The organism is Amycolatopsis sp. VC5-11, from assembly GCF_037034185.1.
Taxonomy (GTDB): domain Bacteria; phylum Actinomycetota; class Actinomycetes; order Mycobacteriales; family Pseudonocardiaceae; genus Amycolatopsis; species Amycolatopsis nivea.
Genome location: NZ_JBAGKF010000009.1, coordinates 1 through 56322, shown reverse-complemented (window position 1 = coordinate 56322; position 56322 = coordinate 1). Strand labels below are relative to the sequence as shown.

Genomic DNA, 56322 nt, shown 5'->3' with positions numbered 1-56322 from the left:
CGGTCTGCACGTGGAGCAGGCGCAGGAGATCGTGCGCGAGTTGCTGCCGGAGGACGGCAGTTCGACGCTGCTCTCCGACGACGACGTGGTGCGGTTGCTCAGCTGTTACGGCGTGGACGTGGTGCCGTTCCGGGTGGCGGCCAGCGAAAGCAAGGCAGTGGCCGCGGCGGCGGAGCTGGGATATCCCGTCACGCTGAAAGCCGTCGACGAGCGGTTGCGCGGGCGGCCGGACTTCGCAGGCGTACGGCTTGACCTGATGTCCGAAGAGTCCGTACGCGTCGCGTACCGAGACCTGTGCGCGGTGTCTGGCGACGAAGACGTGTACGTGCAACAGATGGCGCCGAAGGGGCTGTCGTGCGCCATTGGGCTGCAGGACGACCCGTCGTTCGGCACGCTGGTTTCGTTCGGGCTGTCGGGATTGGTCAGCACGTTGCTCGGAGACCGCGCGTATCGGGCTGTGCCGTTGACGGACGTTGACGCGGCGACGCTGATCCGGGAGCCGCGTACGTCGCCCTTGTTGACCGGGTATCGCGGTGACGAGCCTGCGGACCTCGCGGCGTTGCAGGACATGGTGTTGCGCGTCGCGGCGCTCGCGGAGGACAACCCGGAGGTGCGGTCGTTGGCGTTGGACCCGATCCTCGCGTCGCCGGACGGGGCGTTTGTCGCCAACGCACGGTTGGTGGTCGGCGCACCGCCGACGCGGCCGGATACCGGACCGCGTCGGCTGCGGCACATCACGCCGGTGGACTGACCACCAGTTCGCCGAGACCCAGCAGTTGCTCCGTCGCGCCGCCGCTGGTGAACTCCAGGCGCTTCGCGGCGGCGAAGTAGCGGTGCACGGGGTGCTCGACGTCGATGCCGACGCCGCCGTGCAGGTGCACCGCGGTGTGTGCGACGCGGTGTCCGGCTTCGGCGGCCCAGAACTTCGCGGTGGCCACGTCAGCGGCGGCGGGGAGGCCTTCGGAGAGTTTCCAGGCTGCCTGCCACAGCGTCAGCCGTACGGCTTCGACGTCGATGTACGCGTCGGCGAGCCGGTGTCGGACGGCTTGGAAGCTGCCCAGCACCTTGTCGAACTGTTTGCGCTCGCGCGTGTACGCAGCTGTCAGTTCGAGTGCGCGTTCCAACACGCCCAACTGCTGCGCGCAAGCGCCGAGAGTGCCGCGAAGGCGCAGCTGCTCGCCGACGTCGCCGAGAGCGACTCCGGGAGTGTCGGACAGCGTTACCAAAGCCGCGTCGGCATGGTCCGTGGTGGACTGCGCTTCGATCGAGACCCCGACAGCGTCCTTCTCGACGATGTACACGCCGTCGTTGGCTTCGACGAGTAAGGCGTCTGCGAAGGCTGCGAAGGGAACCGCGGTCTGCGTACCGGTGAGGCGTCCGTCTGAAGCGAGGAACGAACCGCCCAAAGCGACCGCGAGCACGGCTTTACCGCGCGAAACCGGCAGCAGCCAGCGCTCGGCGAGCAATGGATCGGTGAGCACCGAGCCAGCTTGGACGACGGACGACAGATAGGGGACCGGAGCGACCGCGCGGCCGATCTCGATCAGGACTGAACACTGTTCCAGCAAGCCGAAACCGCCGCCGCCCACCGTCGCGGGCAGGGCCGCGTCGAGGACGCCGGAGCGGGCCAAGGTAGTCCACAGTGGAGCGTCGAAACCGCCGGATCCGTGCGGGCCCAGCGATTCCGCGGTGACCTGGTCGGCGAGAATGCGCCGGGTCAGTGCGGATAGGTCGGTTTGTGCTTCGGTGAGAGAGAAGTCCACCGTTAGAACTCCTTAACGCGTCACGGGCTGGCCGAGGGCGGTGGCGGCGACGATGTCGCGCTGCACCTCGTTGGTGCCGCCGCCGAAAGTGAGGATCAACGCCGAGCGGTGCAGCCGTTCCAGCCGTCCCGCGAGCACCGCGCCGGGGGAGCCGTCGCGCACCACAGCGGCCGCGCCGACCACCTCCATCAGCAGCCGGTACGCCTCGATCGCCATCTCGGTGCCGTACACCTTGGTCGCCGACGCCTCCGCCGGGCCGAGCTCGCTGGCCGCGGCGGCCCAGGCGATTTTCCAGTTCCGCAGCTTCAAATACTCCGCGCAGGCGTGCACGCGCGCGAGATGCGTCCGGACCCACTCGCGGTCGGTCAGCGACTCCGCGCGCGCCCATTCCACGACGTCGGCCAGCGCTTTCCGCACCGGCGCGGCCGAGGTCAGCGCGACGCGTTCGTGGTTGAGCTGGTTGGTGATCAGCGGCCAGCCCGCGTTCTCCTCGGCGACCCGCGACGTGACCGGCACGCGGATGTCGTCGTAGTAGGTCGCGCTGGTGCCGGGCCCGGCGACGGTGTGCACCTTCGTCCAGGAGAACCCCGGCGCGGAGGTCGGCACGATCAGGATCGACAGGCCCTTGTGCTTGCGCGCCTCCGGATCGGTGCGCGCGGCGAGCCACACGTAGTCGGCGTACTCGATCAGGCTGGTCCACATTTTCTGGCCGTTGACCACGTACTCGTCGCCGTCGCGGGTCGCCCGCGTGCGCAGCGACGCGAGGTCCGTGCCCGCGCCCGGTTCGGAGTAGCCGATCGCGAAATGCAGTTCGCCGGCGGCGATCTTCGGCAGGTAGAACGCCTTCTGGTCCGGCGTGCCGAACCGCATGATCGTGGGGCCGATCGTGTTCACCGTCAGGAAGGGCACCGGCACCCCGGCGACCGCCGCCTCGTCGGTGAAGATCAGCTGGTCGAGCATGCTGCGGTCCTGGCCGCCGTACTCGCGCGGCCAGCCCAGCGCGAGCCACCCGTCCTTGCCGAGCTGCCGCACGATTTCCTTGTACGCCAAGCCGTCGCCGTACTCGCCGCCGGGCGCGGCGAGGCTTTCCCGCCGCGCCGGGGTCATCAGTTCGGCGAAGTACTCCCGCAGCTCAGCGGCCAGTTCCCGCTGCCGCGGCGTGTAGTCGATCCGCACCCGTCACCTCCACCCCGCCGGTCTCGTTGTGGTGTCGTACCGGGCCCCGGCGGTAAGCTAGAACCTGTTCTAGTTGTACCAGGAGTGGCGGACGGGAGGAAGCATGGAGGTCAGTGTCGACCGGTCGCTCTGCGAGGCGAACGCGGTCTGCGTCGGGTTCGCGCCGGAGGTGTTCGATCTCGACGACGACGAGAACCTGGTGATCGGACCGGTTCCGGAGGAAGAAGTAGAACGTGTTTCGCAAGCGGTGACGAACTGCCCGAAGAACGCCCTGTTCACGACCGGTTAATCGGGGCTTGCTCAATACGAGAACAGATTCTAGTCTGTGCTGCGTCAGGCAGGCTTCGACGAGGAGGCTCGCGGGTGGAACCGACCGCAGGGAACACGCACGGCGACCGGGCTGGAGCGGTTCGATGACGCTCGAAGGCAAGGTCGCTGTCGTCACCGGGGCCGGAGCGGGGCTCGGCCGCGCCGAGGCGCTCGCGCTGGCCCGCGAAGGCGCGTCTGTCGTGGTCAACGACATCGGCGAGGCGAAAGATGTCGTCGCCGAGATCGAAAAGCAGGGCGGCAAAGCGCTCGCGGTGGCGGGGGACGTCTCGGCGGCCGAAACCGCGAAGGAACTGCTGTCGGCCGCGGTCGACCACTTCGGCAGCCTCGACATCGTCGTGAACAACGCGGGCGTGCTCCGCGACCGGATGCTGTTCTCGATGTCCGACGAGGACTGGGACAAGGTCATCGCGGTGCATCTGCGCGGGCATTTCCTGCTGTCCCGCAACGCCGCCGCGTACTGGCGCGATCGCTCCAAAATGGAGGGTCAGCCGGGGTACGGCAGGCTCGTGAACACCGCGTCCGAGGCGTTCCTGGTCGGTTCGCCCGGCCAGCCCAACTACTCGGCGGCCAAGGCCGGGATCGCGGCGCTCACCATGTCCGCGGCGCGCGGGCTCGCGAAATACGGCGTGCGCGCCAACACGATCTGCCCGCGCGCCCGCACCGCGATGACCGCGGATGTCTTCGGCGAAGCACCCGAGGACGGGCTCGATCCGTTGTCGGTAGAGCACGTTGCTCCGTTTGTCGCATTCCTCGCCTCGCCGGAGGCGGACGCGATCAACGGGCAGGTCTTCGTCGTGCACGGCGGCATGGTCGCCTTGCTGAAACCGCCGTCGGTGGAGGAGCGGTTCGACACCGCGAACGGCGCCTGGACCGCCGGCGAACTCGCCGAAAAGGTCGGCGGGCACTTCGTCGGCCGCGACCCGGAGCGGATGTTCGCCGCGACCGATCTGCTTTCGCTGCCCTGAACCCGGAGGACGCATGACTGAGCACCGGCTGTCCGGCAAGGTCGCCCTCATCACCGGCGCGGCCCGCGGACAGGGCGCCGCCGCCGCGCGAGCGTTCGTCGCGCAGGGCGCGAAGGTGGTGATCGCCGACGTCCTCGACGACGAAGGCAAAGCGCTCGCCGCGGAACTCGGCGAGGCGGCGGTGTTCTGCCATCTCGACGTGAGCGACGAGGACGGCTGGACCGCCGCGGTCGAGACCACGGTGACCGAGTTCGGGCCGCCGACGGTGCTGGTCAACAACGCCGGGGTGCTGTACTTTTCGGAGCTCGCGAAGACGCCGCTCGCCGAATACGAACGCGTCGTGCGGATCAACCAGATCGGGGCGTTTCTCGGCATGCGCTCGGTCGTTGAACCCATGGCCGGGGCCGGCGGCGGCTCCATCGTCAACGTGTCCTCTGTGGAGGGTCTGGCCGGGATGCCGTTCCTCGTCGCCTACACCGCGACCAAGTTCGCGATCCGCGGGATGACCAAGGTCGCCGCGCTGGAGCTGGGCGCGCGCGGGATCCGGGTCAACTCGGTGCACCCGGGCATGATCGACACGAAGATGGTGTCCGACGCGGCGGGCGCGGACGTGGACGTGTCCTGGGTGGGCAAGAAGGTCGCGCTCGGCCGGGTGGGCCGCGCCGACGAGATCGCGCCGCTGCTGGTGTTCCTCGGCAGCGACGAGAGTTCGTACTGCACCGGCGGCGAGTTCGTCGCCGACGGCGGGGCCACCGCCACGCACGCGCTGAAATTGTGAGCAGGTCGGGTGCTGGTGCGCCTAGGGTGACCGCCGGGGGCTGAAGGGACGGGAGTGAACACCGCTAACCGAAATCGGCGGGCGGGGATGGGCAAGACTCGGGGGTGACTACTGGGAGGTGCGGTGGGCGGAAGCGGCTCGGTCACTCTCCCGGGCACCGCGGCGCTGACCCAGGTCGGCAGGCTCGCCACGCTGTCCTGGGAGGTCCTGCGGGCGATCTTCAAGCGCCCGTTCCAGTTCCGCGAATGGATCCAGCAGTGCTGGTTCTTCGCGAGCGTGACCATTCTTCCGACGGCCCTGGTCGCGATCCCGTTCGGCGCGGTCATCGCGCTGCAGCTCGGATCGCTGACCACGCAGATCGGCGCGCAGTCCTTCACCGGCGCGGCCAGCGCGCTCGCCATCGTGCAGCAGGCGAGCCCGCTGATCACCGCGCTGCTGGTGGCCGGAGCGGGCGGCAGCGCGGTCTGCGCGGACATCGGCGCGCGCAAGATCCGGGAAGAGATCGACGCGATGGAAGTGCTCGGCGTCAACCCGGTGCAGCGCATCGTGGTGCCGAGGGTGCTCGCCGCGATCGTGGTGTCGGTGCTGCTCAACGGCCTGGTCAGCGTGGTCGGCGTGCTCGGCGGCTACTTCTTCAACGTGGTCCTGCAAGGCGGCACGCCCGGCGCGTACCTGGCCAGCTTCAACGCCCTCGCGCAGGTCCCGGACCTCTGGATCAGCGAGATCAAGGCGTTCCTGTACGGCTTCGTCGCGGGCGTGGTCGCCGCGTTCCGCGGGCTGAACCCGGCGGGCGGGCCGAAGGGCGTCGGCGACGCGGTGAACCAGGCGGTGGTGATCACCTTCCTGCTGCTGTTCCTGATCAACGTCGTGCTGACCGCCGTGTACCTCAAAGTCGTGCCCCCGAAGGCGTTGTGACATGACGGCCGAACCGATCGAGCAGACGCGCGCGTCCGACCGGACGCTGGAGATCATCGCGCGCCCCGGCGCGAGCCTCGAGGGACTCGGGAAACAGCTGTCGTTCTACGGCCGGGCGCTCGCTTGGTCGCCGCGCACGATCCGCCGCTACGGCCGCGAAACCACGCGGCTGCTCACCGAGGTCTGCTTCGGCACCGGCGGGCTCGCGGTGATCGGCGGGACGCTCGGCGTGATGATCGGCATGACGCTGTTCACCGGCCTGATCGTGGGCCTGCAGGGGTATTCGGCGCTGAACCAGCTCGGCACCGCCGCGCTCACCGGGTTCATTTCCGCCTACTTCAACACCCGCGAGGTCGCTCCGCTGTCGGCCGGGCTCGCGCTGTCGGCCACCGTCGGCTGCGGGTTCACCGCCCAGCTCGGCGCGATGCGGATCTCCGAGGAGATCGACGCGCTCGAAGTGATGGCCGTGCCGAGCATGCCGTACCTGGTCACCACGCGCGTTCTCGCTGGGGTGACCGCGGTGATCCCGCTGTACGCGGTGGGCCTGCTGTCCTCGTATCTCGCGTCGCGGCAGATCACCATCTGGCTCTACGGCCAGTCCGCGGGCACGTACGACCATTACTTCACGCTGTTCCTCCCGCCGGAGGACGTGCTGTGGTCGTTCGCCAAGGTGATCGTGTTCAGCGTGCTGGTGATCCTTTCCCATTGCTACTACGGCTATACCGCGTCCGGCGGGCCGGCCGGGGTGGGCATCGCGGTGGGCCGCGCGGTGCGGACGTCGATCGTGCTGATCTCGGTGCTGGACTTCTTCCTGAGCCTCGCGATCTGGGGCGCGAACACGACAGTGCGGATATCCGGATGAGCACCCGTCGAGAGTTGCGCAAACGGCTCCAGTACCAGCTGCTGGGGCTGGTGTTCCTGGTCGTGGCGGCGTTGTTCTTCACCACGACGATCGCCGCGTACCGCAAGGTGTTCACGCCGGTCACGATGGTGAAGCTGGAGACCGACCACGTCGGCAGCCAGCTGCGCGTCGGCGGCGACGTGAAGGTGCGCGGCATGCTGGTCGGCGAGATCCGCGACGTGCGGCCGGTCGGCGACCACGCGGAGCTCGAACTGGCGCTGCAGCCGGACAAGACCGACGTGATCCCGTCGAACGTTTCGGCGCGGCTGCTGCCGAAAACCCTGTTCGGCGAACGGTACGTCGCGCTGCAACTGCCCGAGCGGCCGCAGCGGCCGATCAAGGCGGGCGACGTCATCCCGCAGGACCGCAGCAGCACCGCGATCGAACTGGAGCAGGTGCTCAACCACGTCATGCCGCTGTTGCAGGCGGTGCAGCCGGAAAAGCTGTCCAGCACGCTCAACGCCGTGTCCACCGCGCTGGACGGACGCGGCAAGAAGCTCGGCGAGACGCTGACCCAGCTGTCGGACTACCTCGGCAAGCTCAACCCGTCGCTGCCCGATCTCAAGGCGGACATCACCGGGCTGGCCAACGTTTCCGGCATCTACGACAAGGCCGCGCCGGACGCGCTGCAGGCATTGGCGGACCTCACCACGACGACGCAGACCATCGTGGAGAAACAGCGCGGCCTGACCGACCTGTACTCCTCGGTCACCGGCACCGCCACCGACCTGACGCGCTTCCTGGAAGTGAACAAGGACAACATCATCCGCCTCACCACCGCCGTGCAGCCCACGCTCGACGTGCTCGCGAAGTACGCGCCGGAGTACCCGTGCCTGCTCAAGCAGCTGGCCGGGACGGTGCCGAACGCGGAGCTGGCCTTCGGCAAGGGCACCGCGCATCCGGAGGTCAGCCGCGTGACGATCGAGTTCTCGGCGAGCCGCGGCAAGTACCTGCCCGGCGTCGACGAGCCGAAGTACGACGACAAACGCGGGCCGCGCTGCTATCCGCAGGTGCCGAAACCCGGGCGCTGGCCGCAGTATCCGCCGGACGGCGCGGTGAAGGACGGGGCCAGCAAGCCCGCGCCGCCGCACGATCCGGACGGGACGCTGCCCAGCGACTTCACGAACGGCCCGCTGCCCGGCGGGTCCGGGTCGACCGGCGGCGCGCCGAGCATCGTCGGGTCGGCCGACGAGCAGAAGCTGCTCGACCTGCTCGCCTCGCCGACGCTGAACACCGCGCCGGAAAACGTGCCGGGCTGGTCGGCGCTGCTGGTCGGGCCGCTGTACCGCGGGGCGGAGGTGGAGCTGAAATGAGGTCGTTCGTTCCCGCGCTGATCAAGATCGGCATTTTCGCCGTGGTCACCGTGCTGCTCACCGGGATCCTGGCCACCACGATCGCGAACACGAACTTCGGCAACACCGCCTCCTACGTCGCGAAGTTCACCGACGCGTCCGGCCTGCAAGCAGGCGACGACGTGCGGATCTCCGGCGTGAAGGTCGGCCAGGTCGAGACGATCGGGGTCGACCAGGGCGAGCAGAACTACGCCGAGGTGCGGTTCCTCGTCGAATCGGCGTACAAGCTGCCCTCGCTCGCGACCGCGACCATCAAGTACCGCAACCTCGTCGGCCAGCGCTACCTCTCGCTCGGCACCGACGTCAGCGGCGGCGACACGCTGTCTCCCGGCGACACCATCCCGCCGGAGCGCACGAAGCCGGCGCTGAACCTGACCGTGCTGTTCAACGGGTTCAAGCCGCTGTTCAAGGCGCTGGACCCGAAGGAGGTCAACCAGCTTTCCGCGGAGATCGTGCAGGTGTTCCAGGGCGAGGGCGGCACGATCACCAGCCTGCTGTCGCACACCGCGTCGATCACGACGTCGATCGCGGGCAAGGACAAGGTGATCGGGCAGGTCATCGACAACCTCAACCAGGTGCTCAGCACGGTCAACGCGCGCGGCCCGCAGCTGGGCGACCTCGTCGACCAGACGCAGCGGCTGGTGAGCGGGCTGGCGCAGCAGCGCAAGCCGATCGGCGACGCGGTGGGCGCGCTCGGCGACCTCACCAACGCGACCGCGGGGCTGCTCGCCGACGCCCGTCCCGCCGTGCAGCAGGACGTGACCCAGCTCGGGAAGCTGGCGAACAACCTCAACGACGCGCAGCCGCTCGTCGAGCATCTGCTGCAAGTGCTGCCGGGGAACCTGGAGAAGTTCACCCGGACCCTGAGCTACGGCAGCTGGTTCAACTACTACCTGTGCGGGATCGAAGGCACCATCGGCATTTCCTCGCTGGACGTGACGCTGCCGATCGTGCCGATCCCCGGCACCGAACGCGCGCCGAGGTGTGGCCCGTGAAACGACTGAAGGACCGGAACCAGGCGAGCGTCGGCGCGGTCACGCTCGTGCTCATCGTGCTGGTGACCGCCGTGACGTACTTTTCCGACAGCATCCCGATGTTCGGCAGCGGCACCACCTACACCGCGGCGTTCGCCGAGTCCGCCGGGCTCGCGCCGGACAACGAGGTGCAGGTGGCCGGCGTCAAGGTCGGGCAGGTGACGTCGGTGGAGCTGGGGCACAAGCAGGTGCTCGTGAAGTTCCGGGTGAAGGGCGTGCGGGTCGGCGACGCGTCCACGGCGTCCATCGAGATCAAGACGCTGCTGGGGGAGAAGTACCTCGCGCTGGACACGAAGGGCGGCGGCACGCAGAAGCCCGGCGACACGATCCCGGTGCAGCGCACACGGACGCCGTTCCAGTTGCAGGACGCGTTCAACCAGCTGTCCACGACAGTCGGCGACATCGACACACAGCAGCTCGCGCAGAGCTTCACCGCGCTGTCGGATTCCCTCAAGGACAGTCCGAAGTACTTGAAGGACACGCTGTCCGGGCTGTCGGCGTTGTCGAAGACGGTGTCCTCGCGCGACGCGGATCTGCACGCGCTGCTGTCCAACACGAGCAAGATCTTGAAGACGCTGTCCGATCGGAACGCGCAGCTGCAGCAGGTGATCAGCGACGGCAACCTCCTGCTCAGCGAACTGCAGCAGCGTCGCGAGCAGATCAGCACGCTGCTCAAGGGCACGCAGGAAATCTCGAAGCAGCTGTCCGGGCTGGTCGCGGACAACCGCACGCAGATCGGGCCGACGCTCGCCGCGCTCGGGAAGGTGACCGACGTGTTGCAGCGCAACCAGGGCAACCTCGACCGGAGCTTGCAGCTGATGGCCCCGTTCGCCCGGGTCGGCGCGAACGCGACCGGCAACGGGCGCTGGTTCGAGGGGTACCTGTGCGGTCTGCTGCCGCCGACGATCACGGCGGGCGGGATCTCGATCAATCCGGAGGGCTGCACGCCGCCGATCTCCGCGCCTGACCAGGGGGTGGGTGGACGATGACTGTCGAGACTAAGGCCGGACGCAGCTTGGTCACCTGGCTTGGCTTCGCTTGTGTGGCAGCGCTTTTGCTCACCGCGGGCATCTACCTGGTGCTGCGCGACACCGGCGGCACCAAAATCTCGGCGTACTTCGGGAAAACCGTCGGCCTGTACGCCGGATCGTCCGTGCGGGTGCTGGGCGTCGCGGTCGGCGAGGTCACCGCGGTGACGCCGCAAGGCCAAGCGGTGCGCGTGGACATGAAGGTGAACGACGACGTCCCGATCCCGAAGGACGTCGGCGCGGTCGTCGTGTCGCCGAGCCTGGTGAGCGACCGGTACGTCCAGCTGACCCCGGCGTACGACAGCGGTCCGACGCTCGCGAGCGGAACCGTGCTGGCGCGCGACAAAACCGCGACGCCGGTCGAACTGGACGACCTCTACGCGAGCCTCGACAAGCTGTCCACCGCGCTGGGACCCAACGGGGCCAACAAAAACGGCGCGCTCTCCGATCTGCTGGACACGGCCGCGGCCAACCTCAAGGGCAACGGCAAGGACCTGAACTCGACCGTCAGCAGGCTCGCCGAACTGGCCGGCACGCTCGACGATTCGAAGGACGACCTGTTCTCCACGGTGAAGAACCTGAACTCCTTCACCTCCGCACTGTCCCAAAGCGACAGTCAGCTGAACGAGTTCTACCAGCGGCTCGCGGACGTCAGCGGCTTCCTCGCCGACGATTCGCACGACGTCGGGGCCGCGCTCGAATCGCTGTCGACGTCGCTGCAGGACGTGAAACAGTTCGTGGCGGACAACAAGAACGGGCTTTCGTCCAATGTGGCCAAACTGGCATCGCTGACGAAGGTGCTGGTGGACCAGCGCGCCGCGCTCGCCGAGGTGCTCGACATCGCGCCGACCGGGGCGACGAACTTCATCAACACCTACGACGCGGCGTCCGGCACGATCGCGGTGCGCGACAACCTGAACGAGATCACCAACCCGCCGATCCTCACGGTCTGCCGCCTGATCAGCGCGGGCACGCCGAAACCGCTGCCGGACACGCTCGGGAACATCTGCAAGAAGCTCGCGCCGGTGCTCGACGGCACGCTCAAGCTGCCGTCGATCCCGCAGGCGCTGAACTCGCTGCAGAACGGCCAGCTGCCGCCGTTGCCGCTGCCGTTGTCGGACGTGCTGACGCAAAAACCCGGGGGTGCCAAGTGAAACGCCTCCGGAAACGGCTGGCGGGCGTGCTCGCCGGGGTGCTGGTGCTCGCCGGGTGCAGCGACGGCGGGTTCAACGGGCTGTACTCGACGCCGTTGCCCGGCGGCCCCGACGTCGGCGACCATCCGTACCACGTCACCGCGTTGTTCACCGACGTGCTGGACCTGGTGCCGCAGGCGAACGTGAAGGTGAACGACGTCGCGGTCGGCCGGATCGACCGGATCGCGCTCACCCCGGACACCCGGTCCGCGCTCGTGTCGATGACGGTGAACGGCGACGTCCAATTGCCCGCCAACGCGCACGCCGAACTGCGCCAGTCCAGTCTGCTCGGCGAGAAGTTCGTGCAGCTGAGCGCGCCGACCGCGGAGAAACCCGCGGGCAAACTCGCCGACGGCGCGCAGATCCCGCTCGGGCGCACGAACCGCAACCCGGAGATCGAAGAGGTGCTGGGCGCGTTGTCGTTGCTGCTCAACGGCGGCGGCGTCGACCAGCTGCAGAACATCAGCCACGAACTCAACGACGCGCTGTCGGGCAACGAACCGCAGATGCGCGCGCTGCTGTCCCGGGTGGACGAACTCGCCACCCAGCTCGACGGGCACAAGGGCGAGATCCTGCGCGCGATCGACGGGCTGGACAAGCTGTCCACCACGCTCGTCGGGCAGAAGCAGAACCTCGCCACCGCGCTGGACAAACTCGCGCCCGGGCTGAAGATCGTCGCCGACCAGCGCGACCAGCTGGTGGGGATGCTGAACGCGCTGAACAAGCTGTCCGGCGTCGCGGTGGACACGGTGAACCGCAGCCGCGACCAGCTCGTCGCGAACCTCAAGGCGCTGGAGCCGACGCTGCGCCAGCTCAGCGCGGCGGGCCAGGACCTGCCGAACGCGCTGCGGATCCTGCTGACCTACCCGTTCCCGGACTACGCGGGCAACGTGATCAAGGGCGACTACGCGAACGTCGACGCGCGGATCAACCTGGATCTCGACAAGCTCGTGCAGAACTTCACGAACTCGTCGCAGCCGCCGTTCCAGCTGCCGACGCCCTCGACGTCCGGCGCCGCCCCGCCCGTTGCCGGGCAAGGGATGCCGCAGCTGCCGTTGCCGCTGCCGAACACCCCGGCCACGGGCGGAACGAAGCCCGGCTACGGCGGGGTGTTGGGCGGATTGCTCGGCGGTCTGGTGGGAGGCGGCTGATGAACACGCGCAAGGTCCGGATCCAGCTGCTGGTGTTCTTCGCGATCGCCGTCGTTTCGGTGGCGTACGCGGGCGGGCATTACGCCGGTCTCGACCGGATTTTCGGCAACCGCGGCTATCACGTGACGCTCCAGCTTCCCGACTCCGGCGGGGTTTTCGTGAACTCCGAGGTCGCCTACCGCGGCGTGACGGTCGGCCGGGTCGGGGCGATGACGCTCACCCCGCACGGCATCGACGTCCGGCTCGACATCGACTCCGGCGGCCCGGACATCCCGTCGGCGCTGCACGCGCAGGTCGCGAACCGGTCGGCGGTGGGCGAGCAGTTCGTGGACCTGCTGCCGGACCGCGAATCCGGGCCGTACCTGGAGGACGGCGCGGTGATCACGCAGGACCGCGCGTCGCTGCCCGCGACGCCGGATTCGGTGCTGACGCATCTCGACGGACTGGTTGCGAGCGTCCATCCGGAATCGCTGAAGACCGTGGTGGACGAGACGTACGACGCGTTCGCCGGTTCCGGCCCGCAGCTGCAGAAACTGCTGGACAGCACCAGTTCGCTCACCGCGACGGCCGCCCAGTACGTGCCGGACACGCAGGGGTTGCTGGCGAATTCCCGCACGGTTTTCGCCACGCAGGAGCGGCAGGCGCAGAACATCACGGCGTTCGCGTCCGGGTTGAAGACGATCGCCGGGCAGCTGAAGTCGTCGGATCCGGCGGTGCGCAAGGTGATCGACGAGGCTCCGCAGCTGAGCCGGCAGATCAGCGACGTGCTCGCGACGTCCGGGACCGACCTCGGGGTGCTGTTCGCGAACTCGCTCACCACCGCGCAGGTCACGTCGATGCGGAAGGACGCGATCGAGGAGCTGCTGGTGGCGTACCCGGTGATCTCGGCGTTCTCGCCGTCGACCTCGCCGGACGGCACCGGGCACCTTGGCGTGGTGTTCAACTTCTTCGATCCGCATTCGTGCACGAAGGGGTACGAGGGCACGAAACAGCGTCCGGCCAACGACACGAGCGAAGCGCCGGTCAACATGAACGCCTACTGCGCGGAGCCGCCGGGCAGCCCGACTGAGGTGCGGGGTGCGCAGAACGCGCCGTACGCGGGGAAGCCGCCCGCGATTCCGGCCGCGCCCAAGGCTTCCGCGCCTTCGGACCAGGGTTCGCAGCAGCAGCTGCCGGGTCTGCTGGGCCAGCTGACCGCGCCGTTGAAGGGCGGGCTCGGGGCGTTGCTGGGCGGTTCGTGATGGCTGATTCGGCTGAGGGTTCCTTCCTGAGCGGACGGGTGCTGACCGCGCTGGCCGTCGTCGCGGTGCTGGCCGCCGCGTGGTTCGGCTGGTCGTGGTGGAGCGCGGCGCAGGACGACAGCCTCGCCCGCGGCCGCGCGCGCGACGCCGTGCTGGCCGCCGCGAGCACGGAACTGGTCACGCTCAACACGATCGACTACCGCACGAGCGCGGTCGACGTGGATCGCTGGATCTCCGCGACGACCGGGCAGTACGGCAAGGACCTCTCCGGCGACCGGCAACTGCAGATCGACCGCGCCAAACGCACCAAAACCGTGTCGACGGCTTCCCTGGTGCAAGCCGCCGTCACCGACCTGAATCCTTCGGCAGGAACCGCCCGGCTGATCGCGGTCCTGAACGTCCGCGTGAGCACCGGCGACGGCGCACCTTCGGCGAAGCAGGCGCGCTTGGCCGTGGACTTCGCGCGAGACGGCGACACGTGGAAAATCGGCGGCGTCCAGGCGGTGGGCTCGTGAACCGGCGGACGATCGCAGCGGGAGTGACCGCAGTCGCGCTGGCGTGCGCGGTGTGGTTCGGGGTGCAGGCGTCGTTGCTGCAGCCTGAGGACGACGAGGCGATGGTCGATACGGAGGCGACGTCGCAGGTCACCGACCAGGTCAGTGCTGCGGTGAAGGCGCTTTTTTCCTACGACTACGCGAATTTGGACCGTACTGCTCGGGCGGCGGCTGACGTGTTGACTGGTTCGGCGGTGGGGCAGTACCAGAGCCAGTTCACCGCGGCTCGGCAGCGTGCGGCGACTGAGAAGCTCGTCCGGACCACGACGGTGCGGGCGATCGGGGTTCGTTCGTTGCACGGTGATGATGCGAGTTTGCTGCTTTTCCTGGATCAGCAGACGATTCTGCCGGGTGGTGGTGCGCCTCAGTCGTCGGTGGGGCAGTTGTCGGTGACTGCGCATCGGACTGACGGGCGGTGGAAGATCACTGCGCTGGATCCGCTGTAGTGCTCCGGCCGAGCAGCCCGCTCACCTCGCGCGCGAGAGCCACCGATGCCTCGATCTCGACCTTCCGGATGGACACGCTCTCCACGAGGAACCCGAACGGCATCCCGAGCTTGCGGCAGAACGCAGCCAGTTCCCGGGCGTTCGCCAGGCATTGGTCATACGACTCGGCCAGCGTGTCGTCCGCGTGGCGCAGGGAATTCTCCAGCCACCGCGGGACGTGGACGCCGAGCCACTTGAGGAACGCCAGCGTCTTCGCCGAACCGCAGACCGAAAGCGTGAACAGGACCGGTTTCGGCTCGAGGCCCTGCTCACGGCACGCGTAGAAGTAGTCGGAGACCATGCTCTTCGCCGCGTCGGCGCTGTAGATCACCTGCGAGATGAAGTACGCGCAGCCAGCTTGCTGTTTGGCGATCAGCCGCAGGTGCTCGTCGGGCCGTTCGGTGATCGCGACGCCGCCGAGCAGCAGGTCGGGGCGCACATCCCGGCGCAACGCCTGTGCCTCGGACAGCCGGGTGTGCACCTCCTTGCCCTTCGACGAAGCCCCGACGAAGACCGACAGCACGCGGTCGGCGTCGGCGTTCCGCAGCCAGTCCCGCAGCTCGCCTTCGGGGTACTTGCCGACGCACCGGTAGATGACCGCCGGACGGTCCCACTCGCTGAGATAGTCCGCGTGGTAGCGCACCGGGTCGAGGGTCGGCAGGTAGGGGAACGGCCGCTCCTCGGGGTTGCGGTCGCTCTCGTCGTCGATGTCGTACAGGGCGAGGCCGTCGACGTCGAGGTCGCTCAGCCGCGCCAGGGTGGCGGCGGTGATCTCCCGGATCCGCTCGGGGGTGTTGCTGAGGCGGGGCGGCGTGATGCCGAACAGCAGGACGCCGCGATCGGGGTGGGTCAGCTGTGTCCGGAGAGTGTGGTCCGCCATGGTTCGAAAACTAGCAGCGCGCCTCAACCGGCGAAGGGACCGCCTGGTCCGAAGACCTGCTTGGCGAACCGTTCGCCCACGAACCGGTGCGTCGCCGCGTCCGGGTGCAGCGCGTCCGGCAGCGGGTGTGCGGCGAAATCCTCTTCCCCGTACAGCGAGAGTCCGTCCACGTAGGACAGTGCCGGATCCTCCCGGTCCCGGACGACCCGTGCCAGTTCCTCCCGGATCACCTTCAGCGTCAGCTTTCCCTCCGCGACGGCGGCGGGATCGCCGGTGGCCTTGAACCGGAGCGTTCCGGTGCTGAAATCCGGCGCTCCCGGACCCGGCGTGTCCTCGTGGATCGGGCACAGCAATGCGGAAACCACCACCAGCGGAACGTCCGGATGGCCCTCCCGGATCGTGTCCAGGAATCCGTGCACCGCCGGGCCGAAAGCACGCAACCGCATCAGGTCCGCGTTCACGATGTTGATTCCCAGCTTCACGCTGATCAGATCGGCGGGTGTGTCGCGAAGAGCCCGCGCGGTGAACGGGTCCAGCAGAGCGCTCCCGCTGAAACCCAGGTTGATCAGATCGACCCCGGCGGCAGCGGCGGCCAGCGCGGGCCATGTCTGCGACGGGCCTGCCGCGCCGGTGCCGTGGCTGACCGAGCTGCCATGGTGCAGCCAGACGCGCCGATCGCGCGGCAGCGGAGTGATCGGGCCGGTGGTGCGCAACGCGACCAGCCGGGTGGTTTCGTTGTGCGGCAACCAGATCTCGACGTCTTTGACGCCCGAAGGCAGGTCGGAGAACCGGACCGTGCCGGGCGGGCCGGGGCGGGTTTCGCCCTCGCCGGTCATCATGTCGAGGATCAGTTCGTCGCCGCCGGAGACGGTCGCGGAGCCTGCCGGACGCCCGTTCAGCACCAGGTCGTAGAGGCCGTCCGGCAAGGGCGGCACGCCCACGTAGCCGACCTTCGTGCGGTGGGTGTCCAGTTCGATCGCGGTCGACTCGGTGCGGAACGTCAGGCGCACGCCGGACGGCTGGGTCTCCGCCATCGCGAGCCTGCTGTCGGTGTTCTGCGCCCGCGCCCGCGCGGTCAGCCGGTGCGGCAGCAAGCCCTGCGGCGTGCGTTCCAGCTCGAGTGCACCGCGCACGAACTCTTCGCCGATCTCGGTGGTGATCCACTGCATGCCGCCGAGTCTGCCGTCCGCGGCCCCTCGCCGCCAACGGGATATCAGCCGTCCCAGACCCCGGGGCCCGCGCGCAGCACCGCGACCGGGGCGGCCCCAGCGGACGGCCACAGGTCCAGCACGTACCGGAAATGCTCGCCGAACTCGTGGTCGTGCCATTCCGCGTCCGGCGGGCCGCTCTCCACATAGGACACTCGGACCCGGTACCGCCCGGGCGGGACTGCGATCCGGTGTTCCCGGCGGGCGTAATCGGCGGGTCCGGCGAGCGTCGCCACGCCGCCGGGGACGTCGAGATCGGCTTCCACCACGTGGGACGCGTCCGGCAGCACCGGCGGCATCGCTGTGCTTACCGACACATCGACCTCGACCCAGTCGGAGCGCGCGGTCGCCACGGAGAGCGACGACGGCTCTACCGCGACGCGGTGCGCCGACACCGCCTCGTCGGTCCACCCGCCGTCGCCGGGACGCCAGGCGTCCTTGTCCCGCAAGGAGAACTGCCGCTGCTCGGCATGCACCAGGTACCGCACGGGCCCCACGCTAGCCCACAAGAGCCGGGGGTCACCCGAACTGGCTTGCGCTCGCGGTTTAGCGTGGTGGTATGACCACAGCTCCTGTCGATGTCGACACTGCCCGTCGCGACTACACCGCGCTGGTCGAGCGCGGACTGTCCCTGGACATCACCCGCGGCAAGCCGTCGCCCCGGCAGCTCGACCTCTCCGCGGATCTCCTGACGCTGCCGAACGGCCAGTACAAGGCCGAGGACGGCACCGACACCCGCAACTACGGCGGGCTCAAGGGGCTGCCGGAGCTGCGCCGCATCTTCGCCGGCGCGCTGCAGGTGCCGGTCGAGCAGCTGTTCGCCGCGGGCAACTCGAGCCTGGAGCTGATGCACGACACGATCGCGCAGGCGATGCTCAGCACCCTGCCGGGCGCGCCGCGCCGCTGGGCCGACGAGCCCCGGATCGCGATGCTGTGCCCGGTGCCCGGCTACGACCGGCACTTCGCGCTCGCCGAGCGGTTCGGCATCGAACTGGTCCCGGTGCCGATGACCGAGACCGGCCCGGACATGGACGTCGTCGAGCGGCTGGTCGCCGAGGACGCCGCGGTCAAGGGCATCTGGTGCGTGCCGAAGTACTCCAACCCGACCGGCGTCACCTTCAGCGCCGAGGTCGCGGGCCGACTCGCCGCGATGCCCACCGCCGCGCCGGACTTCCGGATCATCTGGGACAACGCTTACGCGGTGCACCACCTCACCGAGGACGAGCCGGAGCTGGCCGACATCCTCGCGCTCTGCGCCGAGGCCGGGAACCCGGACCGCGCGTTCGTGTTCGGCTCCACCTCGAAGATCACCTTCGCCGGGGCCGGCGTCGGCTTCTTCGGCGCGTCCGAGGCGAACCTCGCCTGGTGGCAGAGCGTGCTGAGCAAGCGCACCATCGGCCCGGACAAGGTCAACCAGCTGCGCCACGCGCTGTTCCTCAAGGACGCCGACGGCGTCCGCGCGCTGATGCGCAAGCACGCCGAGGTGATCGCGCCCAAGTTCGCCGCCGTGGAGCGCATCCTCACCGAGGAGCTGAGCGACCTGGCGACCTGGACCAAGCCGACCGGCGGGTACTTCGTCTCGCTGACCGTGCCCGAGGGCACCGCGAAGGAGGTCGTGCGGCTGGCCAAGGAGGCGGGCGTCGCGCTGACCCCGGCCGGGGCCACCCATCCGCACGGCGACGACCCGGCCGACGCGGTCATCCGCATCGCGCCGACCTTCCCCGAGCTGGCCGAGGTGGAGGAGGCCGTCCGCGCCCTCGCCGTCTGCGTGCGGCTCGCGGTCGCGCAGCGCGCCTGATCTTCGCTGGTTCCGTGCCGCGCGCGAAATGCGTCTTCAGGTCTGAGGGGGATCTGATTCCCCTGCCAGGGACTTGGCCCGACCGTTCCCGGCATGCTGACCGTCCACAAAGGACGCAATCAGGCGGCGAAATGACCGGTTTCATCCCCGAATGACCGTTTCTGCTTGTCTGTGAGGGCCTCCCTGAGGGAATCTGATTCCCTCAGGGAGGCCCTCACAGACGGCAAAACCTCGCCCCAGCGGCTCGCGGTCGCGCAGCGCGCCTGATCTTCGCTGGTTCCGTGCCGCCGCCACCCGCTACGGTGGCGGCGGCACGGTCGTTTCCAGGGGGGCACGATGCGGGTTTTGATCGCAGGCGGCGGAGTCGCGGGCACGGTGGCGGCGATGGCGCTGCAGCGCGCCGGGCACGAGCCGGTCGTGTACGAGGCGCATCCCAGCGGGGGAGCGGACGCGGGCGCGTTCCTCGTCGTCATGCACAACGGCATGAACGCGTTGCGTGCGATCGACGCCGACACCCCGGTGATCGAGGCGTCCTTCCCCTCCACCGGCATGGAACTCGTCGGCCCGGACGGGACCACGCTCGGCGCGCACGAGTTCGACCGCGAACTCGACGGCCCGCGCACCCTCACCCGCGCCGCGCTTTACCGTGCGCTGCAACAGGAAGCGGAACGCCGCGGCGTCGAAATCATCCACGGCAAGCGCTTGGTTTCCGCGACCGACGGCGTCACCGCGACTTTTCAGGACGGCACCACCGCGTCCGGCGACGTGCTCGTCGGCGCGGACGGCCTGCATTCCGTCGTCCGTACGCTCATCGATCCGCAGGCCGAGCCGCCGCGCTTCACCGGCCTGACCGTGGTCTACGGCTACACCCGCGCTGAAGGACTTCCTGCCGCACAGGGCAGCTACCGGATGTTCCGCGGCAGCCGCGCCGCGTTCGGCTACACCACCGACCCCGACGGCGCGACGTTCTGGTTCGCCCGCGTCCCCGACTCCGAACGCTCGCGCGCCGAGATCGCCGCCGTCACCCCGGAAGGCTGGCGTGAGTTCACCCACGCCGCGTTCGCGGACGACCCGCTGCCGTGCGCCGCGATCGTGGCCGCGACCGGCGACGACGTGCACGGCGGCCATTCCTACGACCTGCCGACCACCCGCATCTGGTCGACGCCGTCGATGGTGCTGGCCGGCGACGCCGCACACGCGGCGTCGCCAGCAGCGGGACAGGGCGCGTCGATGGCGCTGGAAGACGCGGTGGTGCTCGGCCAGTGCCTGCGCGATCTGCCGGACGCGCCCGCGGCGTTCGCGGCCTACGACCGGCTGCGCCGCGCCCGGGTCGAGAAGCTCGTGGCGGCCAGCGCGGGCCAGGACGTCGGCGAGGAACGAGGCTGGGCATATCGGCATCATCTGGACTGGACCGCGCGAATCACAGCGTGAGCGGCCCGCCGACGATACGATCCGCGCATGACTCAAGCCGCGCCACCGCAGCAGTTCCCGATCCTGCTGTCGACCATGAACGATCTGCCCGGGTACCGCGTCGTCCGCGTGTTCGGCGAGGTCTTCGGGCTCACCGTCCGCAGCCGCAACATGTTCTCCAACATCGGTTCCGGGTTCAAGGCGATGGGAGGCGGCGAGCTCAAGGGCCTCACCAAGCTGCTGTCCGACTCGCGCCACGAAGCTCTTTTCCGGCTGTGCCAGGAGGCCATGCAGCACGGGGCCAACGCCGTGCTCGCGCTGCGCTTCGACTGCAACGAGATCGCCGGCACGGCCAGTGAGATCGCCGCCTACGGCACCGCGGTGTACGTGGTCCCGGACGGCACTCAGCAGCAACAGCCGCCGCAGCAACAGCCGCCGCAGCAACAGCAGCAGGCCGCCCCGCAGCAGCAGTACGCGCAGGCGCCGCAGCAGCAGTACCAGGCTCAGCCGCCGCAGGCCTGACTCCCGCAGCCTGGGCGACAGACGGAAAACGGGCCCGCGCCGGCGATCGGCGCGGGCCCGTTTTCGCGGGACCGGGTCACTTCCGGTACAGCGCCTCGATGTCGGAGGCGTAGTTCTTGTTCACCACGTTCCGCTTCAGCTTCAGGCTCGGCGTGATCTCGCCGCCGGCTTCGGTGAAGTCGTTCGCCAGCACGGTGAACTTCTTGATCGACTCCGCGTGCGACACCTGCTTGTTCGCCTCGTCGACCGCCGCCTGGATCTCGGCGCGCAGGTCCGCGTCCTCGGCCAGTTCCGACACCGTCGCCGCTTCCGGCTTGCCGTGCTGGGACTTCCAGGCCGGGAAGTACTCCTCGTCGATCGTCACCAGCGCGGCGATGAACGGCCGCTGGTCGCCGACCACCATCACCTGGCTCACCAGCGGCGAGGCCTTGATGGTGTCCTCGAGACCGGACGGGGCGACGTTCTTGCCGCCCGCCGTCACGATGATCTCCTTCTTGCGGCCGGTGATCTTGAGGAAGCCTTCCGCGTCCAGCTCGCCGAGGTCGCCGGTGTGGAACCAGCCGTCGGTGAGGGCTTCCGCGCTCGCCTCCGGGTTGTTGTAGTACCGGCCGAACACGACGTCGCCCTTGAGCAGGACCTCGCCGTCCTCCGCGATGCGCACCGAGGTGCCCGCGACCGGACGCCCGACGGTGCCGACGCGGAACGCCGCGCTGGTGTTCACGTTCGCCGCGGCCGACGTTTCGGTGAGGCCGTAGCCCTCGAACACCGGCACGCCGATGCCGCGGAAGAAGTGCGCCAGCCGCGCGCCCAGCGGGGCCCCGCCGGACACCGCGGCGATGCAGCGGCCGCCCAACGCGGCGCGGAGCTTGCCGTACACCAGCTTGTCGAACACCAGGTGCTTCGCGCGCAGACTCAGTCCGGCGCCGCCCTTTTCCTGCGCCTCGCTGTACGCGACCGCGGTGGCCTCGGCGGCGTCGAAGATCTTGCCCTTGCCGTCGGCGTGCGCCTTCTGCTTGGCGGTGTTGTAGACCTTCTCGAACACGCGCGGCACGGCGACCACGAACGTCGGCCGGAACGTGCCGAGGTCCGGGACCAGGTTCTTCACGTCCGGCGTGTGGCCCAGGGTGACCCGGGCGGTGAGCGCGGTGATGGCGATCGCGCGGGCCAGGATGTGCGCCAGCGGCAGGAAGCACAGCAGCGAGTTGCCCTGCTCCATCAGCTCCGGGAAGGCCTCGATGTCCGCGCGGATCTCGGCGAGCAGGTTCCGGTGGGTCAGCTCGACGCCCTTGGGCCGCCCGGTGGTGCCCGAGGTGTAGACGATGGTGGCCGTCTCGTTCGCGGTCACGCCGCGGCGGCGGGTGTGCAGATCCTCGTCGGAGACCTCGGCGCCCAGCGCGGTCAGCTCGTCGACCGCGGGGGAGCCGCCCTCGATCTGCCAGATGTTCTCGAGCGTGCTGAGCCGCCCGCTGATCTCGTCGACCGCCTTGCGGTGCGCGCCGGTCTCCACGACGACGGCCTTGGCCGCCGAGTCGGAAAGGATCCAGTGCACCTGTTCGGGCGACGAGGTCTCGTAGATCGGCACCGTGACCGCGCCCGCGGCCCAGATCGCGAAGTCGACCAGAGTCCACTCGTAGCGGGTCTTGGACATCAGCGCGACGCGGTCGCCGTGCCCGACGCCCGCCGCGATCAGGCCCTTGGCCACGGCCGCGACCTGGTCTGCGAAGTCCTTCGCGGTGACGTCCAGCCAGGTGCCCTCGACCTGCCTCCGGAAGCTGACCACGTCGGAGAACCGCTCCGCGTTCGCCCAGACGACATCGGCCAGGTTCTCGTCGTCGGTCACCGGTTTCCCGGCGGGGGCGCTGTATTCGCGCACGTGGACCTCCGTGTTCGACGCGTGCGGTTACCCGCCAGTCAACTTAGCGTGCCGTAGACCTTAAGACCATGCTGGCACGGGGCGCGCGGCGAGGTCGTGACATCGTGTCCGGGTGCACGAACCGCCAGCTCTCGATCTTGTCGACGAGACCTTCCTCGTCGTGCCCCCGTCGACCGTCGCGGCCGCCTTCGCCGAGCCCCGTTCGTGGCGGCGCTACTGGCCCGACCTGGAGTTGCAGGTCTACACCGACCGGGGGGACAAGGGCCTGCGCTGGACCGTCACGGGCGCCTTGATCGGTACCATGGAGGTCTGGCTGGAACCTGTTCTCGACGGCACGGTGCTGCACTACTTCCTGCGGGCCACGCCTGCCGGTCCCGGCGGCGTCCCGCGCGAGCTGAGCCCGCGCGAACTGCGCCGCGAATTCGACCGGCGGGCGCGCGCGGCGAAGGACGTGGCGCTGGGGTTGAAGGAGATCCTCGAGGACGGGCGCGAGCCGGGGATCCCGCCCCGGCCCGTCGAGTAGGAGGCTCTTGTGCGGGTTCACGTCGTTTCGGACGTGCACGGCAACGCCGACGCGCTGAAGCGGGCGGGGGACGGGGCGGACGCGCTGGTCGTGCTGGGCGACCTGCTCGACTTCGTCGACTACCACGACCACGACAAAGGCATCATGGGCGTGCTGTTCGGCGCGGAGAAGGTCGGCGAGTTCGCCCGCCTGCGCCGCGAAGGCACCCGGGACGAGACGGTCGCCTATTCGCGCACGCTGTGGGCCACCCTGGACGACCCGGCCGCCGCGGTCGACGAAGCGGTCCGCGAGCAGTACTCCACGTTGTTCGCGTCGATGACGGCGCCGACGTACGCGATCCCCGGCAATGTCGACGCGCCTTCGGCGTGGCCGGAGTTCGCCGGCGAGGGCGTCCACCTGGTCGACGGCGAGGTCGTCACCATCGGCGGGCTGCGGTTCGGCTTCGCGGGCGGCGCGGTGCTGCCCGACGGCGTGCTCCCGCGTCCGCGCAAGGGCGCGGCGTGGCGGCCGTACCTGCGGGCGCGCGAGGAGTTCGACGCGGCGGTTTCGCTGCTGGACGAGGTCGACGTGCTGTGCACGCACATCCCTCCCGCGGTGCCCGAACTGACCTACGACGTGGTCGCGCGCCGCGCCGAACTCGGTTCGAAGGCGCTGCTGGACCTGATCCGGCGGCAGCGTCCGCGCTGGTCGGTGTTCGGGCACGTGCACCAGCCGCTGGCCGTGCGGCGCCGGGTCGGGCACACCGAGTGCCGTAACGTGGGTCACTTCAAGGAGACCGGGCAGCCCTACGTGCTGCGCTGGTGACGGTGCGGTCCGGCTACGCTTCGTCCCATGGCCGAGCAGTCCACGCAGTCCATCGAGGTCGACGCCGAGCCCGCGCGGGTCATGTCGGTGATCTCCGATTTCCCCGCGTACCCGGAGTGGGCCAAGGCGGTCCGCGAGACCGAGGTGCTCGCGACCGACGACGCGGGCCGGGCGAAACAGGTGAAGCTCACCCTCGACGCCGGGCCGATCAAGGACGTGTACACGCTCGAATACGACTGGGACGATTCCGGTCTCGGCGTCAGCTGGCACCTGGTCAAGGGCCAGATGCAGAAGGCGCAGAACGGCCGGTACGCGCTCGAGCCGCTCGGCGGCGGGCGCACCCGCGTCACCTACACGCTGTCGGTCGAGCTGGCGCTGCCGATGATCGGGCTGCTGCGGCGCAAGGCGGAGAAGATGGTCATGGACACCGCGCTCAAGGAGCTCAAGCGCAGGGCTGAGGGCTAGATGCGCATCCTGCTGTTCACCGGCAAGGGGGGTGTCGGGAAAACGACGCTCGCCGCGGCTACCGCTGCCGCGCTCGCCGGCCGCGGCAGGAAGACGCTGGTCGTGTCCACCGACCCGGCGCATTCGCTCGGCGACGCGTTCGGCACGCCGCTCGGCGCCGAACCCTCCGAAGTGGACCTCCGCCGCGACGGCACGCCGGCCGGTCTCTGGGCGGCGCAGGTCGACTCGCGCGCGTTGGCCGACCGCACCTGGCACGAACTGCGCGGCGAACTGCGGAAAGTGCTGGCCGGAGCCGGTCTGGACGTGCTGGACGCGGAAGAGCTGACCGTGCTGCCCGGCGTCGACGAACTGCTCGCGCTGAGCGAGGTGCGGCGGCTGGCGTCGCAGGGGCCGTGGGACACCGTGGTGGTCGACTGCGGTCCGACCGCTGAAACGCTGCGCTTGCTTTCGCTGCCGGAAGCCGTGTCGGGCTACTTGGGCCGGGTGTTCGGCAACCGGCGCGTCGCGGCTTCGGTGCGTCGGCTCGGCGCGCATCTCGACGCGCTGCGCGAACTGCTCACCGACCCGCGCGTGACCACCGTGCGGCTGGTTCTGACGCCGGAACGAGTGGTGGTCGCCGAGGCGCGGCGCACGCTGACGTCGCTGGCGCTGCGCGGCATCGCGGTCGACGGCCTGATCGCCAACCGGCTCATGCCCGCGCCCGGATTCTGGCGCGGATCGGCGGCGAAATGGCTGCGCACCCGGCGGGACCAGCAGGACGCGGTGCTCGCGGAACTGGCCGAGGCCGGATTCGGCCCCGGCGAGCTGGCCCGCGTCGAGCACCGGGCGAGCGAACCGGTGGGCGCCGAGGCGCTCGCCGAACTGGCCCGCGAACTGTACGGCACCCGGGATCCGTTGTCCGGCAACGGGAAACCGGTCACGCCGCTGTTGTCGGTGGCCGCCGACGGGGACGGTTTCCGGCTGCGGGTCGCGCTCCCGCTGGACCGGGATTCGGCGGTCGACCTCGCGCGCGTCGACGACGACCTGGCGATCACCGTGGACGGGTTCCGCCGCCTGGTCGCCCTGCCCGAGACGCTGCGCCCGTGCCGGATCACCGGCGCGGAATCCGACGCCGACGGCCTGGTGGTCAGCCTGGCCGGGAACCGGGGGGCCGGATGAGCGAAGAACACGGCGACGACCAGGCGGCGGGGTCTTTTTCGGACGGCCTGAAGCTGGCCGAGGAGATCCGGCTGCTGGTCGAGATGGTGATCGAACGGGCCGCGCCCTGGCTGGAAGGCGTCATGGCCGCCGGGCACGGCTCGCCGGAGGAACCGGGCGCGCCGGGCGGGTCCGGTGTGGAGGACAGCACTTCGGGATGCGGGTGGTGCCCGCTGTGTGCGATCGTCGCCGTCGTGCGCGGCGAGCGGCCGGAGTTCGTGGCGAGGGTCCTCGAACAGGCCGCCCAGCTCGTCGCGCTGCTGCGGGCGGTGCTCGCGGACCGGTGGGAGCCGGAGGAGGGCGTGCACATGCCCGGGTTCCGGCCTGTCGCGCATCCGCCCGCGACCGCGGCGTCCTCTTCGGAGGCGGCGTCGCGGGTCCAGCACATCGCCGTCCGCAAGCGCGCGGACTGGCAGCCGGAGCGGGAGAACTGATTGCTGACCGTAGGGGTGGACGTCGGCGGCACCAGCGTGCGCGCCGGCGTCGTGGACGAGCGCGGCTCGCTGCTCGACACGGCGCGCGTCGGGACGCCGAGCGAGGAGAACGCGCTCGAAGACGCCATCGCCGGGGTCGTCGAAGACCTGCGCAACCGGCACGACGTCGCCGCGGTCGGCCTGGCCGTGGCCGGTTTCGTGACCCGCGACCGGCGCTCGGTGATGTTCGCGCCGCATCTCGCCTGGCGCAACGCCCCGGTGGCGGACCGGATCGCGAAGCGCGTCGGACTCTCGGTGACGCTGGAGCACGACGTCAATTCGGCGGTCGTCGCCGAACACCGCTTCGGCGCCGCGCGCGGTGCGGGGGTGGCCGCGTTGGTCGCGCTGGGCACCGGAATCGGCGCGGGTTTGCTGCTGGACGGCGAGATTTACCGGGGCGCCCACGGGGTCGCGCCGGAACTCGGCCACCTCACGGTGGTGCGCAACGGCCGCGCGTGCCCGTGCGGCAAGTACGGCTGCTGGGAGCGCTATTGCAGCGGCACCGCGCTGGCCGCGACCGCCGTCGAGCTGCTCGCTCGGTACCCCGGCCGGTCCACTGTGCTGTCCCGGGAAATCGCTGGCGACCCCGGTTCGGTCACCGGCCGCCGAGTGGCCCGCGCGGCCCGCGACGGCGACCCGATCGCCTTGCGCGCCATGGCGGAACTGGCGAAATGGCTGGGCGAGGGACTGGCCCTGGTGGCGGACGTCTTCGACCCGGAGATCATCGTGATCGGCGGGGGAGTGTCGGAGTCCGCGCCGCTGTTCCTGGACGAGGCCCGGGAGCACTACTCCGGAGCGATCACGGGTGCCCGGCACCGTCCGCTGGCCCGGATCCGGACCGCGCACCTGGGCGACGACACGGCGATCGTCGGTGCGGCGGCGTTGGCGATGGACACGTTGTGAGTGCGTACGCCGGTTAGAACCGGCCTAGGCGCGCACGAGGTTCCGCAGGGCTCGTGCGTGGCATTCACGGTTCTCACCGGGATTAACACGCACGACGTTCTGTGGAAGGCTGGGCCGGTGACGCCGATGACCGCCAACCGCTTCGTGCGGTGCTCCTGCGGCAGGCAGCACTGGGGCGCGTTCGGCGCGGCCGGCTTGTTGTTGTGCGATCCCAGCCGCGGGGTGCTGTTGCAGCAGCGCGCGTCGTGGGTGCACAACGGCGGCACGTGGGCTCTGCCCGGCGGCGCGCTCGAAGTCGGCGAGACCGTGCACGAGGCCGCTGCCCGGGAAGCGTGGGAAGAGGCCGCCATCCCCGCGTCCGCGTTCCGCGCGATGTCTGCCTCGGTGCTGGACCACGGCGAATGGCAGTACACGACGGTCCTCGGCCTGGCCGACAGTGCGTTGCAAGCCCAGGTCGCGAACGAGGAAAGCGCCGAGATGCGCTGGGTCCCGCCGGATGAGGTGGCTGCCCTGGACCTCCACCGAGATTTCGCCGCCGCCTGGCCGGTGCTGCGCGAACAGCTGGGCCGCGAACTGGTCCTGGTGGTCGACGCGGCGAACGTGATGGGCTCCCGCCCCGACGGCTGGTGGCGCGACCGCCACGCCGCCGCGGAACGACTGCGCGACCAGCTGACCGGTCCGGCCGAACAAGGTCTGCGCGACGCCGTGACCGGAATCGGCGCGGGCCCGGCGTGGTCCTGGTGGCCCCGGGTGGTGCTGGTGGTGGAGGGCAAGGCCAGGGGAGTCGAGCCGATCCCCGGAGTCGAGGTCGTCGCCGCGGAGACGGACGGCGATTCGAAGATCGTGGAGGTGACCGCCACCGCCCGCCAACGCCCGGACGACCACGTCGTGGTGGTGACGGCCGACCGAGAACTGCGCGGCCGGGTCGGCGATCTCGGCGCGTTGGTGCTCGGACCAGGGACGCTGCTGCGGGAACTGGGCGGCTGAGCGGGGCTCGCTTGGCCGCGGCTGTTGTTTGGTGTGGCTTCGGGGATCACCTCCGTGGTGGTGGTTGGTCGAGAGCGGCGTGGCCGGGCTGGGAATCTTGTTGCTGGCGTTGAGTGGGTGTCGCGTGGGTGCAGTTGCTGTGCGGTGGGGCGGTGGGGGTTGCCTCTGTGGTGGTGAGTGGCGTGGCCGGGCTGGGAGTCTTGTTGCTGGGGCTGAGCGGGTGTCGCGTGGAGGCAGTTGCTGTCCGGTGAGGCTGCGGGCATTGCCTCCGTGGTGGTGCGTGGCGTGGTCGGGCCGGGAGTCTTGTTGCTGGCGTTGAGCGGATGTCGTGTGGATGCGGCTGCTGTGCGGTGGGGCGGCGGGGCTTGCCTCCGCGGTGGTGAGTGGCGTGGCCGGTCGGGAATCCCGAGGCGGAAGCGGCGGTTGAGCGAACGCCACACGCCCTCGTCCATAGCCCGGCAATGCTCCGCGTGATCACGCCCGTCGCAGCCGATCGTGAATCGCGCGGCAAAGCGCCCTCGCGAGGCATCGAGCAGCTAGCCAAGAGCGGCTGCCTTCCGGCTCGTGTCGTGGTGGCGGCGACAAATCGCGAGCAGTCAAGCCAGCCATCCGCCCCGCCAGCGCTAGCCGTCACACGGTCTTCACCGAGCCCGCATCCACCAGATGGTCCGTCCCGGTGATGCTCGAAGCCAGCGGCGACGCCAGGTACGCGATCAACGTAGCCACCTCACCCGGTTCGATCAGGCGTCCGGTCAGCATTCCGGCACCGGCGGGCAGTGCGGCCAGCAGATCCTCGTGCGCCAACCCCATCGACGAAGCCAGCTCGGCACCGTAGCTGTCCGGGCCTTCCCACAGCGCGGTGCGCACCGGCCCGGGCGAGACCGTGTTGACTCGCACGCCCTGGGGGCCGAACTCCTCCGCCAACGCCTTCCCGAAAGCGGTCAGCGCGGCTTTCGCGGTGGTGTAAGCGATCGGGCCCGAATGCGGAATCCGCGCGCCGTTCGAGGACACCGTGACGATCGCGCCCCGGCGTTCGATCAGGTGGGGCAGTGCGGCACGGGAAGCTCGCACCGCGGCGAGGAAATTCAGTTCCAGCAGGTCCGTCCACTGCTGGTCCGCGATCGACAGGAAACCACCGGCCTGTCCGCTGGCGCTGTCGCCGCCGCCGACGTTGTTCACCAGGACGTCCAAGCCGCCGAGTTCCGCGACGGCTTGGTCGATCAACCGTCCGGGACCGTCGGGTGTGGAGAGGTCCACCGAGATCGGCACCGCGCCGGTTTCCTTGAGTTCCGGCGTGATCGTCCGGGCCGCGGCCACCACGCGCATTCCTTCACCGAGCAGCGCGGAAACCGTGGCCAGGCCGATTCCCCGGCTCGCTCCGGTGACTACTGCGGTCTTGTCGGTCAGCTGCAGGTCCATCGCAAAACCCCCAAAAAGTCGTGTCAAAGGCGATGCAGCTAAGCTAGCAGTTGCAACATCAGTGTCGCAACTATGAACCGAGTGGCAACCATGGCGTAAACTGGGCAGCATGGAGAAACGGGCCCTGCGCGCGGACTCGGAACGGACGGCCCAGGCGATCCTCGAGGCGGCCGAACGGGTGCTCAGCGACAACCCGGCGGCGACCATGGAGCAGATCGCCGAGGCCGCTGGCGTCTCGCGGACCACGGTGCACCGCCGGTTCGCCAGCCGGGAGGCGCTGGTCGACGCGATGACCTTGTGGGCGACGCAGCAGTTCCACAACGCGCTCGCCAGCGTCCGGCCCGACGTCACGCCGCCGTTGGTCGCGCTTTACCAGGTCACCGCGAAGGTGCTGAGCGTCAAGCTCCGGTGGGGCTTCGCGATGAACGCGCACCCGGCCGAAGAAGGCGTCCTGACCCCGGACGTGCTCGCCCAATGCGACGTCTTCTTCCGGCGGCTGGAGGAGAGCGGCGCGCTGCGGCCCGGCGTCGACCTGGTCTGGGCGCGTCGCGTCTACTGCGCGCTCATCCACGAAGCAGCGCAGGACCAGGACTCCGCCGACCCGGACGCGCTGGCCACCCGCGTCGTCGACACCGTGCTCGGCGGGTTCGGCAAGCCCGGCGTCACGATCAGCTAGGGGAGCCCGTCCCCGGCGAGCTCGGCGACGATCTTCGCGATCCGCCGCTCCCGGGTCTCGGCGCGCTTGGCCGAGGTGACCGCTTCAGTCCGTTCCCGTTGGGCGGTAAAGGAAAGCTTGTCGAACGCCGCTCGCGCGCCGGGCCGTGTCGCCAGTGCCGAAGCCAGCTCGTCCGGCAGTTCGACGGTCCGCTCGGCGAGGTCGGCTTCGAGCGTGACCTCGACCGTCTCCCCGGCGGCGACCCCGGCCGCCTCCCGGTTCGCCGCGCTGAGCGGCAGCATGAAGTCGCCGGAATAGACCGCGACAGTGCTGCGGTAGGTGTGCGGACCGATCGTCACCCGCACTTTCGGCCGCCGTCCCTGGCCGAGCGCCTCGACGACCTCGGCCGGGACCCGGAAACCGGTGGCGGTCTTGCCGTTGAGCTCGACAAGCGTGCTGAACGTATGCGACATCGCTGCCTCCCGGGCCACAGCTAAACGTGCGGGACGCCCTCGCGCATCTCGGTGACCAGCGCGGCGACCACGGCCTTCAAGGACCCGTTGTACTGCTTGGCGACCGCCCGCTGCCGCTGATAACTCGCGCCGACCCGGAGAATGTTCTCGACATCGCGCAGCTCGCGGACGCAGTCCAGCCGCTTGGCGACCGGTTCCAGCCGGTCCAGCAGTTCGGCGAGGTCTTCGGTGACGAGCCGTTCGCGGCCGGCGGCGTCGAGGATGACGATCGCGTCGAGGCCGTAGCGGGCGGCTCGCCACTTGTTCTCCTGCACGTGCCACGGCGGCAGCACCGGCAGCGTCTCGCCCTTGTCGAGCCGGTCGCTGAAATCGTCCACCAAGCACTGGGTGAGCGCCGAGATCGCGCCGACCTCCTGCAGCGTCGGCAGCCCGTCGCACACGCGCATCTCGATGGTGCCGAAATGCGGGGCCGGGCGGATGTCCCAGCGGATCTCGGAAAAATGGTCGATCACGCCGGTGGTGAACATGTCCTCGACGTAGCCTTCCAGCTCCGCCCATTCGCGGAACTGGAACGGCAGCCCGGCGGTAGGCAGCTGCTGGAACATCAGCGCCCGGTTCGAGGCGTACCCGGTGTCCTCGCCGGACCAGTACGGCGACGACGCGGACAGCGCCTGCAGATGCGGTGCGTAGCGCAGCAGCCCGTCGAGCACCGGCAGCACCTTGTCCCGGTGGTCGAGCCCGACGTGGACGTGCACGCCGTAAATCAGCATCTGCCTGCCCCACCACTGGGTGCGGTCGATCAGCTTGGCGTAGCGCTCCTTGTCGGTGACCTTCTGCCGGTACCACGAGGAAAACGGGTGCGAGCCCGCGGAGAACAGCTCGACGCCCAGCGGATCGGCGACGCGGTGCACCTCGTCCAGCGCCTCGGCGAGGTCGTGTTTCACCTCGCCGACCGTGCGGCAGACGCCGCTGACCACCTCGATGGTGTTGAGCAGCAGTTCCTGTTTGATCCGGGGATGCTCGGGCGCGCCGTCCGGGCGGACCGCGGCGAGCAGTTCCTCCGCGACCGACCGCAGTTCGCCGCTGCGCCGGTCCACCAGCGCGAGTTCCCATTCCGCGCCGACGGTGGAACGCCGGGACGCCCGGAAGTCGATCCGCATGCCCGTCCGGTCAGACCTGGGCGCCGTTGCTGGGGTCCGCGCCGGGCGGCGGGCCCTGGCGCACGCGCAGCAGGAGCAGCGCGATGCCGGTGGCGAGCGAGAGGATGCCGAGCGGGGTGGCGAGCGCCGGGCCGACCCCGATCAGGCTCGGCACGATCAGCAGCAGGAGCCCGACGACGAAGAACAGCAGCACGATGAACGCGCCCTTGCGCCAGCGCGGCAGCGGCGGCGGCTCCGGGGGCACGTAGTGCTCGTCGTCCTCGGCCGGGTCGCCGGAGAAGATCGTGGTGTCCCAGTCGGTGCCGCCGGTGCGCCAGCCTTCCGAGGACGACACGGGGGGAGCGGCGGGCGGGTCCGCGGCGGGCTTCGGCTTGGTCTTGCCCGCTTCGGGTTCGGCTCCGGAGGACGCCTCGGGCTCGGCGGCCTTGGGACCGGCGCCGGAGAACGGGTCCTCGTCCAGGAACACGCCCACGCCTTCGGCCCGGAGGTCGGCCACGATCTCGGCGAACGTGGCGTCGACGTCCTCGGGCCCGTCCGCGCCTTTCCCCCGGTTCATCCGGCACCCACCTGTCCCGCCCGCAGCTGCCGGGCGAAGTCGACACTGCGGCTGAAGATCAGTTCCGCGTCGTGGTCCTGCGTCGCGACGTGGAAGCTGTTCTCCAGCACCACCTCGGTCACGTCCGTGCTCGAGATGCCGTCCAGAACGATCTGCGAGTTCTCGGGTTCGACGACGTGGTCGACCCGCGAGTGCAGCAGCAGCACCGGCTGCGTCACCTTCGGCAGGTCGGCGCGCACGATCTTCCACAGCCGGGCGAGGCTCGCCGCGGCCCGCACCGGGGTGCGCGGGTAGGCCAGTTCGACCTCGCCGGGCTTCGCGATGTCGTTGCCGATCGCGCGGATCGACGGGACCACCCGCGACAGCAGCGGCAGCACCTTGGCGTCCAGGCTCAGCCGCGTGACCGACGGGTTGACCAGCACGAGGCCGGAGATGTCCGCGCCGAACTCCTCGGCGAGGCGGAGGCTGAGCGTCCCGCCCATCGACATCCCGCCGACGAACACCTGGTCGCATTCCGCGCGCAGGGCCAGCAGCGCCTCGCGGACGGTGGCGTACCAGTCCTGCCAGGTCGTGCGGTTGAGGTCGCGCCAGTGCGTGCCGTGGCCGGGCAGCAGCGGGCAGCGCACCGCGAAGCCCTCGGCGGCCAGGTGCCCGCCCCAGGCGCGCATGCCGTCGGGCGTCGCGGTGAATCCGTGGCAGAGCAGGAAGCCGGCCCCGGAGGAACCCGGGTGGGAGAACGGTTCCGCGCCGGCGAGCACGCCCATCACGAACGCCCTTCCGAATCGAAGCGGTGGAGTCTCTCCATGCTCTCACGCCGAAGCCGGGTTGTGTGGCCTAGTCGCGGAAGCGAGGATCCGTCCGGTTCCGCTGTGAGATCGGTCGCTGCCCCCGGGTGACCGCCCGCTCTCGCGTTGTGCGGGCCGGTGCTTGTTCCGTACGCTGACCTGCCGGGGCCCGCGCGGGCAGGAAAGGACTGGAACCCGGTGCTGTACTGGCTGATGAAGTGGGTGTTCATCGGGCCGCTGCTGAAGACGCTGTGGCCCACGAAAGTCGTCGGCGCCGAAAACATCCCCGAGACGGGTGGCGCCATCCTCGCCGGCAACCACCTCGCGGTCGCGGATTCGTTCTTCATGCCGCTGCGGGTCAAGCGCAAGGTCACCTTCCCGGCGAAGTCGGAGTACTTCACCGAGCCCGGGTTCAAGGGCCTGCTCAAGAAGTGGTTCTTCACCGGCGTCGGCCAGTTCCCCATCGACCGCTCCGGCGGCAACGCCGCGCAGGCCGCGCTCGACACCGCGATCCGGCTGGTCAAGGACGGGCACCTGCTCGGCATCTACCCCGAGGGCACCCGCTCCCCGGACGGACGGCTGTACAAGGGCAAGACCGGCGTCGCCCGGATCGCGCTCGAATCGCGCGGCGTCGTGGTCCCGGTGGCGATGGTCGGCACGGACAAGGTCAACCCGATCGGTTCCAAGATGTGGTGGCCGCGGCGGCTCGAGGTGCGCTTCGGCAAGCCGCTCGACTTCTCCCGCTACGAGGGATTGGCCGGCGACCGGTTCATCGAACGGTCCATCACCGACGAGATCATGTACGCGCTGATGGAGCTGTCCGGCCAGGAGTACGTGGACATTTACGCGGCCAAGGCCAAGGAACTGCTCGCCGCCGAGGCGGCCGGGGTGAAGCCCGCGGTGCCGGCCCAGCCGAGGGCTCTGGACGCCGATCGGGTGCCGGAGACGAAGGCCGGGTAGCGCCCCACTAGAGTTCCCCGGTGCGTTTTTTCTACGACACCGAGTTTATTGAGGACGGCGTGACGATTGACCTGGTGTCGATCGGTGTCGTTGACGAGCGCGGGCGCGAGTTCTATGCCGTGTCCACTGATTTCGACCCCGGGCGGGCCGGGGCTTGGGTGCGGGAGAATGTGCTGCCCAAGCTGCCCTCGCCGGCGGATCCGGCTTGGCGGAGCCGGGAGCGGATCCGGGCGGATCTGCTGGAGTTCTTCGGGAAGCCGCCTGGGGGGATCGAGCTGTGGGCCTGGTTCGCGGCTTATGACCATGTGGCGTTGGCGCAGTTGTGGGGGCCGATGCCTGCGTTGCCTCGGCAGTTGCCCCGGTTCACCCGGGATTTGAGGCAGCGGTGGGAGGATGCGGGGAAGCCTAAGTTGCCTGCTGCGCCTGGGGATCAGCACGATGCGTTGGCTGATGCTCGGCATAATTTGCAGCGGTGGGGGGTTATTGAGGAGGCGTTTCGTCGGGGGCGGTGAGGGTCGGCTCGTCGCCTGGCGGCGACATTGCGCCCTGGCGTGCGTGGGGCACCCCGAAGCTTGATTGTGCTGACGGTTCGGGGGTGCTTGTCAAGGCGGGAAAGATGCCTTGACAAGCACCCCCGAACCGCAGGGGAGCTTCGTATCGGGGTGCGGGGGAGGGGCTGGGTGCCTCGATGGTTGGGTGCATCGGCTGCGGTCAAGGGCTGAGTGCGCTGATCGTCGGGCGCATCGGCTGCGGCGAGCGGCTTGGTGGCTCGATCGTTGGGTGTATCGGCTGCGGTCTCGTGGGTTGGGGCTAGCGCCCCAATGTGGCATTGGGTGCGTTAGATGCACCGAATGCCACATTGGGTGCGTCGCGGTCCGTGAAGGGCTCCTTGAGGGAACCTAGGTACGTGAAGGGGGCCCTCACGTACTTCGGTGGTCGTGAGGGGAACCCTGAGGGAATCAGAGTTCCTCAGGGTGGCCCTCACGACCGGCGGAGCGGGAGCGGGGCTGTCAGCCGCGGCGGGTGCGGACTGCGGTGGCCAGGGTGTCCAGCAGGTCTGCTGTCGTGTCCCAGTCCATGCAGGCGTCGGTGATCGACTGGCCGTAGGTCAGGTCCGCCGAGTGGCCCAGCACCAGGTCTTGGCGGCCGGCGGCCAGGTTGCTTTCCAGCATCAGGCCTGCGATGCCGCGTTCGCCCGAGGAGATTCGGGCGGCCAGGTCGCGGACTACTTCTGCCTGGCGGACGTGGTCCTTGTTGCTGTTGCCGTGGCTCGCGTCGATCACCAGGCGTTCCGGGAGGCCGGATTTCGCCAGGCGGGCCAGGGTTTCCTCGACTGAGGCCGGGTCGTGGTTCGGGCCCGCGGAGCTGCCGCGCAGGATGACGTGGCAGTCCGGGTTTCCGGAGGTCGTCACCAGGGCGGCCAGGCCGTCCACGTTGATGCCGGGGAAGACGTGCGAGGCGGCGGCGGCGCGGGTCGCGTCCACGGCTACCTGGATGTCGCCTTCCGTCGAGTTCTTGATGCCGACCGGCATGGACAGGGCGCTGCACAGTTGCCGGTGGACCTGGCTCGCCGCGGTGCGGGCGCCGATCGAGCCCCAGGTGACGATGTCGGCGATGAACTGCGGGGTGATCGGGTCGAGGAATTCGCAGCCGACCGGGAGGCCCAGTCCGGAGACGTCCAGCAGGAGCTTCCTGGCCAGGCGCAGGCCCTTGTTGACGGCGAAGGTCCCGTCCAGATCCGGGTCGTTGATCAGGCCCTTCCAGCCCAGCGTCGTGCGCGGCTTTTCGAAGTACACCCGCATCACGATGTGCAGATCTTCGCGCAGAGCCTCCGCCTTGGCGGCCAGGCGGCGGGCGTAGTCGAGCGCGGCTTCGGGGTCGTGGACCGAGCACGGGCCGACGATCACGGCGAGACGGTCGTCGCGGCCGTCGAGGATGTCGACGGTTTCCGTGCGGCCGTTTTCCACGACTTTCGCGACCGCGGCGTCCACGGGATGGTCTTCGCGCAGCAGCGCGGGCGAGATGAGGGGACTGACCGACGTGGTGCGGCGGTTGTCCAGCGTGCTCGCGTCGGCGGGGGCGGCGACGAGGCGGGTGCTCATGAGCGGGTGGTTCCTTCCTGGTGGACACCGACCCGCGGGGGATTCGCCGAGCCGGTTCGAGATCCGGCTCGGGGTGGAGGTCAGCGCAGGTTCACGCCGCCGTGCCCACCCGGGGCCGGCTTCGTAAACCAGAAATAGCGCTGCACGCCGCCACCGTAACACACCTCCTAGCCGCCCCGGCCCGGACCGGATTGGGCAGGTGGTCCGCCCTGCACCGATCCAGATGAAAGCCGCTACGCTGTCCGCGGACTGTGACTGCACTCTCCCTGCGAGGAAAGACGGAGGCAACAGATGCGTGTCGGTGTGCTGACGGGGGGCGGCGACTGCCCCGGCCTGAACGCGGTGATCCGCGCGGTGGTCCGCAAGGGCGTCGAAGTGCACGGCTGGGAGTTCGTCGGCTTCCGCAACGGCTGGCAGGGCCCGCTGACCGGCGACAGCCGGCCGCTCGGCCTCGCCGACGTCGAGGACATCCTCACCCGCGGGGGCACCATCCTGCGGTCGTCGCGGACGAACCCGTACAAGGTCGACGGCGGCGTCGACCAGATCCGCAAGGTGCTCGCCGACCAGGAGGTCGACGCGCTGATCGCGATCGGCGGCGAGGACACCCTCGGCGTCGCCAAGCGGCTGACCGACGACGGCATCGGCGTCGTCGGCGTGCCCAAGACGATCGACAACGACCTCGGGGCCACCGACTACACGTTCGGCTTCGACACCGCGGTCTCCATCGCCACCGAGGCGATCGACCGGCTGCACACCACGGCCGAATCGCACCACCGGGCGCTCGTCATCGAGGTCATGGGACGGCACGCGGGCTGGATCGCGCTGCACTCCGGCCTCGCCGGCGGCGCGAGCGTGATCCTGGTGCCGGAGCGGCAGTTCTCCGTCGACCAGGTCGTGCAGTGGGTCGAGCAGCGCTTCGAGAAGGAGTACGCGCCGATCATCGTCGTGGCCGAGGGCGCGCTGCCCGAGGGCGGCGAGGAGAAGCTGCTGACCGGCGAGAAGGACGCCTTCGGGCACGTCCGGCTCGGCGGCATCGGCAACTGGCTGGCCGACGAGATCTCCGAGCGCACCGGCAAGGAATCGCGCGCGGTCGTGCTCGGCCACGTCCAGCGCGGCGGCACCCCGACCGCTTATGACCGGGTCCTCGCGACGCGCTTCGGCCTGCACGCGGTGGACGCCGTCGCCGACGGCGACTTCGGCGTGATGGTGGCGCTCAAGGGCACCGAGATCGTGCGCGTGAAGCTGTCCGAGGCGACGGCCGAGCTGAAGACCGTTCCGCTGGAGCGGTACCAGGAAGCCGAAGTCTTCTTCGGCTGAGTTCTCCCGTGGTAGGGGCAACCCCACCACAGTGCCGGGGGCGCGCGGTATTCCGTGCGCCCCCGGCTTTTTCTACCCTCGGCTCGTGCGAATCTTCCTGTCGGGCTTGGCGATTCTCTCGGTGGCCGCGGCCCCTCCTTCCACTGTGGACGTTCTCTGGCGGACCGACGGGTACGGGCAGCTGGTCCACGTGTCCGGCGGCAAGCTGACGACTTACGACGTCACCGAAGTCAGTTGCTTGCCCGGCACTCTTTCCGGAACTGGCGACGGCACAACGTTTTCCACGAACGAAGGCTCGGTCGTCACCATCCGGGCGGGCCGGATGAGTTTCGACGACAACCTCGGCGTGCGGTCGTTGCGTCGCGTCCCGGGTGGATTGCCGCCTGCGTGCCAGGCTTCGTCCGCAGACCTGTTCGACGTCTTCTGGCACACCTTTGCCGAGAATTATCCCTTCTTCCGGGCGAAAGGCGTCGACTGGAAGTCCGAAGGGGACGCTGCCCGCCGCGAGGTCGCCGCGCATCCGGAGCGGCTCTTCGACGTCCTTTGTGGACTGATCCGTCCGCTGCACGACGCCCATGTCGGTCTGCTCGCCGCAGGCCAGCACTGCTCTTTCCCGCGACCCGGCACTCCTGATCTGAAAACGACCGTCCCGCGCGCAATCGCCGTAGCCGATGCGAATCTCGGCGCGCCGATTCAGCGTTGGGCCGACGGAGCCATCGCCTACGCAGATCTGCCGGAGGGCCGCGGATACCTGCGGATCAGCGGATTCCACGACTACGCCGACACTTTCGCTGCCAGCAGCAAGGTTTTGGCGAAAGCGCTGGACGAAATCTTCACCGCCGACCGGGTGCACACGCTGCGCGGCCTGATCCTCGACCTGCGCGTCAACGGCGGCGGGGACGACCCGCTCGGCTTGCAAGTCGCCGCCCGGCTGACCGATGTCCCGCACTTCGCCTACGCCAAACGTGCCCGCAACGACCCGGACGATCCAACGCGATTCACTGTCCCGCAACCGTTCTTCGTGCAGCCAGCCGCGGCACCGCGTTACACCGGCCCGCTCACGGTCCTGACTGGCAGCCTGGACGTCTCAGCGGGAGAGACCTTCCTGCAAGCGCTGCTGAACCGGCATCCGCGGCCGGTCCTGATCGGACAGTCCACTCAGGGCGCCTTCTCGGACCTGCTGGAGCGAACGCTGCCTAAGCCGGGCTGGAAGGTGGCGTTGCCGAACGAGGAGTACCTCGATCCGCACGGCCGCACCTACGACGGCACCGGCATCAGCCCGGATCTGCAGGTCCCGGTCTTCGCCCCGGACGATCTCGCCGCCGGACGGGATCCGGCGCTGGCCGCGGCCCGCCGGTAAGGTGAGCGCATGGGGTCGGTCAAGCAGGTCCAGGTCACTTTCGATTGCGCGGAGCCCGAGCGCGTCGCCCGCTTCTGGTGCGAGGTGCTGGGTTACGTTGTGCCGCCACCGCCGGAAGGGTTCGCCGACTGGGCGGAGTTCGACCGTTCGCTGCCGGCCGAGCATCAGGGCTCGGCGTTCGCCTGCGTCGATCCGAACGGCGTCGGACCGCGGCTGTTCTTCCAGCGGGTGCCCGAGGGCCGCGTGGTGAAGAACCGGGTGCACCTCGACGTGCGCGCAGGCACCGGTCTGGTGGGCGAGGAACGGCTGGCGGCGCTGAAAGCCGAGGCCGACCGGCTGGTCGCGCTGGGCGCGTCCATCGTGCAGGTGCTGGAGGCGGACGGCGTGAACGAGTCCTGCATCCCGATGCAGGACGTCGAGGGCAACGAGTTCTGCCTGGACTGACGGAAACCGCCGTGCCGCGCCCGAGGCGACGGCACGGCGGCTGCCGGGTCAGGAAACGGAAACGTTGGCCGGAGCGGTGAACGAGCCGCCCGACACCTGGTAGATCTGCGAGACGGTGAGGCTGCCGCCCGCCGGGATGCTGTCCTGTCCGGTGATCACGACGTGCCCGGTCGAGCTGGACGCGGTGCCCGGGTTCGTGTTCGACAGCGATTCGTTCGAAGCCAGGTCGAACGACAGTGTCCAGCCGTTCGACGCCGACGAACCGCCGTTGGTGATCGTGAAGTGCGCGAAGGCGCCGAACCCGTAGTCGTAGTCGGTGGTGAACTTCGCGGTCAGCTTGCCCACCGGAGCCGTCGTGACGGTCCAGGTGAACGGAGCCTGCGCGGTCGCCCCGGCGGAGTCGGTGGCAGTCACGGTGACGTTGCTGGTGCCCGCGGCGCTCGGCGTGCCGGTGATGGAGCCGGTCTTGCCGTCGATGGCCAGCCCGGCGGGGAGGCCGTCGGCCGAGTAGGTGTAGGGCGAGGTGCCGCCCGACGCCGTGACCTTCAGCGAAACCGCCTTGCCCACCACGCTGTTCTGGTTGCCCGGGTTGCTGACGCTCAGCTTGCCGTTGGTGCCGCCGCCGGGGGTCAGGCCGGTGACGCCGTGCGGGGTGCCGAGGCCGGTCGGGCCGTCCCAGCCGGTGCCGGCGTCGCAGATCACCGTGCCGCAGCTGCCGTTGCTGCCCGAGGTGACGTCGTTGAAGTCGCCGGTGTGCGCGTACGGGTAGGTCGCGGCGTTGTCGCCGTCCTTCGGTGCGCCCGCGAGCGCCCAGATGCCTGCGACGATCGGGGTGGCGAGGCTGGTGCCGCCGTACTGCGACTGCTGGCCGTTGACGTAGATCGTGATGCCGCTGTTGGGGTCCGCGTCCGCCGAAATGTCCGAAGTGGCCCGATTGTCGCACGCGGTGCTGATCCCGTTCTGGAACGCGGGCTTGCTGAACTTGCTCGAACAGCCGCTGCCCGCCTTGCTCCAGGCGGTTTCGGAGTAGCCGCTGCCGGACGCGGTCAGCGTGGTGCCGCCGACCGCGACGACCTCGGGCGACGTGGCCGGGTATTCCGCCTGGGAACCGCTTTCGCTGCCCCAGTCGCCGGTGGCGCCGAGGATCGCGACGCCCGGGTGGTTGTAGTGCTGCTCGGCGTCCGAGGGGATCGCGCTCTCGTGGTCGGCGTAGCTGTTCGACACGATCTTCGCACCGAGCCGGACCGCGCTGTCGACGGCCGCCGCGAGGTCGCTGTCCTCGTTGCTGTTGCCTTCCACCAGCAGGATCTTGCAGTCCGGGCAGAGCGCGCTGACCGCGTCGACGTCGATGGCCATCTCGGTCGCCCAGCCCGAGTCGGTCTTGGACGGAAGCGTGCTCGTGCCGTCCTGGCCGACCACGGTGAGGCAGCCGTTCGCCTTGGTGCAGGAGCCCAGGTTCCAGTGGGAGCGGTAGTCGTTCAGGTCCTTCTCGATGCCGGGGTCGTCGAAGGCGTCGACGATCGCGACGGTGGTCCCGCCGCTCTTCATCCCGGCGACGCCGTAGGCCTTCTGCAGGTCGGCCGGGCTCATCGCGCTGGCCGGGCGGGCCCCGGACGAAACCAGTTGCACGGCCTGGCATTTCGCGTAGCCGGCGGGCGCGTTGGCACACGACGCCGGGCTCAGCTGGGGTCCGGCGTCCGCGGCCGGGGCCGACAGCGCCGCCACCCCCGCTCCGAGAGCGAGCGCGGCACCGGCGGCGGCCAGCCGTCTCAAGGTCATTCCTGCACGCATCATCGCGTCCTTCCTCGTACGCCGCTGCCCGGAAGACGGGCGAAAAGCGGTGCCGCCATTGGATTTCACCGAGGCGGTGCGGAACCAGGAACAACCGGCACAACCGGCTGTTGTGCCGGGAGGAGGAACCCGACCTTCGGAGGATGTCCCGCGCCCCGGCGCGAGCGACGATGGAGCGGCAGGAGGTGCGGGACATGCCGGACGGCGCTGCGGAAACGTTCGACCGGACGCTGGTCCGGTTGCGCCGGGCAGCCGGGCTGACGCAGGAACAACTGGCCCAGCGCTGCGGGCTGAGCACGCGCGGCGTGGGGAATCTCGAACGCGGGCAACGGCATCCGCGGCGAGTCACCGTGCAACTCCTCGCCGACGGTCTCGCGCTGCCCGAGGACAGCCGGGCCGAACTGCTCGCGGCCGCCCGGCGCGGCAGGCGACAGCCGCCGGACCACCCGGTTCCGCCTCCTCGTCCGGCGCCGGACCTCATCGGCCGCACCGAGGAACACGCCTTGCTGGACAAGCACATTTCCGGGACAGGAAGGCCGTTTCTGGTCTTCGCGGGACAAACCGGAATCGGCAAGACCCGGCTGCTCGCCGAAGCCGCGGCGCTGGCCGAGGCGCGGGGAACGGTGGTGCTCTCGACGGCGTGCTCGCGTTATGGCGGAGAGCCGTACGCGCCGCTCTCCGAAGCGTTCGCGCGGCACGTTTCCGAGCATCCCGCCAGACCCGGCCTGGCGTTCCTGCTTCCCGAACAACGCACGGCCGAACCGGCTCCGGCCCGCTGGCAGATGTTCGCCGAAGCAGCGCGGTTTCTCGACACCCTGGCGCGGCGCCGCGGCGTGCTCGTGATCCTGGACGACCTGCAATGGGCCGGTCCGGACGGCCTGGCGCTGCTGGCTTCGCTCGTCCAGGACGTCCGGCCGGATCGCGTCCGCTTCCTCGCCGCCTACCGCGACACCGAAATCGCCGCGGCCGAGCCGTTGGCCGACACGCTGCTCGATCTGTACCGGAAAGGCTTGGTGACACAGCATTCGCTGGCCCCGCTGGCGGACGAGGACGCGACGATGCTGTTGGACCACAGCGCCGGAACCGAGGTCGGGCAGTCCGCCCGCGACCGCGTGCTCCGACTGGCGGGCGGACTCCCGTTGTTCCTGGTCCAACTGGGACACGTACTGGGCAGATCCGGCAAACCGCCCGCGGAACTGCCGTGGGGACTCGCCCACGCGGTGCGGCGGCAGGTCGGTTCGCTGCCCGAACGCACGGCCGAAGTCCTCACCCTGCTGGCGGTGGGGCAGCAACGGATGGACCCGGACGTCCTGGCCGCGGCTGCCGGGCTCGAGCCGGCCGAATTGTCCGAAGTGCTCGCTCCCGCGCACACCGCACGGCTGCTGGACGAGAACGCCGAGGGCGTCCGGCTGACCCACGAACTCGTCGCCGAGGTAGTGAACGGAGACTTGCCGCCAAGCCGTCGGCACGCACTGCACCGCAGACTCGCCGAGGCATTGGGCGGCGCGGCAGCGGCCTACCACTACACGCACGCACAGGACACCGAACGCGCCGCGCAGACCTTAAGGCACGCAGCGGAAAAAGCCAGCAGGCAAGCCGCGCACGACACGGCCGCCCAGCATCTGGGTGCGTTGGTCGATCTGCTGGACCGCACCGGTTCCCAGGCTGCCGTCGCCGAAGCCGCCGAAGCCTGGGCGGACGCGCTCGCCGCAGCCGGTCGGTACGACGCCGCGCTCGCCGCTGCTGAACGCGCGCTTTTGGTGTACCGCAAGGAAGGCGACGAGGAACGGCAACGCCTCGTGATCGCGAGGATCGGGTATTTGCACTACCAACGCGGCACTCCGCGCGAAGGCTTGGCCCGGATCGCGCCGACCCTCACCGAGGACCGTCCTGGCGGGTCGTCCGTGCGGCTGCGGCTGGCTCGCGCCGCGAACCTCTACCAGAGCACGCGCTACCGGGAATCCGTCGAGGTCTCCACGGCCGCGATCGTCGCGGCAGAGTCGGTGGGGGACGAGCATGGTCTAGCGGGCGGTCACCTGCGCCGCGGACTCGCGCTGCGCCTGCTCGGCCGCAACGAGGAAGCACTGGCCGACCTGCACACCGCCGCGGCTACGGCGGAACTGTGCGGGGACCGGGACATCGTCGTCCGCGCGCTGACCGGGGTCGCCGTGCTGCACCACTACCGCGGCGAACTGACCCGAGCCGACCGGCAGTTCGAGCGAATCCTCCGACTGGCCGAAGAACTCGGCGACCGGGAGCTGCTCAGCCGAGCAGTCTGCAACGTCGGCGCGAGCGCGGTCTACGTCGGCCGCTGGGGCGCCGCACTGCGCCGGTTCAGCCAGGCACTGGAACTGGCGGGACACGGCCGCTCGCCGATGTGCGGCGCGATGGCCCTCATCGGCCGGGGCGCACTGTGGTCAGCCTGCGGCCGCTACGACGTGGCTGCCGACGACCTGACCCAAGTGATCCGCCTGGGCCAAGAGAGCGACAATGCGGACATCATCTGCAATGCGTCCGCCCAGCTGGCGGAGAACGACGTCCGCGCGGGCCGCCCCGAGCGAGGGGTGCGCCGATTGCTGCCTTTGCTTGCACTGCAAGGGGAACGAAGCTGGCAGATGACCGACGCACTGCCATTCCTCGCCGAAGCACAACTGGCGGCCGGGGATCCGGTTGCTGCTGGGGAGACTGCGGCGGAGGCTGTTGCCTGCACTGAGCACATCGAGCACATCCTCGCCCGCACGGACGCGTTTCGGGTGCAGGGGCTGGCTTTTCTTCGGCGCGGGGACTTTTCGGCGGCGGGGGAGAGTTTGGAGGAGGCGCGTGCGCTGGCTGAGCGGGTGGGTTCGCCTTACCTGCACGCACGGGTGAGTGCGGCGCATGCTGTTCTGTCGGATTGGCGTGGCGATTGCGTTGCCGCGGCCCGGGATCGGGGGCGGGCGGAGGAGTTGTTCACGGCTTTGCGGCGGGACGCTTTGGCGGAGGACTGAGTCTGCGCGGAAACTCGAGTGCCTCGGCTGTCTTCGGTTTCTACACTCGCTGGCATGGAAGCGGACCTCCTGAACGTGGTCGACGTCGAGGCGACCTGCTGGGAGAAACGGCCGCCGCCCGGCCAGGCCAGCGAGATCATCGAGATCGGATTGACCGTCGTCGATCTGCGCGCGGGCGAGCGGGTGGCCAAGCACCGGATACTGGTCCGTCCGGCCCGGTCGGAAGTGAGCCCGTTCTGCACGGAGCTGACCGGGTTGACCCAGTCCGAAGTGGACGGCGGCTTGTCGTTCCAGGAGGCCTGCCGGACGCTGGCGGTGCGGCATCGCACGGCGGAGTTGCCGTGGGCCAGCTGGGGAGACTACGACCGCAATCAATTCGCTCGGCAGTGCCGCCACACCGGCACCGAGTACCCGTTCACTGGACAGCACACCAACGCGAAGGTCGCGTTCACCGCGGCCTGCGGTCTGCGTCGCCGCCCCGGTATGGCGCAAGCGCTTGCCGTCGCGGGCCTCCCGCTCGAAGGCCGCCACCATCGCGGCGACGACGACGCGTGGAACATCGCCGCGCTGGTGCTGGAGATCGCGAAGCGCGGAGCGTGGCCCCGCGGCTGAATCCGTATCGCCGGGGTTCAGATCCGCGCCAGTTCGTCCAGAACTCCGGCTGCCTTGGCGATGTCCTCAGTCAACGGCCGATCCTCCAACCGCTCGTCCAACACCTCCACCGCGGCCGCGTACGCCGCCCGCACCGGGAGGTCCACCAGCTCCGCCTTCCGAATCCGCAACGCACGCACCGCCGCGACCAGTTCGCACGCCAGCACCTGCCGATAAGCCCCAGCAGCCGCAGTAGCCGCCCGTGCGGCCTGGGTCGAGAAGCTCGCGTGGTCTTCGATCCCGCGTGACACCACGGCGGTCCCGAGCGTCGCGGGCAATGCCGCCTGCCGCAGTTCGGTCAGCGCGTCGTGCGCCACGTACTCCAGGATCATCACCCCGGAACTCCCCGGCGGACCGACCGCGAGGAACGGGCGCAACCCGGTGAACTCCGGTTCCACCAAGTCTCCCAACCGGGCCACGGACAGCTCTGCGACCTGATGCACCGTCGCGCGGGCTTGGTCGAGCGCAGTCGAGACGTACGCGGTGTGGAAGTGCGCGTGATGGTACGCATCGCCGTGCACGGTGGAGATCATCGGATTTTCCGTGCTGGCATTGATCTCCACGGCGAGCACGTCACGCAGATAATGAATCGCGTCCAGCGCCGGACCCTGTACCTGTGGAAAAGCGCGTAGCCCAAAGGGATCCTGAAGCCGCCGACCCGGCTTTGGCGTGCCGTGCATACCCAACAGTCGACGCATCTCAGCCGCGCACGCCACCTGTCCGGCGTGCGGACGCGCTTCGTGCACCGGCGTCGCGTACGCCTCGGGGTTGCCGTCGAGAGCTACGTACGTGAGCGCGGCGACGGCGTGGCTCGCGCGGGTGAGCGTGTCCAGGCTCATCGCGGCGAGGGTCGCTTCGGCGAGCGTCGCGGCGTTGCTGCTCATGAACGCCAGCGCGTCGCCCGCGTGCACTGGAACCGGTGGCACCGTGCCGATCGCCCACTCGCGTTCCCCGGCCAACGCGAGCGCGGTCTCCGCGAGGGGAGCGAGGTCGCCGGTGCCGATCGCGCCCAGGCGATGCACGACGGGCAAGGCACCGGTACGCACGGCTTCGGCGAGCGCGCCGATCAGCTCCGGGCTGATTCCAGAGCGTCCGGCCAGCAATTGGTTGAGCCGGATCAGCAGCATCGCGCGGATCTGGCCGTCGGGCAGCAGTTCGCCGCTGCCGCCGGCGTGGCTGCGCAGCAGGCGAAGTCCGTGTTCGGCGGGCTCGTCCACCGCGTCGTCCTTGTTCGCTCCGACGCCGGTGGTGCGGCCGTAGACCACTCGCCGGGTGCTCAGGTCCTCGGCCAGCTTCCACGAGTGCTCGGCGGCGCGCAGCGCGGCGATGGACACGTCGATCGCCAGCGGGCCGTCGGTGTGCGCCGCCGTGACCACGTCGGCGCACCGCAGGGTCCGGCCGTCCACTCGGATCACGGCGTGCTCCTCACTCGGTTTCGTCCAGCCGCTGTTCGAGCGCGTCGAGCCGGTCGGCCCAGAACTGCCGGTACGGCGCGAGCCACGCGTCCACTTCGGCCAGCGGCTCGGCACGCAGCCGGTAGCAGCGGCGCTGTGCGGACACCCGCACGGTCACCAGCCCCGCCTCGCGCAGGACGCGCAGGTGCTTGGACACGGCGGGCTGGCTGAGCCGCAGTTCGGCCACCAGTTCGCCGACCGACCGCTCGCCCTCGAGCAGCAGGTCGAGCAGCGCGCGGCGGCGGGGTTCGGCCAGCACGTCGAAGGTCTGCATCACCCCGGAAATCTGCCTCGCGGCGCATATGCCTGTCAAGGAATGCGCGTACCGCCGAATGTCCGTTTTATGGTCTAAACCATTGACCTGGTGGTCTAGTCCACTTACGGTGCATTTGTCCCCGCCGTCACTGCCTCGTCACCGACGGTGACTCCTGAAGGGAGCAACGATGCTTCGCTTGCGCAGAACCCGCCTGCTGGCCTTGGCGACCGCGGCGTTCGCCGCCGCGGCCGCGCTCGTCCCCGCCGCCTCGGCCGCCGCCCCCGCGAGAACCGAGGCCGCGTCCGGCAAGGTCGTCGGCTACTTCACCGACTGGGGCATCTACGACCGCAACTACCACGTGAAGAACATCGAGACGTCCGGCTCGGCGAACAAGCTCACGCACATCAACTTCGCCTTCGGCAACGTCACGAACGGCGGCTGCGCGATCGGCGACGCGTGGGCCGACTACCAGAAAACCTACGACGCGGCGGGCAGCGTCGACGGTGTCGCCGACACCTGGGACCAGCCGCTCGCGGGCAGTTTCAACCAGCTCAAGAAGCTGAAGGCCAAGCACCCCGGGCTGAAGATCATCTGGTCGTTCGGCGGCTGGACCTGGTCCGGCGGCTTCGGCCAGGCCGCGAAGAACCCGGAAGCCTTCGCGAATTCCTGCTACAACCTGGTCAACGACCAGCGCTGGGCCGGGCTGTTCGACGGCATCGACCTCGACTGGGAGTACCCGAACGCGTGCGGTCTCACCTGTGACACGAGCGGTCCCGACGCGTTGAAGAAGCTGCTCGCCGCGGTACGGGGGAAGTTCGGTTCGTCGAAGCTCGTCACCGCCGCGATCACCGCCGACGGCAGCAACGGCGGCAAGCTCGACGTCACCGATTACGCGGGCGCCGCGCAGTACGTCGACTGGTACAACGTGATGACGTACGACTTCTTCGGCGGCTGGGCCGCGCAAGGCCCGACCGCGCCGCACTCGCCGCTGACGTCGTACAACGGCCTGCCGACGCAGGGCTTCTACTCGGACGCGGCCATCCAGAAGCTCAAGAGCAAGGGCGTCCCGGCCTCGAAGCTGTTGCTGGGCATCGGTTTCTACGGCCGCGGCTGGACCGGAGTCACGCAGAGCGCGCCGGGCGGCACCGCGACCGGACCGGCCCCTGGCAAGTACGAGCAGGGCATCGAGGACTACAAGATCCTCAAGACGAGCTGCCCGGCGACCGGAACCGTCGCGGGCACCGCGTACGCCAAGTGCGGTTCGAACTGGTGGAGCTACGACACCCCGTCGACCATCGCGGGCAAGACCTCCTACGCGCGGTCGCAGGGCCTCGGCGGCACCTTCTTCTGGGAGCTGTCCGGCGACACCTCGAACGGCGAGCTGATCACGGCACTCGCGAAGTAACCCCGTTCGACGCAGCCGGGGCGCCGATTCTGTCGGTGCCCCGGTTTATCGTGCTGCGGGTGAAGTTCAGCGGATTCGGGGAGCACGCCGTCGAGTTCTACGACGGGCTGCTCGCGGACAACACCAAGGCCTACTGGGACGACCACGTGGCGCTCTACAAGGAGCACGTCCGGGCTCCGATGGAGGCGCTGCTGGCCGAACTGGAGCCGGAGTTCGGCGCGGGCTTCGGCGAGGCGAAGGTGTTCCGGCCCTATCGCGACGTCCGGTTCGCCAAGGACAAGACGCCGTACAAGACGCACTGCGGCGGCGTGATCGAGGCCGGCCGCGGCGGGGGAGCGTATTACGTCGAGGTCGGCCCGGCCGGGCTGCGCGTCGGCGGCGGCTGCTTCCACCTGGCCTCGGACCAGCTGGCCCGGTACCGCACGGCGGTCGACACCGAACTGCACGGGCCCGCGCTGGAGAAGATCCTGGCGAGCCTGCGGAAGGCGGGCTGGGAAATTCTCGGTGACCGGCTGAAGTCCAAACCGCGCGGGTTCGCCGAGGACCACCCGCGCCTCGACCTGCTGCGGCACCGCTCGGTGTACGCCGTCCGCGCCTGGGAGCCAGACGACTTCCTGCACGAGCGCGAGGCGCTCGACCGAGTGCGGAAATCGTGGCGCCAGCTGCGGAAGTTCAACGAATGGGCCCGCGACCACGTCGGTCCGAGCGAGAAACCGCGGCGCTGAACCCGGCCTCCCCCGTTCGGGTGATTCCGAGCGGCCCCGTGCGGCGCGGCCGCCCAGCGCACGCCGGTGCCCGGAACTGAATCCTTCCCGCGTTCTCCGGCCGGAGTTTCGGGATCGGTACAGACGCGAGCGGCCCGAGCGACTAGGCTCTCCGGACGTGAGCCGACGCGCGAAGATCGTTTGTACATTGGGTCCCGCGACCTCCACCCCGGAGAAGATGCGGGCACTCGTCGACGCCGGGATGGACGTCGCGAGGATGAACTTCAGCCACGGCAGCCACAGCGACCACAAGCAGGTCTACGACCTGGTCCGGTCCGCGGCCGCCGAAACCGGCCGGGCGGTGGGGATTCTCGCCGACCTGCAGGGACCGAAGATCCGGCTGGGCACGTTCGCCAGCGGATCGGCGGAATGGCACACCGGCGACGTCGTCCGGATCACCGTCGAGGACGTCGCGGGCACCCACGACCGGGTCTCGACCACCTACAAGGGCCTCGCCAAGGACGCCAAGCCGGGCGACCGGCTGCTGGTCGACGACGGCAAGGTCGGCCTGGTGGTCAAGGACGTCGAGGGCCCGGACGTCGTGTGCGAGGTGACCGAGGGCGGTCCGGTCAGCAACAACAAGGGCGTGTCGCTGCCCGGGATGGACGTCTCGGTGCCTGCGCTGTCCGACAAGGACATCGAGGACCTGGAGTTCGCGCTGCACCTGGGCGTCGACTTCATCGCGCTGTCCTTCGTGCGCTCGCCCGCCGACATCGACCTCGTGCACCAGGTGATGGACCGCGTCGGCAAGGGCAGGCTGCCGGTCGTCGCGAAGATCGAGAAGCCCGAGGCGGTCTACAACCTCGAGGCCATCGTGCTGGCCTTCGACGCGGTGATGGTCGCCCGCGGCGACCTCGGCGTCGAGCTGCCGCTCGAGCAGGTCCCGCTGGTGCAGAAGCGCGCCATCCAGATCTGCCGCGAGAACGCGAAGCCGGTCATCGTCGCCACGCAGATGCTGGAGTCGATGATCAGCAACTCCCGCCCGACCCGCGCCGAGGCGTCCGACGTCGCGAACGCGGTCCTCGACGGAGCCGACGCGGTGATGCTGTCCGGCGAGACGAGCGTCGGCCGGTACCCGATCGAGACGGTCCAGACGATGGGCCGGATCGTCGAGGCCGTCGAGACGGATTCGCCGGTCGTGCCGCCGCTGTCGCACGTGCCGCGCACCAAGCGGGGCGTGATCTCTTACGCCGCCCGCGACATCGGCGAGCGGCTCAACGCCAAGGCGCTGGTCGCGTTCACCCAGTCCGGAGACACCGTGCGCCGCCTCGCGCGGCTGCACACGCGGCTGCCGCTGATGGCGTTCACGCCGGAGCAGAGCGTCCGCAGCCAGCTGGCGCTGACCTGGGGCACCACGACGCAGATCGTCCCGCGCGTGGACTCCACCGACCAGATGATCCAGCAGGTCGACCACGCGATGCTCGAAATGGGCAAGTACCAGCGCGGCGACCTCGTGGTGATCGTCGCGGGCTCGCCGCCCGGGACCGTCGGGTCGACCAACCTGATCCACGTCCACCGGCTCGGTGAAGACGACCACGCATAAGGGACATGCCGGAACCCTGTTGCATAGGCTCCGCCTTCCTCCCCTCCGCCACCCTCAACGGAGGCGCTGGGCGCCGCTGTAAATTTTTGGCATGACTGAGATGGCCAGGGAAGCCGCCACCGGACTCGACTCCAACCCCGGTGGCGGCGGGCAGCCCGTGCTGGACAAGCTCGTCGCGCTGCTCGACCTGGAGAAGATCGAAGAGAACATCTACCGCGGCGTTTCGCCCGCGCACTCGTCGGTGCGGGTGTTCGGCGGGCAGGTCGCCGGGCAGGCGCTCGTCGCGGCGGGCCGGACCGTTCCGGAGGAGCGGCGGGTCCATTCGCTGCACGCGTACTTCATCCGCGGCGGCGACCCGAGCGTCCCGATCGTGTACGAAGTGGACCGCATCCGCGACGGCCGCTCGTTCACCACCCGGCGCGTGGTCGCCGTCCAGCACGGCAAGGCGATTTTCTCGCTGTCCGCGTCGTTCCAGAAGGACGAACCGGGCATCGACCACGCCGAGACGATGCCGGCGGACGTGCCCGACCCCGAGTCGCTGCCGACCTTCCCCGAGCTGACCGCGGGCTACGGCCTGCGCTTCAGCGAGATCCCGCGGCCGATCGACATCCGCTACGTCGGCGAGCCGCCGTGGGTCACCCGCACCACCGGCGAACGCCCGACCCACCACCGGGTCTGGATGCGGGCCGACGGCACCCTCGCCGACAACCAGCTGCTGCACGTCTGCGTGCTCACCTACGCCTCGGACATGACCCTGCTCGACTCGGTCCTCGCGCGGCACGGCGTGTACTGGGACGTCGACAAGGTGCTCGGCGCGAGCCTCGACCACGCGCTCTGGTTCCACCGTCCGTTCCGGGCCGACGAGTGGTTCCTCTACGACAGCACCTCGCCGAGCGCCTCGGGCGCCCGCGGGCTGGCCACCGGACGGTTCTTCACCCGCGACGGCCTGCACGTCGCCACCGTGGTCCAAGAAGGACTGCTTCGGGTCCGATAAGGACGGCCGCCCCGGCGATGACCACTCAGAGTGGCTGTCTGCAGAGGAAAACGTCGGAAACCGTCACACTCCCGTGGCGAAATTGCGCGGGAATACCCGTCTGAGTAATGCCGCGAAGCAAAGGAAGGTGCCCGGGACCGGTCGGGGGGCGGCCCCGGACACCGTGGTCGTCCGCTTTACCGCGGTCTCCGCGAATAGCCGAGGACGGCCGTCGTCTACGCTGCTCAGGGCTGTCGGCGCGGCTGGATTCGCGTCTCGGCCCGCAGGATGCCAGAGTACAAGCGCACTCTGCACAATGCAGGTCGGAAGCAGGTCGGAACCAGCGACGGCGGGCTCCCGCCGCGACAGTGGGAATTCGCCGGTGTTATTACTCCACTGACAAGTCGATCACCTGGTTAGATATGCAGTGCGGGCAACAATACGAACCGGAGGTGCTGCCGTGGCGAGAGGCCAGGGACCGACTGTTCGCCGCAGGCGCCTCGCGAGCGAGCTGCGGAGGCTGCGCGAAGCCGCCGATCTGACCATCGACGAGGTCGGCGAAAAGCTGGAGTGCTCGGCGTCCAAAGTGAGCCGCATCGAGACCGGCCACGTCGGCGTCACCCCGCGCGACGCACGCGACATGCTCGCGCTGTACGGCATCACCGGCGACGAGCAGGAAGCGCTCGTCCAGCTCGCGCGCGAAGCACGCAAACGCGGCTGGTGGCACGCGTACAACGAAGTCTTCACCGGCACCTTCGTCGGCCTCGAAGCCGACGCGAGCTCGCTGCGCGCGTTCCAGGCGCTGCTGGTCCCGGGCTTGCTGCAGACCGAGCGCTACGCGTTCTCGGTGATCCGCGCGCTGCGCCCGGACGCCGAAGAGTCCGAGACCCGCCGCCGGGTCGCCGCGCGGATGGCGCGCCAGCAGCTGCTGACCGACGACCCGCCGGTCGAGTACTGGGCGGTGATCGACGAGGCGGTGCTGCACCGCGTGGTCGACAGCCCCGAGGTGATGGCCGAGCAGCTGTACCGGATCACCGCGATGGCGGAAAAGCCGAACGTGACCGTCCAGGTGGTGCCGTTCGGCGCCGGGGCGCACCCCGGCATGGAGGGACCGTTCCTCATCATGGGCTTCCCCGAGCAGGCCGATCCCGACGTGGTCTACGTCGACGACAGCACTTCCAGCGGCCTGTACCTCGAACAGCCCGACGACGTCCGGCGCTACGCGCTGATGTTCGACCACCTGCGCGCAGCAGCGCTGAAACCGGACGATTCGGTGGCGCTGATCACCGACGCGGCCGGCCGGTTCGCCGAACAGGCCGCCGTGGTTCAGGAACCGAGGAACACCGACCCGAGACAGTGAGGATGTGGGGACCATGATGGCCGACCTTTCCGGTGCCCAGTGGCGCAAGAGCAGCTACAGCGGCGGCGGCAACGACTGCGTCGAGGTCGCCTTCGTCGCAGGCGGCGCCGCGGTGCGCGATTCCAAAGACCCGGAAGGCGGGGCGTTCCGCCTGCCCGCCGCCGGCTGGCAGGCGCTCCTGGACGCGGTGCGCGGCCAGGGGCAGGCTTGACCCGTTCGCCCGGCTGATCGCTCAGCTGAGACCCCTTACCCCGTTCGACCTGGACTTCCCCGGTCGAAGCCGCGGGTAAGGGGTCTTTTCGCGTCCCGGTGTAGGCGATCACCCGATGCCCGGGGCGGCCCCTCAGCACGAAAGTGGTCTTCGGCAGACAACGAGACCCGCTGGGGAGAAGAAAATGAGCGACTACAACTGGGACGCCACCCGCGCCGAGGTCGACTACCGGATGGCCGAACTGCGCCGCGCCGCCCGCCAGGCCCGCCTGAGCCGGGGCAACCGGGTGGTCCGCTGGGTGCGCACACACCGCATCACGAACGTCGAGGTGCCCCGCCAGGAAAGGCGCACGGCGACGGTACCGGAGGCCAGGGCGCGACATAGCGCATGAGCCTCAGGGTGTCGGGGACGGTAAGGGGGTCGGGCGGGGCGGCCGCGCCGGGACGGGGGTTCCGGGGCCGCTCCGCCCGCCGGACGCACCCGGCCCCCGTACGAAGCTCCCGCAGAGGTCCGTGAAGGGCTCCTTGAGGGAATCAGATTCCCTCAAGGAGCCCTTCACGGACTTTCCGCATCGCGTGCCGGGCGCACCGCCGCGAGGCAACCGGGGTCCCCGCCGGAAACGTGCCGCGGCCCGCGCGCCGATCGGTCCCGGGGCACCGACCGGACCGGCCCCCGGCGACGCGGCGGGGCCGCCCGTTGGACGGAGATCACGGCCCGAACCGGCCGCCACGAGGAAATCCATGTCGGAACTGTCGGGGGTGTAGGTGAGAATGCATCTCGTGCCTCGTCTCGGTTCCGGTATTCCGCTCGTCGCCCGCACGCAGGAGATGCGGCGGCTGCGCGCGGCCTTCGCGCGCGCTGAACGCGGAGAAGCAGGTGCGGTGCTGATCGCGGGCGACGCCGGGGTCGGCAAGACCCGCCTGCTCACCGCGCTCGGCGAGCACGTCGCGGGCTGCGGCGGGCTCGTGCTCACCGGCCGGTGCATCGACGTGCGCGACGGCGGCCTGCCCTACCTTCCGTTCGCCGAGGCGCTGGCTCCGCTCGGGTCGTCGGCCGATCCGGCGGTGTCGGCTGCGGTGCGGGCTCGGTCCGCGCTCGGGATGCTGCTGCCGCAAGGCGATCCGCGGCCCGCCGCCACCGGCGACCACGGGCAGGTTTCGGAAGGGGAGCGCGAGGGCGGCCGCCGGGTGCGGCCCGAGCAGGACCTCGGCCAACTCCAGCTGTTCGACGCGGTGCTGGGCGTGCTGACCGAGGTCGGCCAGGAGCGGCCGGTGGTCGTCCTGCTGGAAGACCTGCACTGGGCGGACTCCTCCACCCGCAACCTGCTGTCCTTCCTGCTCAGCCGCCTGCGCGCGCAGCGGCTGCTGGTCGTCGGCAGCTATCGCGAGGAGGACGTCCACCGCAGGCATCCGCTGCGCGGTCTGCTGTCCGAGCTGGTCCGGCTGAACACCGTGGAACAGCTCTCGCTCGCCCCGTTCGGACCGGCTGACGCGCGGGCGTTCGTCGCGGCGCTGGCCGAGGAACCGCTGTCGCCGGACGTCGTCGCGGACATCGCCAAACGGTCGGAGGGCAATCCGTTCTTCGTCGAGGAGCTCCTCGCCACCGGTGCCGACTGCCAAGATCTCCCCGCCGGGCTCGCCGAGGTCCTCCTCGCCCGGCTCGAACGCTTCCCGGCCGAGACGCGCCGGGTGCTGCGGGTCATCTCGGTGGCCAACGAATCGGTGTCGCACGCCGCGCTCGCGCAAGTCGCGGGCATCGGCGATCTGGAGCTGGACGAGGCGCTGCGGGAAGCCGTGCAACACCACGTCCTGGTCATCGAGCGCGGTTTCTACACTTTCCGGCACGCCTTGCTGCAGGAGGCGGTCTACGCGGATCTGCTTCCCGGCGAGCGTACGCGGATGCACGCGGGATATGCCGCGCGGATCAAGTCGATGCCGCAGGGGCGCGGCCACGACGCGAAGCTCGCCTTCCACAGTCTGGAAAGCCGGGACTTCGACACTGCCTTGTCCGCGTTGCTGCGTGCTGCCGACGAAGCGGAAAAGCTCGGCGCGCCTGGCGCTGCGCTGCGGCATATCGAGCAAGCACAGTCCATTTGGGACGCCGTGGCTCCGGAGAATCGTCCGGAAGGCGTGGACGAGCTGAAGCTGCTCAGCGAGGCGTCGTACTTCGCCGGCACGTCAGGCGAGCCGGAGCGCGCGGTCGCGTACGCGCGGTCAGCGACCGAAGCACTCAAGCCGGACGCGTCGCCCGAGCACGCGGCGAAGGTCTGGCGTCGGCTGGCCGAAACGCTGCTCACCCTGGAAGGCACGTTCGACGAGGCGGTTCGGGCGATCGAGCGGGCTTGGGAGCTGGTCGCCGATCGGGAGCCGAGCGGGGCGCGGGCCTGGGTGCTGGCGTCCCGCGCCGGGTTCCAGCGGCTGCTCGACCAGCCGGCCGAGGCGTTGGCCAGCGCGCACACCGCGGTTGCCGACGCACGTGCCGTCGGGGCGGTCGGTGCGGAGGCGTCGGCGCTGGTCACGCTGGGCACGCTGGCGGACGGCGCGGGCGATCCGGTCGAGGCTCGCGAACGGTTGTGCGAGGCCGAACGCAAGGCGCACAACGCCGGTGCGCTGAACGTCGAGATCCGGGCGATGTACTTCCTCGCCCTCAGCTACGACGACCAGGCGGAGATGGATCTGGCGCTCGCCCACGCCGCCCGTGGGGTCGAGCGGGCCGAGGCGGTCGGGCTGACCTGGAGCGCGTACGGGCTGGAGCTGCGTGCCCGGCTCCTGTATTTGCGGTATCTCAGCGGAGATTGGCCGAAGGAGGATGCCGCGGGGCGTGCCCGGCGAGGCGTGTCCAGTGCGGTCGCTGCGCGGATCTTGGCCAACTGGGTCCTGTTCCTGGTGGGGCGCGGGCGATTCGCGGACGCGGCCAAGGCGTTGCCGGGATTGCGGCAGCAGTGGATGGCGGATCCGCAGATCGCCTTGTCGGCGGGCGACGCGGCGATCGAGCTGGCCGCTTGGCGCGGGGAGCATGCCGAGGCGCTGCGGATTACCGACGAATTGGTGTCCTGGCTGGAGAAGGTCGAGACGGCGCTGCTCGGCGGGATCCGGATCGTGGCGCTGGCGATTCCGTCGGCGGCGGCGTTGGCCGCGGAGGCACGCGCCAAGGGGGATCTGGCCGCGGCCGATCGGTTTGTGGCTGTCGGGCGACGGCTGGTGGAGCACGGGCGGCGTTGTGCTGCCGAGGGGCATCCCCGGTCCGGGACCATCGGGCCGGAGGGGCGGGCTTGGCTGGCCCGGATGGAGGCCGCGGCGTCCGGGCTGGAGGGTCCGGCCGATCCGGAGCTGTGGGGTGCGGCTGCCGCGGCTTATTCGTACGGGGCGGTTTACGAACAGGCGGTTTGCCGGTGGCGGCAGGGGGAGGCGTTACTGGCCGCCGGACAGCCGGGGGCGGCGGAGGCGTTGGAGGCGGCGCATTCCGTGGCGGTGAAGCTGGATGCGGTTCCGTTGCGGGATGCGGTGCGGGAGTTGGCGCATCGGGCTCGGGTCGAGTTGGCTGGGGTTGAGGTCGTTCCCGTTGCTCGGGCGCAGGTGAATCCGTTGACTGACCGGGAGCGGGATGTGCTGGAGCGGGTGGCGCTGGGGCGGACTAATCGGCAGGTGGGGGAGGAGTTGTACATCAGCGAGAAGACGGTGAGCGTGCATCTTTCCCGGGTGATGGCGAAGCTGGGGGCCAGTCGGCGGGCTGAGGCTGTGGCTATTGCTTATGACCGGGGGTTGCTTACTGTGCCGGAGTAGCTCGG

At 69.7% G+C, this 56322-nt stretch carries 55 protein-coding genes (1 of these 55 only partly in view); 40 read left to right on the top strand and 15 right to left on the bottom strand.

Annotation, left to right across the window (positions count from 1 at the left end):
• A protein-coding gene (locus WA670_RS25735; RefSeq protein WP_442893129.1) for a bifunctional acetate--CoA ligase family protein/GNAT family N-acetyltransferase crosses the window boundary here: on the top strand, nucleotides 1-751 show its final stretch. 2282 nt of this gene lie to the left of the window's left edge; 751 of the gene's 3033 nt are visible here — the last part of the coding sequence; the start codon falls outside the window, past its left edge; it ends in the stop codon at nucleotides 749-751.
• Here the strand turns inward: WA670_RS25735 and WA670_RS25730 are convergent.
• Nucleotides 735-1763 carry an acyl-CoA dehydrogenase family protein gene (locus tag WA670_RS25730; RefSeq protein WP_275291417.1) on the bottom strand — a complete coding sequence of 343 codons (1029 nt, stop codon included), beginning with the start codon at nucleotides 1761-1763 and terminating at the stop codon, nucleotides 735-737. The two genes, WA670_RS25735 and WA670_RS25730, sit on opposite strands and share 17 nt — an antisense overlap.
• Before the next feature lie 12 nt (nucleotides 1764-1775).
• A complete protein-coding gene (locus WA670_RS25725) occupies nucleotides 1776-2939 on the bottom strand; it encodes an acyl-CoA dehydrogenase family protein (RefSeq protein WP_134730208.1) in 1164 nt (387 codons plus the stop codon).
• Nucleotides 2940-3042: 103 nt separating this feature from the next.
• Here WA670_RS25725 and WA670_RS25720 point away from each other — a divergent pair, with 103 nt between their 5' ends.
• From WA670_RS25720 to WA670_RS25660, 13 genes are all read left to right on the top strand, one after another.
• Nucleotides 3043-3228, top strand: coding sequence for a ferredoxin (locus WA670_RS25720; protein WP_037809816.1), 186 nt, complete (start codon nucleotides 3043-3045; stop codon nucleotides 3226-3228).
• A gap of 124 nt (nucleotides 3229-3352) precedes the next feature.
• On the top strand, nucleotides 3353-4234 hold the full coding sequence (locus WA670_RS25715) for a 3-oxoacyl-ACP reductase (RefSeq protein WP_336159104.1): 882 nt from the start codon (nucleotides 3353-3355) through the stop codon (nucleotides 4232-4234).
• Nucleotides 4235-4247: 13 nt separating this feature from the next.
• Nucleotides 4248-5012 (top strand): glucose 1-dehydrogenase, encoded by a 765-nt coding sequence (locus tag WA670_RS25710; protein ID WP_238607592.1) that lies wholly within the window; start codon nucleotides 4248-4250, stop codon nucleotides 5010-5012.
• A gap of 123 nt (nucleotides 5013-5135) precedes the next feature.
• Nucleotides 5136-5927, top strand: a complete 792-nt coding sequence (locus tag WA670_RS25705; protein ID WP_037353718.1) for an MlaE family ABC transporter permease — start codon at nucleotides 5136-5138, stop codon at nucleotides 5925-5927.
• Nucleotide 5928: 1 nt separating this feature from the next.
• Nucleotides 5929-6789, top strand: coding sequence for an MlaE family ABC transporter permease (locus WA670_RS25700; protein ID WP_009075203.1), 861 nt, complete (start codon nucleotides 5929-5931; stop codon nucleotides 6787-6789).
• A complete protein-coding gene (locus tag WA670_RS25695) occupies nucleotides 6786-8141 on the top strand; it encodes an MCE family protein (RefSeq protein WP_336159103.1) in 1356 nt (451 codons plus the stop codon). Before WA670_RS25700 ends, WA670_RS25695 begins: the two co-directional genes overlap by 4 nt.
• Nucleotides 8138-9175: an MCE family protein gene (locus WA670_RS25690; protein WP_037809821.1), complete on the top strand. Its 1038-nt coding sequence runs from the start codon at nucleotides 8138-8140 to the stop codon at nucleotides 9173-9175. The genes WA670_RS25695 and WA670_RS25690 overlap by 4 nt, the downstream gene beginning before the upstream one ends.
• Nucleotides 9172-10203, top strand: coding sequence for an MlaD family protein (locus WA670_RS25685; protein WP_336159102.1), 1032 nt, complete (start codon nucleotides 9172-9174; stop codon nucleotides 10201-10203). The genes WA670_RS25690 and WA670_RS25685 overlap by 4 nt, the downstream gene beginning before the upstream one ends.
• Nucleotides 10200-11396, top strand: a complete 1197-nt coding sequence (locus WA670_RS25680) for an MCE family protein (protein WP_336159101.1) — start codon at nucleotides 10200-10202, stop codon at nucleotides 11394-11396. Before WA670_RS25685 ends, WA670_RS25680 begins: the two co-directional genes overlap by 4 nt.
• Nucleotides 11393-12586 (top strand): MCE family protein, encoded by a 1194-nt coding sequence (locus WA670_RS25675; RefSeq protein WP_275291414.1) that lies wholly within the window; start codon nucleotides 11393-11395, stop codon nucleotides 12584-12586. The genes WA670_RS25680 and WA670_RS25675 overlap by 4 nt, the downstream gene beginning before the upstream one ends.
• Entirely contained in the window at nucleotides 12586-13827 is a 1242-nt protein-coding gene (locus WA670_RS25670; RefSeq protein WP_134730198.1) for an MCE family protein, read from the top strand. The genes WA670_RS25675 and WA670_RS25670 overlap by 1 nt, the downstream gene beginning before the upstream one ends.
• Nucleotides 13827-14342: a hypothetical protein gene (locus WA670_RS25665; RefSeq protein ID WP_051728703.1), complete on the top strand. Its 516-nt coding sequence runs from the start codon at nucleotides 13827-13829 to the stop codon at nucleotides 14340-14342. Before WA670_RS25670 ends, WA670_RS25665 begins: the two co-directional genes overlap by 1 nt.
• The gene (locus WA670_RS25660; RefSeq protein WP_240691349.1) at nucleotides 14339-14827 is read left to right on the top strand and encodes a hypothetical protein; all 489 of its coding nucleotides are present in this window, start codon (nucleotides 14339-14341) and stop codon (nucleotides 14825-14827) included. The genes WA670_RS25665 and WA670_RS25660 overlap by 4 nt, the downstream gene beginning before the upstream one ends.
• Here the strand turns inward: WA670_RS25660 and WA670_RS25655 are convergent.
• The 3 genes from WA670_RS25655 to WA670_RS25645 are packed head-to-tail and all read right to left on the bottom strand — an operon-like array spanning nucleotide 14805 to nucleotide 17442.
• Nucleotides 14805-15746: a methylenetetrahydrofolate reductase gene (locus WA670_RS25655; RefSeq protein ID WP_336159100.1), complete on the bottom strand. Its 942-nt coding sequence runs from the start codon at nucleotides 15744-15746 to the stop codon at nucleotides 14805-14807. The genes WA670_RS25660 and WA670_RS25655 overlap by 23 nt on opposite strands.
• 23 nt (nucleotides 15747-15769) lie before the next feature.
• The gene (locus tag WA670_RS25650) at nucleotides 15770-16915 is read right to left on the bottom strand and encodes a GDSL-type esterase/lipase family protein (protein ID WP_134730192.1); all 1146 of its coding nucleotides are present in this window, start codon (nucleotides 16913-16915) and stop codon (nucleotides 15770-15772) included.
• A 44-nt stretch (nucleotides 16916-16959) separates the two neighbouring features.
• Nucleotides 16960-17442: a hypothetical protein gene (locus tag WA670_RS25645; RefSeq protein WP_134730190.1), complete on the bottom strand. Its 483-nt coding sequence runs from the start codon at nucleotides 17440-17442 to the stop codon at nucleotides 16960-16962.
• Between the two features lie 71 nt (nucleotides 17443-17513).
• Between WA670_RS25645 and WA670_RS25640 the strand changes: the two genes are divergently transcribed.
• The 3 genes from WA670_RS25640 (at nucleotide 17514) to WA670_RS25630 (ending at nucleotide 20684) form a co-directional block, all read left to right on the top strand.
• On the top strand, nucleotides 17514-18752 hold the full coding sequence (locus tag WA670_RS25640) for an aminotransferase class I/II-fold pyridoxal phosphate-dependent enzyme (RefSeq protein WP_037809831.1): 1239 nt from the start codon (nucleotides 17514-17516) through the stop codon (nucleotides 18750-18752).
• A 336-nt stretch (nucleotides 18753-19088) separates the two neighbouring features.
• The gene (locus tag WA670_RS25635) at nucleotides 19089-20183 is read left to right on the top strand and encodes an FAD-dependent monooxygenase (protein ID WP_037809833.1); all 1095 of its coding nucleotides are present in this window, start codon (nucleotides 19089-19091) and stop codon (nucleotides 20181-20183) included.
• A 27-nt stretch (nucleotides 20184-20210) separates the two neighbouring features.
• Entirely contained in the window at nucleotides 20211-20684 is a 474-nt protein-coding gene (locus WA670_RS25630) for a YbjQ family protein (protein ID WP_336159099.1), read from the top strand.
• Between the two features lie 76 nt (nucleotides 20685-20760).
• Here the strand turns inward: WA670_RS25630 and WA670_RS25625 are convergent, their stop codons facing one another.
• A complete protein-coding gene (locus tag WA670_RS25625; RefSeq protein WP_037809837.1) occupies nucleotides 20761-22557 on the bottom strand; it encodes an AMP-dependent synthetase/ligase in 1797 nt (598 codons plus the stop codon).
• 112 nt (nucleotides 22558-22669) lie between these two features.
• Between WA670_RS25625 and WA670_RS25620 the strand changes: the two genes are divergently transcribed.
• The 7 genes from WA670_RS25620 to WA670_RS25590 all read left to right on the top strand — a co-directional run bounded on the left by WA670_RS25620 (nucleotide 22670) and on the right by WA670_RS25590 (nucleotide 27909).
• Complete coding sequence (locus WA670_RS25620; protein WP_134730188.1) at nucleotides 22670-23080, top strand: polyketide cyclase / dehydrase and lipid transport; 411 nt, start codon at nucleotides 22670-22672, stop codon at nucleotides 23078-23080.
• A 9-nt stretch (nucleotides 23081-23089) separates the two neighbouring features.
• Nucleotides 23090-23884, top strand: a complete 795-nt coding sequence (locus tag WA670_RS25615) for a metallophosphoesterase family protein (RefSeq protein ID WP_134730186.1) — start codon at nucleotides 23090-23092, stop codon at nucleotides 23882-23884.
• Nucleotides 23885-23911: 27 nt separating this feature from the next.
• A complete protein-coding gene (locus tag WA670_RS25610; protein WP_037809841.1) occupies nucleotides 23912-24349 on the top strand; it encodes an SRPBCC family protein in 438 nt (145 codons plus the stop codon).
• Nucleotides 24350-25507, top strand: a complete 1158-nt coding sequence (locus tag WA670_RS25605) for an ArsA family ATPase (protein WP_037809842.1) — start codon at nucleotides 24350-24352, stop codon at nucleotides 25505-25507. It begins immediately after the preceding gene.
• On the top strand, nucleotides 25504-25980 hold the full coding sequence (locus tag WA670_RS25600; RefSeq protein WP_238607582.1) for a hypothetical protein: 477 nt from the start codon (nucleotides 25504-25506) through the stop codon (nucleotides 25978-25980). The genes WA670_RS25605 and WA670_RS25600 overlap by 4 nt, the downstream gene beginning before the upstream one ends.
• A gap of 15 nt (nucleotides 25981-25995) precedes the next feature.
• The gene (locus WA670_RS25595; RefSeq protein ID WP_037810117.1) at nucleotides 25996-26922 is read left to right on the top strand and encodes an ROK family protein; all 927 of its coding nucleotides are present in this window, start codon (nucleotides 25996-25998) and stop codon (nucleotides 26920-26922) included.
• A gap of 117 nt (nucleotides 26923-27039) precedes the next feature.
• Entirely contained in the window at nucleotides 27040-27909 is an 870-nt protein-coding gene (locus WA670_RS25590) for an NUDIX domain-containing protein (RefSeq protein ID WP_336159230.1), read from the top strand.
• A 630-nt stretch (nucleotides 27910-28539) separates the two neighbouring features.
• Here the strand turns inward: WA670_RS25590 and WA670_RS25585 are convergent.
• Entirely contained in the window at nucleotides 28540-29328 is a 789-nt protein-coding gene (locus WA670_RS25585; RefSeq protein ID WP_037809846.1) for an SDR family oxidoreductase, read from the bottom strand.
• Nucleotides 29329-29437: 109 nt separating this feature from the next.
• Between WA670_RS25585 and WA670_RS25580 the strand changes: the two genes are divergently transcribed.
• Nucleotides 29438-30004 (top strand): TetR/AcrR family transcriptional regulator, encoded by a 567-nt coding sequence (locus WA670_RS25580; protein WP_043829116.1) that lies wholly within the window; start codon nucleotides 29438-29440, stop codon nucleotides 30002-30004.
• Here WA670_RS25580 and WA670_RS25575 read toward each other — a convergent pair.
• Genes WA670_RS25575 through WA670_RS25560 form a run of 4 tightly spaced genes read right to left on the bottom strand, consistent with a single transcriptional unit; the run spans nucleotide 30001 to nucleotide 32936 of the window.
• Nucleotides 30001-30456 carry a YdeI/OmpD-associated family protein gene (locus WA670_RS25575; RefSeq protein ID WP_336159098.1) on the bottom strand — a complete coding sequence of 152 codons (456 nt, stop codon included), beginning with the start codon at nucleotides 30454-30456 and terminating at the stop codon, nucleotides 30001-30003. The two genes, WA670_RS25580 and WA670_RS25575, sit on opposite strands and share 4 nt — an antisense overlap.
• A gap of 20 nt (nucleotides 30457-30476) precedes the next feature.
• Nucleotides 30477-31616 (bottom strand): glutamate--cysteine ligase, encoded by a 1140-nt coding sequence (locus WA670_RS25570; protein ID WP_134730180.1) that lies wholly within the window; start codon nucleotides 31614-31616, stop codon nucleotides 30477-30479.
• A gap of 10 nt (nucleotides 31617-31626) precedes the next feature.
• Nucleotides 31627-32172, bottom strand: a complete 546-nt coding sequence (locus WA670_RS25565) for a hypothetical protein (protein WP_336159097.1) — start codon at nucleotides 32170-32172, stop codon at nucleotides 31627-31629.
• On the bottom strand, nucleotides 32169-32936 hold the full coding sequence (locus WA670_RS25560; RefSeq protein ID WP_134668547.1) for an alpha/beta hydrolase: 768 nt from the start codon (nucleotides 32934-32936) through the stop codon (nucleotides 32169-32171). The genes WA670_RS25565 and WA670_RS25560 overlap by 4 nt, the downstream gene beginning before the upstream one ends.
• 219 nt (nucleotides 32937-33155) lie before the next feature.
• On the opposite strand from WA670_RS25560, the gene WA670_RS25555 reads away from it, so the two are divergent.
• Nucleotides 33156-33917 (top strand): lysophospholipid acyltransferase family protein, encoded by a 762-nt coding sequence (locus WA670_RS25555; protein ID WP_037809856.1) that lies wholly within the window; start codon nucleotides 33156-33158, stop codon nucleotides 33915-33917.
• Nucleotides 33918-33937: 20 nt separating this feature from the next.
• Nucleotides 33938-34429, top strand: coding sequence for a polyadenylate-specific 3'-exoribonuclease AS (locus WA670_RS25550; protein WP_037809860.1), 492 nt, complete (start codon nucleotides 33938-33940; stop codon nucleotides 34427-34429).
• A 498-nt stretch (nucleotides 34430-34927) separates the two neighbouring features.
• Here the strand turns inward: WA670_RS25550 and WA670_RS25545 are convergent, their stop codons facing one another.
• Entirely contained in the window at nucleotides 34928-36019 is a 1092-nt protein-coding gene (locus WA670_RS25545) for a 3-deoxy-7-phosphoheptulonate synthase (protein ID WP_037809861.1), read from the bottom strand.
• Nucleotides 36020-36310: 291 nt separating this feature from the next.
• Between WA670_RS25545 and WA670_RS25540 the strand changes: the two genes are divergently transcribed.
• The 3 genes from WA670_RS25540 to WA670_RS25530 all read left to right on the top strand — a co-directional run bounded on the left by WA670_RS25540 (nucleotide 36311) and on the right by WA670_RS25530 (nucleotide 39140).
• Nucleotides 36311-37336 carry a 6-phosphofructokinase gene (locus tag WA670_RS25540; RefSeq protein WP_134668539.1) on the top strand — a complete coding sequence of 342 codons (1026 nt, stop codon included), beginning with the start codon at nucleotides 36311-36313 and terminating at the stop codon, nucleotides 37334-37336.
• An 85-nt stretch (nucleotides 37337-37421) separates the two neighbouring features.
• Nucleotides 37422-38696, top strand: a complete 1275-nt coding sequence (locus tag WA670_RS25535; protein ID WP_336159096.1) for a S41 family peptidase — start codon at nucleotides 37422-37424, stop codon at nucleotides 38694-38696.
• A gap of 9 nt (nucleotides 38697-38705) precedes the next feature.
• The gene (locus WA670_RS25530; protein WP_134668536.1) at nucleotides 38706-39140 is read left to right on the top strand and encodes a VOC family protein; all 435 of its coding nucleotides are present in this window, start codon (nucleotides 38706-38708) and stop codon (nucleotides 39138-39140) included.
• A 48-nt stretch (nucleotides 39141-39188) separates the two neighbouring features.
• Here WA670_RS25530 and WA670_RS25525 read toward each other — a convergent pair whose 3' ends face one another.
• Entirely contained in the window at nucleotides 39189-40934 is a 1746-nt protein-coding gene (locus WA670_RS25525) for a putative Ig domain-containing protein (protein WP_078870314.1), read from the bottom strand.
• Between the two features lie 140 nt (nucleotides 40935-41074).
• Here WA670_RS25525 and WA670_RS25520 point away from each other — a divergent pair, with 140 nt between their 5' ends.
• Nucleotides 41075-43918 (top strand): ATP-binding protein, encoded by a 2844-nt coding sequence (locus tag WA670_RS25520; RefSeq protein ID WP_336159095.1) that lies wholly within the window; start codon nucleotides 41075-41077, stop codon nucleotides 43916-43918.
• 54 nt (nucleotides 43919-43972) lie between these two features.
• Nucleotides 43973-44530 (top strand): 3'-5' exonuclease, encoded by a 558-nt coding sequence (locus tag WA670_RS25515; RefSeq protein WP_336159094.1) that lies wholly within the window; start codon nucleotides 43973-43975, stop codon nucleotides 44528-44530.
• Between the two features lie 17 nt (nucleotides 44531-44547).
• On the opposite strand, the gene WA670_RS25510 is transcribed toward WA670_RS25515, so the two are convergent.
• Entirely contained in the window at nucleotides 44548-45984 is a 1437-nt protein-coding gene (locus tag WA670_RS25510; RefSeq protein WP_336159093.1) for an aromatic amino acid ammonia-lyase, read from the bottom strand.
• Between the two features lie 10 nt (nucleotides 45985-45994).
• Nucleotides 45995-46297: an ArsR/SmtB family transcription factor gene (locus WA670_RS25505; RefSeq protein ID WP_182890918.1), complete on the bottom strand. Its 303-nt coding sequence runs from the start codon at nucleotides 46295-46297 to the stop codon at nucleotides 45995-45997.
• Nucleotides 46298-46466: 169 nt separating this feature from the next.
• On the opposite strand from WA670_RS25505, the gene WA670_RS25500 reads away from it, so the two are divergent.
• The 8 genes from WA670_RS25500 to WA670_RS25465 all read left to right on the top strand — a co-directional run bounded on the left by WA670_RS25500 (nucleotide 46467) and on the right by WA670_RS25465 (nucleotide 56317).
• Nucleotides 46467-47684, top strand: coding sequence for a glycoside hydrolase family 18 protein (locus WA670_RS25500; RefSeq protein WP_336159092.1), 1218 nt, complete (start codon nucleotides 46467-46469; stop codon nucleotides 47682-47684).
• A gap of 59 nt (nucleotides 47685-47743) precedes the next feature.
• A complete protein-coding gene (locus WA670_RS25495) occupies nucleotides 47744-48409 on the top strand; it encodes a DUF2461 domain-containing protein (RefSeq protein ID WP_037810119.1) in 666 nt (221 codons plus the stop codon).
• Between the two features lie 157 nt (nucleotides 48410-48566).
• Complete coding sequence (pyk, locus tag WA670_RS25490) at nucleotides 48567-49991, top strand: pyruvate kinase (RefSeq protein ID WP_037809875.1); 1425 nt, start codon at nucleotides 48567-48569, stop codon at nucleotides 49989-49991.
• Between the two features lie 91 nt (nucleotides 49992-50082).
• Nucleotides 50083-50985 (top strand): acyl-CoA thioesterase, encoded by a 903-nt coding sequence (locus WA670_RS25485; RefSeq protein ID WP_336159091.1) that lies wholly within the window; start codon nucleotides 50083-50085, stop codon nucleotides 50983-50985.
• Nucleotides 50986-51424: 439 nt separating this feature from the next.
• The gene (locus WA670_RS25480) at nucleotides 51425-52324 is read left to right on the top strand and encodes a helix-turn-helix domain-containing protein (RefSeq protein WP_037809879.1); all 900 of its coding nucleotides are present in this window, start codon (nucleotides 51425-51427) and stop codon (nucleotides 52322-52324) included.
• Nucleotides 52325-52337: 13 nt separating this feature from the next.
• Nucleotides 52338-52535 carry a DUF397 domain-containing protein gene (locus WA670_RS25475; RefSeq protein ID WP_037809881.1) on the top strand — a complete coding sequence of 66 codons (198 nt, stop codon included), beginning with the start codon at nucleotides 52338-52340 and terminating at the stop codon, nucleotides 52533-52535.
• A 184-nt stretch (nucleotides 52536-52719) separates the two neighbouring features.
• Nucleotides 52720-52926: a hypothetical protein gene (locus WA670_RS25470; RefSeq protein WP_037809883.1), complete on the top strand. Its 207-nt coding sequence runs from the start codon at nucleotides 52720-52722 to the stop codon at nucleotides 52924-52926.
• Nucleotides 52927-53305: 379 nt separating this feature from the next.
• On the top strand, nucleotides 53306-56317 hold the full coding sequence (locus WA670_RS25465; protein ID WP_336159089.1) for a helix-turn-helix transcriptional regulator: 3012 nt from the start codon (nucleotides 53306-53308) through the stop codon (nucleotides 56315-56317).
• The last annotated feature ends 5 nt before the right edge of the window (nucleotides 56318-56322 follow it).

Coding starts and splice junctions, on each gene's coding strand:
- WA670_RS25720 (WP_037809816.1), top strand. CDS start 3,043: ATGGAGGTCAGTGTCGACCGGTCGCTCTGCGAGGCGAACGCGGTCTGC.
- WA670_RS25715 (WP_336159104.1), top strand. CDS start 3,353: ATGACGCTCGAAGGCAAGGTCGCTGTCGTCACCGGGGCCGGAGCGGGG.
- WA670_RS25710 (WP_238607592.1), top strand. CDS start 4,248: ATGACTGAGCACCGGCTGTCCGGCAAGGTCGCCCTCATCACCGGCGCG.
- WA670_RS25700 (WP_009075203.1), top strand. CDS start 5,929: ATGACGGCCGAACCGATCGAGCAGACGCGCGCGTCCGACCGGACGCTG.
- WA670_RS25695 (WP_336159103.1), top strand. CDS start 6,786: ATGAGCACCCGTCGAGAGTTGCGCAAACGGCTCCAGTACCAGCTGCTG.
- WA670_RS25690 (WP_037809821.1), top strand. CDS start 8,138: ATGAGGTCGTTCGTTCCCGCGCTGATCAAGATCGGCATTTTCGCCGTG.
- WA670_RS25680 (WP_336159101.1), top strand. CDS start 10,200: ATGACTGTCGAGACTAAGGCCGGACGCAGCTTGGTCACCTGGCTTGGC.
- WA670_RS25670 (WP_134730198.1), top strand. CDS start 12,586: ATGAACACGCGCAAGGTCCGGATCCAGCTGCTGGTGTTCTTCGCGATC.
- WA670_RS25665 (WP_051728703.1), top strand. CDS start 13,827: ATGGCTGATTCGGCTGAGGGTTCCTTCCTGAGCGGACGGGTGCTGACC.
- WA670_RS25655 (WP_336159100.1), bottom strand. CDS start 15,746: ATGGCGGACCACACTCTCCGGACACAGCTGACCCACCCCGATCGCGGC.
- WA670_RS25650 (WP_134730192.1), bottom strand. CDS start 16,915: ATGCAGTGGATCACCACCGAGATCGGCGAAGAGTTCGTGCGCGGTGCA.
- WA670_RS25640 (WP_037809831.1), top strand. CDS start 17,514: ATGACCACAGCTCCTGTCGATGTCGACACTGCCCGTCGCGACTACACC.
- WA670_RS25635 (WP_037809833.1), top strand. CDS start 19,089: ATGCGGGTTTTGATCGCAGGCGGCGGAGTCGCGGGCACGGTGGCGGCG.
- WA670_RS25630 (WP_336159099.1), top strand. CDS start 20,211: ATGACTCAAGCCGCGCCACCGCAGCAGTTCCCGATCCTGCTGTCGACC.
- WA670_RS25610 (WP_037809841.1), top strand. CDS start 23,912: ATGGCCGAGCAGTCCACGCAGTCCATCGAGGTCGACGCCGAGCCCGCG.
- WA670_RS25605 (WP_037809842.1), top strand. CDS start 24,350: ATGCGCATCCTGCTGTTCACCGGCAAGGGGGGTGTCGGGAAAACGACG.
- WA670_RS25600 (WP_238607582.1), top strand. CDS start 25,504: ATGAGCGAAGAACACGGCGACGACCAGGCGGCGGGGTCTTTTTCGGAC.
- WA670_RS25585 (WP_037809846.1), bottom strand. CDS start 29,328: ATGGACCTGCAGCTGACCGACAAGACCGCAGTAGTCACCGGAGCGAGC.
- WA670_RS25580 (WP_043829116.1), top strand. CDS start 29,438: ATGGAGAAACGGGCCCTGCGCGCGGACTCGGAACGGACGGCCCAGGCG.
- WA670_RS25575 (WP_336159098.1), bottom strand. CDS start 30,456: ATGTCGCATACGTTCAGCACGCTTGTCGAGCTCAACGGCAAGACCGCC.
- WA670_RS25570 (WP_134730180.1), bottom strand. CDS start 31,616: ATGCGGATCGACTTCCGGGCGTCCCGGCGTTCCACCGTCGGCGCGGAA.
- WA670_RS25565 (WP_336159097.1), bottom strand. CDS start 32,172: ATGAACCGGGGGAAAGGCGCGGACGGGCCCGAGGACGTCGACGCCACG.
- WA670_RS25560 (WP_134668547.1), bottom strand. CDS start 32,936: ATGGGCGTGCTCGCCGGCGCGGAACCGTTCTCCCACCCGGGTTCCTCC.
- WA670_RS25545 (WP_037809861.1), bottom strand. CDS start 36,019: ATGAGCACCCGCCTCGTCGCCGCCCCCGCCGACGCGAGCACGCTGGAC.
- WA670_RS25540 (WP_134668539.1), top strand. CDS start 36,311: ATGCGTGTCGGTGTGCTGACGGGGGGCGGCGACTGCCCCGGCCTGAAC.
- WA670_RS25530 (WP_134668536.1), top strand. CDS start 38,706: ATGGGGTCGGTCAAGCAGGTCCAGGTCACTTTCGATTGCGCGGAGCCC.
- WA670_RS25525 (WP_078870314.1), bottom strand. CDS start 40,934: ATGATGCGTGCAGGAATGACCTTGAGACGGCTGGCCGCCGCCGGTGCC.
- WA670_RS25520 (WP_336159095.1), top strand. CDS start 41,075: ATGTCCCGCGCCCCGGCGCGAGCGACGATGGAGCGGCAGGAGGTGCGG.
- WA670_RS25515 (WP_336159094.1), top strand. CDS start 43,973: ATGGAAGCGGACCTCCTGAACGTGGTCGACGTCGAGGCGACCTGCTGG.
- WA670_RS25505 (WP_182890918.1), bottom strand. CDS start 46,297: ATGCAGACCTTCGACGTGCTGGCCGAACCCCGCCGCCGCGCGCTGCTC.
- WA670_RS25500 (WP_336159092.1), top strand. CDS start 46,467: ATGCTTCGCTTGCGCAGAACCCGCCTGCTGGCCTTGGCGACCGCGGCG.
- WA670_RS25485 (WP_336159091.1), top strand. CDS start 50,083: ATGACTGAGATGGCCAGGGAAGCCGCCACCGGACTCGACTCCAACCCC.
- WA670_RS25475 (WP_037809881.1), top strand. CDS start 52,338: ATGATGGCCGACCTTTCCGGTGCCCAGTGGCGCAAGAGCAGCTACAGC.
- WA670_RS25470 (WP_037809883.1), top strand. CDS start 52,720: ATGAGCGACTACAACTGGGACGCCACCCGCGCCGAGGTCGACTACCGG.
- WA670_RS25465 (WP_336159089.1), top strand. CDS start 53,306: ATGCATCTCGTGCCTCGTCTCGGTTCCGGTATTCCGCTCGTCGCCCGC.